This is a genomic window from Bradyrhizobium quebecense (assembly GCF_013373795.3).
Taxonomy (GTDB): Bacteria; Pseudomonadota; Alphaproteobacteria; order Rhizobiales; family Xanthobacteraceae; genus Bradyrhizobium; species Bradyrhizobium quebecense.
The window spans coordinates 4,352,500-4,407,398 of record NZ_CP088022.1 but is presented as its reverse complement, the minus strand read 5'-3'; the positions used below and the strand labels follow the sequence as shown (position 1 = coordinate 4,407,398).

At 63.6% G+C, this 54,899-nt stretch carries 59 protein-coding genes (2 of these 59 only partly in view); 25 read left to right on the top strand and 34 right to left on the bottom strand.

The features are described 5' to 3' along the window. Together flgK and HU230_RS21430 are read left to right on the top strand one after the other, a co-directional pair. Positions 1-1,069 carry the 3' portion of a flagellar hook-associated protein FlgK gene (gene flgK / locus HU230_RS21435; RefSeq protein WP_176529967.1) on the top strand. Its footprint begins 701 nt before the window's first position, so 1,069 of the gene's 1,770 nt are visible here — the last part of the coding sequence; its start codon lies beyond the left edge, outside the window; the stop codon is at positions 1,067-1,069. Positions 1,070-1,085: 16 nt separating this feature from the next. Continuing rightward, the gene (locus tag HU230_RS21430; RefSeq protein WP_176529968.1) at positions 1,086-1,994 is read left to right on the top strand and encodes a flagellin; all 909 of its coding nucleotides are present in this window, start codon (positions 1,086-1,088) and stop codon (positions 1,992-1,994) included. A 16-nt stretch (positions 1,995-2,010) separates the two neighbouring features. Here HU230_RS21430 and HU230_RS21425 read toward each other — a convergent pair whose 3' ends face one another. From HU230_RS21425 to HU230_RS21410, 4 genes are all read right to left on the bottom strand, one after another. Then, entirely contained in the window at positions 2,011-2,949 is a 939-nt protein-coding gene (locus HU230_RS21425; RefSeq protein ID WP_176529969.1) for a substrate-binding periplasmic protein, read from the bottom strand. Further along, positions 2,946-3,239, bottom strand: coding sequence for a c-type cytochrome (locus HU230_RS21420; protein WP_224924891.1), 294 nt, complete (start codon positions 3,237-3,239; stop codon positions 2,946-2,948). The genes HU230_RS21425 and HU230_RS21420 overlap by 4 nt, the downstream gene beginning before the upstream one ends. A gap of 70 nt (positions 3,240-3,309) precedes the next feature. Continuing rightward, positions 3,310-4,974 carry a methanol/ethanol family PQQ-dependent dehydrogenase gene (locus tag HU230_RS21415; protein ID WP_176529970.1) on the bottom strand — a complete coding sequence of 555 codons (1,665 nt, stop codon included), beginning with the start codon at positions 4,972-4,974 and terminating at the stop codon, positions 3,310-3,312. A gap of 228 nt (positions 4,975-5,202) precedes the next feature. Beyond that, the gene (locus tag HU230_RS21410; RefSeq protein WP_224924513.1) at positions 5,203-5,448 is read right to left on the bottom strand and encodes a hypothetical protein; all 246 of its coding nucleotides are present in this window, start codon (positions 5,446-5,448) and stop codon (positions 5,203-5,205) included. Positions 5,449-5,648: 200 nt separating this feature from the next. Here HU230_RS21410 and HU230_RS21405 point away from each other — a divergent pair, with 200 nt between their 5' ends. The 4 genes from HU230_RS21405 (at position 5,649) to HU230_RS21390 (ending at position 7,902) form a co-directional block, all read left to right on the top strand. After that, a complete protein-coding gene (locus HU230_RS21405) occupies positions 5,649-6,047 on the top strand; it encodes an EF-hand domain-containing protein (RefSeq protein ID WP_176529971.1) in 399 nt (132 codons plus the stop codon). Between the two features lie 341 nt (positions 6,048-6,388). Next, the gene (gene pqqA / locus HU230_RS21400; RefSeq protein WP_009031067.1) at positions 6,389-6,469 is read left to right on the top strand and encodes a pyrroloquinoline quinone precursor peptide PqqA; all 81 of its coding nucleotides are present in this window, start codon (positions 6,389-6,391) and stop codon (positions 6,467-6,469) included. A gap of 206 nt (positions 6,470-6,675) precedes the next feature. Further along, positions 6,676-7,563 carry a hypothetical protein gene (locus HU230_RS21395; RefSeq protein WP_210284201.1) on the top strand — a complete coding sequence of 296 codons (888 nt, stop codon included), beginning with the start codon at positions 6,676-6,678 and terminating at the stop codon, positions 7,561-7,563. 102 nt (positions 7,564-7,665) lie between these two features. Beyond that, entirely contained in the window at positions 7,666-7,902 is a 237-nt protein-coding gene (locus tag HU230_RS21390; RefSeq protein WP_176529972.1) for a hypothetical protein, read from the top strand. 7 nt (positions 7,903-7,909) lie between these two features. On the opposite strand, the gene HU230_RS21385 is transcribed toward HU230_RS21390, so the two are convergent. Genes HU230_RS21385 through HU230_RS21370 form a run of 4 tightly spaced genes read right to left on the bottom strand, consistent with a single transcriptional unit; the run spans position 7,910 to position 10,677 of the window. Beyond that, positions 7,910-8,263 carry a hypothetical protein gene (locus HU230_RS21385; RefSeq protein WP_173637819.1) on the bottom strand — a complete coding sequence of 118 codons (354 nt, stop codon included), beginning with the start codon at positions 8,261-8,263 and terminating at the stop codon, positions 7,910-7,912. A gap of 41 nt (positions 8,264-8,304) precedes the next feature. After that, positions 8,305-9,015, bottom strand: a complete 711-nt coding sequence (locus HU230_RS21380) for an ABC transporter ATP-binding protein (protein WP_176529973.1) — start codon at positions 9,013-9,015, stop codon at positions 8,305-8,307. After that, positions 9,005-9,742, bottom strand: coding sequence for an ABC transporter permease (locus HU230_RS21375; protein ID WP_176529974.1), 738 nt, complete (start codon positions 9,740-9,742; stop codon positions 9,005-9,007). The genes HU230_RS21380 and HU230_RS21375 overlap by 11 nt, the downstream gene beginning before the upstream one ends. A 2-nt stretch (positions 9,743-9,744) precedes the next feature. After that, a complete protein-coding gene (locus tag HU230_RS21370; protein ID WP_224944191.1) occupies positions 9,745-10,677 on the bottom strand; it encodes an ABC transporter substrate-binding protein in 933 nt (310 codons plus the stop codon). Positions 10,678-10,826: 149 nt separating this feature from the next. Between HU230_RS21370 and HU230_RS21365 the strand changes: the two genes are divergently transcribed. Beyond that, positions 10,827-11,168: a hypothetical protein gene (locus HU230_RS21365; protein ID WP_371821770.1), complete on the top strand. Its 342-nt coding sequence runs from the start codon at positions 10,827-10,829 to the stop codon at positions 11,166-11,168. 25 nt (positions 11,169-11,193) lie between these two features. Here the strand turns inward: HU230_RS21365 and HU230_RS21360 are convergent, their stop codons facing one another. Both HU230_RS21360 and HU230_RS21355 read right to left on the bottom strand, forming a co-directional pair. Further along, a complete protein-coding gene (locus HU230_RS21360; RefSeq protein ID WP_176529976.1) occupies positions 11,194-12,018 on the bottom strand; it encodes a quinoprotein dehydrogenase-associated SoxYZ-like carrier in 825 nt (274 codons plus the stop codon). A 43-nt stretch (positions 12,019-12,061) separates the two neighbouring features. Beyond that, positions 12,062-12,952: a quinoprotein relay system zinc metallohydrolase 2 gene (locus tag HU230_RS21355; RefSeq protein WP_420840892.1), complete on the bottom strand. Its 891-nt coding sequence runs from the start codon at positions 12,950-12,952 to the stop codon at positions 12,062-12,064. A 203-nt stretch (positions 12,953-13,155) separates the two neighbouring features. Here HU230_RS21355 and HU230_RS21350 point away from each other — a divergent pair, with 203 nt between their 5' ends. Both HU230_RS21350 and HU230_RS21345 read left to right on the top strand, forming a co-directional pair. Further along, positions 13,156-14,037 carry a substrate-binding domain-containing protein gene (locus HU230_RS21350; protein ID WP_176529978.1) on the top strand — a complete coding sequence of 294 codons (882 nt, stop codon included), beginning with the start codon at positions 13,156-13,158 and terminating at the stop codon, positions 14,035-14,037. Next, positions 14,034-14,588 carry a PQQ-dependent catabolism-associated CXXCW motif protein gene (locus HU230_RS21345; RefSeq protein ID WP_176529979.1) on the top strand — a complete coding sequence of 185 codons (555 nt, stop codon included), beginning with the start codon at positions 14,034-14,036 and terminating at the stop codon, positions 14,586-14,588. Before HU230_RS21350 ends, HU230_RS21345 begins: the two co-directional genes overlap by 4 nt. A 36-nt stretch (positions 14,589-14,624) precedes the next feature. On the opposite strand, the gene HU230_RS21340 is transcribed toward HU230_RS21345, so the two are convergent. From HU230_RS21340 to HU230_RS21315, 6 genes are all read right to left on the bottom strand, one after another. Beyond that, positions 14,625-14,921, bottom strand: coding sequence for a copper-binding protein (locus HU230_RS21340; RefSeq protein WP_176529980.1), 297 nt, complete (start codon positions 14,919-14,921; stop codon positions 14,625-14,627). Positions 14,922-15,020: 99 nt separating this feature from the next. Then, positions 15,021-15,638, bottom strand: coding sequence for a hypothetical protein (locus HU230_RS21335; protein ID WP_420840794.1), 618 nt, complete (start codon positions 15,636-15,638; stop codon positions 15,021-15,023). Continuing rightward, complete coding sequence (locus tag HU230_RS21330) at positions 15,635-16,483, bottom strand: ABC transporter permease (RefSeq protein ID WP_176529981.1); 849 nt, start codon at positions 16,481-16,483, stop codon at positions 15,635-15,637. Before HU230_RS21330 ends, HU230_RS21335 begins: the two co-directional genes overlap by 4 nt. After that, positions 16,480-17,295, bottom strand: coding sequence for an ABC transporter ATP-binding protein (locus HU230_RS21325; RefSeq protein ID WP_224943412.1), 816 nt, complete (start codon positions 17,293-17,295; stop codon positions 16,480-16,482). The genes HU230_RS21330 and HU230_RS21325 overlap by 4 nt, the downstream gene beginning before the upstream one ends. Further along, entirely contained in the window at positions 17,292-18,269 is a 978-nt protein-coding gene (locus tag HU230_RS21320) for a YVTN family beta-propeller repeat protein (RefSeq protein WP_176529982.1), read from the bottom strand. Before HU230_RS21320 ends, HU230_RS21325 begins: the two co-directional genes overlap by 4 nt. A 5-nt stretch (positions 18,270-18,274) precedes the next feature. Then, on the bottom strand, positions 18,275-19,456 hold the full coding sequence (locus HU230_RS21315) for an ABC transporter substrate-binding protein (RefSeq protein ID WP_176529983.1): 1,182 nt from the start codon (positions 19,454-19,456) through the stop codon (positions 18,275-18,277). Between the two features lie 159 nt (positions 19,457-19,615). On the opposite strand from HU230_RS21315, the gene HU230_RS21310 reads away from it, so the two are divergent. Continuing rightward, positions 19,616-20,128, top strand: a complete 513-nt coding sequence (locus HU230_RS21310) for a DUF3280 domain-containing protein (RefSeq protein ID WP_176529984.1) — start codon at positions 19,616-19,618, stop codon at positions 20,126-20,128. 139 nt (positions 20,129-20,267) lie between these two features. Here HU230_RS21310 and fghA read toward each other — a convergent pair whose 3' ends face one another. Beyond that, positions 20,268-21,113 carry an S-formylglutathione hydrolase gene (gene fghA, locus HU230_RS21305; protein ID WP_176529985.1) on the bottom strand — a complete coding sequence of 282 codons (846 nt, stop codon included), beginning with the start codon at positions 21,111-21,113 and terminating at the stop codon, positions 20,268-20,270. 27 nt (positions 21,114-21,140) lie between these two features. Then, complete coding sequence (locus tag HU230_RS21300; protein WP_176529986.1) at positions 21,141-21,761, bottom strand: response regulator transcription factor; 621 nt, start codon at positions 21,759-21,761, stop codon at positions 21,141-21,143. Positions 21,762-21,942: 181 nt separating this feature from the next. On the opposite strand from HU230_RS21300, the gene HU230_RS21295 reads away from it, so the two are divergent. Beyond that, a complete protein-coding gene (locus tag HU230_RS21295) occupies positions 21,943-23,307 on the top strand; it encodes a histidine kinase (protein ID WP_176529987.1) in 1,365 nt (454 codons plus the stop codon). Here the strand turns inward: HU230_RS21295 and HU230_RS21290 are convergent. Further along, entirely contained in the window at positions 23,304-23,720 is a 417-nt protein-coding gene (locus tag HU230_RS21290; RefSeq protein ID WP_176529988.1) for a YkvA family protein, read from the bottom strand. The two genes, HU230_RS21295 and HU230_RS21290, sit on opposite strands and share 4 nt — an antisense overlap. Positions 23,721-23,749: 29 nt before the next feature. Next, positions 23,750-24,724 (bottom strand): helix-turn-helix domain-containing protein, encoded by a 975-nt coding sequence (locus HU230_RS21285; protein WP_176529989.1) that lies wholly within the window; start codon positions 24,722-24,724, stop codon positions 23,750-23,752. A gap of 443 nt (positions 24,725-25,167) precedes the next feature. Between HU230_RS21285 and xoxF5 the strand changes: the two genes are divergently transcribed. The 6 genes from xoxF5 to HU230_RS21255 all read left to right on the top strand — a co-directional run bounded on the left by xoxF5 (position 25,168) and on the right by HU230_RS21255 (position 31,656). Then, positions 25,168-26,973: a lanthanide-dependent methanol dehydrogenase XoxF5 gene (gene xoxF5 / locus HU230_RS21280; RefSeq protein WP_176529990.1), complete on the top strand. Its 1,806-nt coding sequence runs from the start codon at positions 25,168-25,170 to the stop codon at positions 26,971-26,973. Positions 26,974-27,098: 125 nt separating this feature from the next. Then, on the top strand, positions 27,099-27,575 hold the full coding sequence (locus tag HU230_RS21275; RefSeq protein ID WP_176534935.1) for a c-type cytochrome, methanol metabolism-related: 477 nt from the start codon (positions 27,099-27,101) through the stop codon (positions 27,573-27,575). A gap of 50 nt (positions 27,576-27,625) precedes the next feature. Further along, on the top strand, positions 27,626-28,735 hold the full coding sequence (locus HU230_RS21270) for an S-(hydroxymethyl)glutathione dehydrogenase/class III alcohol dehydrogenase (protein WP_050405342.1): 1,110 nt from the start codon (positions 27,626-27,628) through the stop codon (positions 28,733-28,735). Between the two features lie 33 nt (positions 28,736-28,768). Then, positions 28,769-29,332, top strand: a complete 564-nt coding sequence (gene gfa / locus HU230_RS21265) for an S-(hydroxymethyl)glutathione synthase (protein WP_176529991.1) — start codon at positions 28,769-28,771, stop codon at positions 29,330-29,332. A 151-nt stretch (positions 29,333-29,483) separates the two neighbouring features. Continuing rightward, on the top strand, positions 29,484-30,437 hold the full coding sequence (locus HU230_RS21260; RefSeq protein ID WP_176529992.1) for a hypothetical protein: 954 nt from the start codon (positions 29,484-29,486) through the stop codon (positions 30,435-30,437). A gap of 76 nt (positions 30,438-30,513) precedes the next feature. Then, a complete protein-coding gene (locus tag HU230_RS21255) occupies positions 30,514-31,656 on the top strand; it encodes an epoxide hydrolase family protein (protein ID WP_176529993.1) in 1,143 nt (380 codons plus the stop codon). 108 nt (positions 31,657-31,764) lie between these two features. Here the strand turns inward: HU230_RS21255 and HU230_RS21250 are convergent, their stop codons facing one another. From HU230_RS21250 to HU230_RS21220, 7 genes are all read right to left on the bottom strand, one after another. Next, entirely contained in the window at positions 31,765-32,229 is a 465-nt protein-coding gene (locus tag HU230_RS21250) for a GNAT family N-acetyltransferase (protein ID WP_176529994.1), read from the bottom strand. Between the two features lie 111 nt (positions 32,230-32,340). Further along, positions 32,341-33,378: an ABC transporter ATP-binding protein gene (locus HU230_RS21245; protein ID WP_176529995.1), complete on the bottom strand. Its 1,038-nt coding sequence runs from the start codon at positions 33,376-33,378 to the stop codon at positions 32,341-32,343. Further along, complete coding sequence (locus HU230_RS21240; protein WP_176529996.1) at positions 33,371-34,351, bottom strand: ABC transporter ATP-binding protein; 981 nt, start codon at positions 34,349-34,351, stop codon at positions 33,371-33,373. Before HU230_RS21240 ends, HU230_RS21245 begins: the two co-directional genes overlap by 8 nt. Beyond that, positions 34,348-35,169 (bottom strand): ABC transporter permease, encoded by an 822-nt coding sequence (locus tag HU230_RS21235; RefSeq protein ID WP_176529997.1) that lies wholly within the window; start codon positions 35,167-35,169, stop codon positions 34,348-34,350. The genes HU230_RS21240 and HU230_RS21235 overlap by 4 nt, the downstream gene beginning before the upstream one ends. Positions 35,170-35,236: 67 nt before the next feature. After that, the gene (locus tag HU230_RS21230) at positions 35,237-36,172 is read right to left on the bottom strand and encodes an ABC transporter permease (protein ID WP_092115636.1); all 936 of its coding nucleotides are present in this window, start codon (positions 36,170-36,172) and stop codon (positions 35,237-35,239) included. Positions 36,173-36,232: 60 nt separating this feature from the next. Then, positions 36,233-37,822: an ABC transporter substrate-binding protein gene (locus HU230_RS21225; RefSeq protein ID WP_176529998.1), complete on the bottom strand. Its 1,590-nt coding sequence runs from the start codon at positions 37,820-37,822 to the stop codon at positions 36,233-36,235. A gap of 741 nt (positions 37,823-38,563) precedes the next feature. Continuing rightward, positions 38,564-39,592: an IS110 family RNA-guided transposase gene (locus tag HU230_RS21220; protein ID WP_176528479.1), complete on the bottom strand. Its 1,029-nt coding sequence runs from the start codon at positions 39,590-39,592 to the stop codon at positions 38,564-38,566. A 196-nt stretch (positions 39,593-39,788) separates the two neighbouring features. Here HU230_RS21220 and HU230_RS21215 point away from each other — a divergent pair, with 196 nt between their 5' ends. Continuing rightward, a complete protein-coding gene (locus tag HU230_RS21215; protein ID WP_176529999.1) occupies positions 39,789-40,793 on the top strand; it encodes an IS30 family transposase in 1,005 nt (334 codons plus the stop codon). Between the two features lie 5 nt (positions 40,794-40,798). Here the strand turns inward: HU230_RS21215 and HU230_RS21210 are convergent, their stop codons facing one another. Both HU230_RS21210 and HU230_RS21205 read right to left on the bottom strand, forming a co-directional pair. Next, on the bottom strand, positions 40,799-41,089 hold the full coding sequence (locus HU230_RS21210; protein ID WP_224943409.1) for a GAF domain-containing protein: 291 nt from the start codon (positions 41,087-41,089) through the stop codon (positions 40,799-40,801). A 103-nt stretch (positions 41,090-41,192) separates the two neighbouring features. After that, positions 41,193-41,987: a class II aldolase/adducin family protein gene (locus tag HU230_RS21205; protein WP_176530000.1), complete on the bottom strand. Its 795-nt coding sequence runs from the start codon at positions 41,985-41,987 to the stop codon at positions 41,193-41,195. Between the two features lie 188 nt (positions 41,988-42,175). On the opposite strand from HU230_RS21205, the gene HU230_RS21200 reads away from it, so the two are divergent. Further along, the gene (locus HU230_RS21200; RefSeq protein ID WP_176530001.1) at positions 42,176-43,672 is read left to right on the top strand and encodes a M81 family metallopeptidase; all 1,497 of its coding nucleotides are present in this window, start codon (positions 42,176-42,178) and stop codon (positions 43,670-43,672) included. After that, the gene (locus tag HU230_RS21195; RefSeq protein ID WP_176530002.1) at positions 43,669-44,679 is read left to right on the top strand and encodes a glutathione S-transferase N-terminal domain-containing protein; all 1,011 of its coding nucleotides are present in this window, start codon (positions 43,669-43,671) and stop codon (positions 44,677-44,679) included. Before HU230_RS21200 ends, HU230_RS21195 begins: the two co-directional genes overlap by 4 nt. Positions 44,680-44,718: 39 nt before the next feature. On the opposite strand, the gene HU230_RS21190 is transcribed toward HU230_RS21195, so the two are convergent. From HU230_RS21190 to HU230_RS21170, 5 genes are all read right to left on the bottom strand, one after another. Continuing rightward, entirely contained in the window at positions 44,719-45,348 is a 630-nt protein-coding gene (locus tag HU230_RS21190; RefSeq protein WP_176530003.1) for a 2-hydroxychromene-2-carboxylate isomerase, read from the bottom strand. A 505-nt stretch (positions 45,349-45,853) separates the two neighbouring features. After that, the gene (locus HU230_RS21185; protein ID WP_176530004.1) at positions 45,854-47,776 is read right to left on the bottom strand and encodes a flavin-containing monooxygenase; all 1,923 of its coding nucleotides are present in this window, start codon (positions 47,774-47,776) and stop codon (positions 45,854-45,856) included. 9 nt (positions 47,777-47,785) lie between these two features. Then, positions 47,786-48,559: an SDR family NAD(P)-dependent oxidoreductase gene (locus HU230_RS21180; protein WP_176530005.1), complete on the bottom strand. Its 774-nt coding sequence runs from the start codon at positions 48,557-48,559 to the stop codon at positions 47,786-47,788. Further along, entirely contained in the window at positions 48,556-49,200 is a 645-nt protein-coding gene (locus HU230_RS21175; protein ID WP_176530006.1) for a TetR/AcrR family transcriptional regulator, read from the bottom strand. Before HU230_RS21175 ends, HU230_RS21180 begins: the two co-directional genes overlap by 4 nt. After that, a complete protein-coding gene (locus HU230_RS21170; RefSeq protein WP_176530007.1) occupies positions 49,197-50,693 on the bottom strand; it encodes an AMP-binding protein in 1,497 nt (498 codons plus the stop codon). The genes HU230_RS21175 and HU230_RS21170 overlap by 4 nt, the downstream gene beginning before the upstream one ends. Before the next feature lie 169 nt (positions 50,694-50,862). Between HU230_RS21170 and HU230_RS21165 the strand changes: the two genes are divergently transcribed. The 5 genes from HU230_RS21165 to HU230_RS21145 all read left to right on the top strand — a co-directional run. Beyond that, positions 50,863-52,122, top strand: a complete 1,260-nt coding sequence (locus HU230_RS21165) for an ABC transporter substrate-binding protein (RefSeq protein WP_176530008.1) — start codon at positions 50,863-50,865, stop codon at positions 52,120-52,122. 95 nt (positions 52,123-52,217) lie between these two features. Beyond that, on the top strand, positions 52,218-53,120 hold the full coding sequence (locus HU230_RS21160; protein ID WP_092125855.1) for a branched-chain amino acid ABC transporter permease: 903 nt from the start codon (positions 52,218-52,220) through the stop codon (positions 53,118-53,120). Then, positions 53,117-54,136, top strand: coding sequence for a branched-chain amino acid ABC transporter permease (locus HU230_RS21155; protein ID WP_176530009.1), 1,020 nt, complete (start codon positions 53,117-53,119; stop codon positions 54,134-54,136). Before HU230_RS21160 ends, HU230_RS21155 begins: the two co-directional genes overlap by 4 nt. 2 nt (positions 54,137-54,138) lie before the next feature. After that, a complete protein-coding gene (locus HU230_RS21150) occupies positions 54,139-54,897 on the top strand; it encodes an ABC transporter ATP-binding protein (protein WP_176530010.1) in 759 nt (252 codons plus the stop codon). After that, a protein-coding gene (locus HU230_RS21145; RefSeq protein ID WP_176530011.1) for an ABC transporter ATP-binding protein crosses the window boundary here: on the top strand, positions 54,894-54,899 show its start. Its footprint extends 711 nt past the window's final position; only the first 6 of its 717 coding nucleotides appear in the window; it begins with the start codon at positions 54,894-54,896; the stop codon falls past the right edge of the window. The genes HU230_RS21150 and HU230_RS21145 overlap by 4 nt, the downstream gene beginning before the upstream one ends.

The window sequence follows — 54,899 nt, the reverse complement described above, 5'->3', positions numbered from 1 at the left end:
CTCCGGGCAGGCGCTAGTTGACAGCACGGCACACCCGCTGAGCTACACGGCGCTGCCCAGTGTCACGGCATCGACGACGTACAGCGCGGGATCGTCGAGCGGCTTCAGCGGTATCACCGTCAACGGGGTCGACATCACCTCGCAGATCTCCTCCGGCAAGGTCAGCGCCCTGATTGCCCTGCGCGACCAGACCCTGCCGGCCGCGCAGTCGCAACTCGACGAGCTTGCCCAGCAGCTGGCCTCGAGCGTGAATGCAGTATCGAACCAGGGCACATCGATGCCGCCGCCAGCGAGCTTGACCAGTACGGCGACTGTCAGCAATTCGACATCGTTCGCGGGCACCGGCACGGTGCGTATCGCTGTCGCCGACAAGAGCGGGAATCTCGTATCGTATCAGGATATCGATCTATCGGCATATTCCACGGTGGGCGCTCTTGCCGCCAAGATCAACACTATCCCCGGCGTCTCGGCATCGGTTGATGCCAACGGACATTTGTCGATCTCGGCGACCGGGTCGGGCAATGGCATCGCCATCAACCAGATGACGAGTTCGGTCGGCGGTGAGGGATTTTCGCAGTATTTCGGGCTCAACGATCTGATCACGGGGACCAGCGCTTCCAACATCGCGGTGCGCAACGACATCCTGAGCGGCACGGCGGCGCTGCCGACGGCGACACTCGATACGTCGTCCACGCTGACGGTCGGAAACTCAGTGCTGTCATCGGGCTCGGCGACGGTGGTGAACGCGCTCTCGAGCGCACTGACGGGGTCGACCAATTTCGCGATGGCGGGTGGGCTGGGCGCCACCACCGGCTCTTTCACCGACTATGCGGCAGCGATCGTTGCCAACGTCGCCGGCAAGGCGACCCGGGCATCGGCAACCTACACATCAAAGCAAACCGCGCAGTCGACCTATGCGAGCTCGCTGTCGTCGCAGTCCGGCGTCAACATTGACCAGGAGAGCGCGAATCTGAGTGCGTTGCAGAACAAATACGCTGCCGCATCCCAGATCATTACGGCCATCAATTCCATGTTCTCGGCGCTGATGACCGCGATGACCGCAGCCTGAGTGTGAGGGCCTTGTCATGATGATGCGTGTTGCCACCTTCGCGCAATCGGAGCAGATGATATCAAGCGCGTTGCGCGTGCAGTCGGTGATGGCCAATGAGCAGGTGCAGGAGTCCTCCGGGCTGCAATCCGAGGATTTCGGCGGTTACGGCTCAGGCGCCGGGCGCGTGATCAATTTGCAGGTCTCGGTGACGCGCGCCCAGTCCTATATCGATGCCAGCAATCTCGCCGACAACAAGGTGCAGGCGATGTATTCGGCGGTCGGCTCGGTGACGGATATCATCACCCAGCTTCGGACCCAGCTCAGCGCCGCCACGACCGGCAGCAGCACGGCGACGGCATCGGTGATCAACTATGCCCAGCAGGCGATCTCGCAGATGCAGGGGCTGCTTAACACCCAGTATGACGGCGAATACGTCTTCAGCGGCGCCCGCACCGATACTGCGCCTGTGGATATGTCCAGCTATGACACCGGCACGGGCTCGCTGACGACATCAGACACCAGCTACTACAAGGGTGACAGCGAGATCGCGTCGGTGCGCGTTTCGGACAGCCATTCGGTTCCCTATGGCGTCACCGCCGACAATCCTGCCTTCGAGCAGGTCATGCGGCTGTTGAAATACGTCGGCAACAGCACGACGTTGTCGTCTAGCGATATCTCGCAGGCGCTCGACCTCGCCAGCAATGCATTGGATGCAACGTCCACGGTGCAGGCAAAGCTTTCGACCTCGGCGTCGCAGATCGAGACCGCCAGCACGAACCAGAGCGACTACCAGAATTTCGCCAAGACCCTGTCGACCAACCTCACCAGCGTCGACGTCGCCGCGGTGACGGCGCAGCTTTCGACTTATCAGGCGCAGCTGACGGCGTCCTATTCGGCGATCGCCAAGATCCAGAGCATGAACCTGGCGAGCTATTTGCGATAGCAGCCTGTCGCCGGCATCAGCGGTTCAGGATATTCAGCCAGACGTCACCGAGAATGATCGGTTCGCGCGGGGGAAGCCAAGTCAGGCCTGCGGCTTTGCCAAGCTCGGCGATGGCGCCCTTGGCTTGCAGGTCGGACAGCGCCTTGTTGACAGCCTCCAGCAGCGCCTTGTCGGTCTCGAGCGCGACGTAACCGCGGTTGGCGCCGATCGGATAGTAATAGCCGGAGGCGGTGATCTTGGTGTCGGGATGATCAGCGCGGTAGGCGTCGAACCGCCGCAGGTCGAGCAGGGTGGCGTCGAATTCACCGCGTTCGAGCTCTCCCAGCAGGTCGCTGCGCCCGGGAACGAGGTGGGTGATGTCTTCGATCAGCTTTCCCTTGTCGAAGGTCATCAGGATGGCATCGCCCAGCGTACCGCTTTCGATCGTCAGGCGAAGGCCGGCGAGATCGCCGATATCGGAGATCTTGCGGTCCTTGACCCGGTCCTTGGCCTTGGGGCCGAGCACGACGGTCATCGGCGAATAGATGTAAGGCTGGCTTGGCGCCAGCACCCCGATCGGAATCCGCCGGCGGCGATCGTCGCGGGTGGCGCCATCGAAGTCTGGCAGCTTAGCCGTCGCGACACCAGGCGCCTTCAGCGAGTCCGTGGTGAGGGCGTAGCCGCCGACCAGCGAGCATCGCCCGTCCGACAGCAACGCATTGGCCTCCAGCGCGGGGCTCGAATCCTCGTCGAGCTTGCTCTCGAACCATTGTATATTGAGCGGCCGTCCGAGCCGCTCGGCGATCACTTGCGCGAGCGCGACGTCGAAACCGGCATCCGGCTTGCCGCGATGATGCGCCGACAACGGCGGGAGATCCTCGTCGAGGCATACATTGAGCGGCTCGCCGGCCGCATGCGCTGCCGCCGTCATGGCGAGCAGCAAGGCTGTCGCGGCGCCCGCCAGCAGCGCTCTCATTCGGGCCTCCGGCTCGACAGGAAGGCCCAGACGTCGGCGATCTCCTGCTCGCTCAGGATGTCGGCCCAGGGCGGCATCTTGCCGTTCTTGCCTTGCTTCACGGTGGTCACGAAGCGCGTCTTGTCGTCGGGAAACGCGCGCAAGTCCGGCGTGATGGTGCCGGAGTTGACCATGTTGGGCCCATGGCAATGCGAGCAGTTCTTGGCGTAGGTGACCTTGCCCTGGTCGGCCTGACCCTGAAGGTCGATTGCACTGGCTTGCTGTGCGGCTGCCGGGATCAACGTGATCAAGGCCGCAGCGACGGCGGCGAAGATCGCCGCCGTCAACAGGGTTACTCTTTCAGTCACGTGTGCTCCGCGCTCAGTTCTTGACCGCGAAAACCCACAGCGAACCGCCGGGCGGGACCTTGGCAAGCCGCTCGTCGCCCGAGAACAGCGAATAGACGCCGCCATAGCCCGAGGTGACGGCGACATACTGCACGCCGTCCTGCTGCCAGGTCACGGGTTGTCCTTCGATGCCCGAACCGGTCTGGAACTGCCAGAGCTTCTTGCCGGTGTCAGCGTCGAATGCCTCGAATTCGCCGGTCAGCTGACCGGAGAACACCACGCCGCCGGCCGTGGAGAGCACGCCGGAGAAGCGCGGAATGTCGCTCGGCGCTTCCCACTTCGCCTTGCCGGTCATCGGATCGATCGCCTTGAGATGGCCGCGCGGTCCGGTGCCCCATTCCCAGGGATCGGTGAGGTCCATGCCGAGATACCACTCGCCCTGCTTGAACGTCACCGGCTCGGCCTTGTACTTGCCGCCGAAGGCGAGCGTGTTGGCGTAGGCGAGACCGGTCTGCGGATTGAACGACATCGGTTCCCAGTTCTTGCCGCCGAGGATCGACGGGTAGACCGTGACCTTCTTGCCGTCACGTGCATCCTTGGCGACGTCGGTCTCGATCGGGCGGCCGGTCTTCATGTCGATGCCGGTGGCCCAGTTGACGTTCACATAAGGATTGGCCGCGAGCAGCTTCCCGTTGGTGCGATCGAGCACGTAGAAGAAGCCGTTGCGGTTGGCATCCATCAGCACCTTGGTTGGCTTGCCCTCGACATTCATGTCGGCAAGGACCATTTCGGCCACCGAGTCATAGTCGAACGGATTGTTCGGCGAGAACTGGTAGTGCCACTTGATCTTGCCGGTCTTCGGATCGAGCGCGAGCACCGAACAGGTGTAGAGGTTGTCGCCCGGACGCACCGCAGAGTTGAACGGTCCGGGATTGCCGATGCCCCAATACACGGTGTTCAGTTCAGCATCATAGGAGCCGGTGATCCAGGTCGATCCGCCGCCCAGCTTCCAGGTGTCGCCCTTCCATGTGTCGCCACCGGGCTCGTCCGGAGTCGGGATCGAGTAGGTACGCCAGAGGCGCTTGCCGGTCGCCGGATCCCAGCCGTCGATGAAGCCGCGGGTGCCGAATTCGGCGCCGGAGATGCCGGTGATCACGACGCCGTCGGCGACCAGCGGCGCCACCGTCATCGAGTAGCCTTCCTTGATGTCCGCAGCCTTTTCGCGCCACAGCTCCTTGCCGGTCTTGGCATCGAGCGCGATCACATTGGCGTCGAGGGTGGTGCGGAACAGCTTGCCGTCATACAGAGCCGCGCCGCGATTGATGATGCCGCAGCAGACGATGCGCGGCGTCTCGGCGGGGTACTCGACCTTGGTCTTCCAGATCTGCTTGCCGCTCTTGGCGTCGATCGCCATCGTGGCATTGTGCGTGGTGACGTAAAGGACGCCCTGGTAGACGAGCGGCTGCGATTCCTCGCTGCGGTCGTCGTTCAAGCTGTAATTCCAGACCGGGACCAGATTCTTGACAGTGTCCTTGTTGATCTGGTTCAGCGTCGAGAAGCGCTGAAGATTGTAGCCCATTCCGTAATTGAGAACGTTCGATGTATCAGTCGCACCCTTGACCAACTGCTCGTTGGTCTGAGCGCTTGCACCATAAGATGCAAGAATCACGAGGCTTGCGGCCAGCGCAATGCGTCTCATCATATCCTCCCAATGAACCTTTTCCGCACGCCTATTCCTGACGTTGCGGACGGAACCATCCCCCTGAAACCAAAACGGGTCAATACGAAAACGTGAACGAACCCCAACCAGCCTCCGGAGGCCGGTCGAAAGCTTCAGGTTTTTGCTGATGCGCCCGTAGCTTACCGTGGCATGGAATACACAACGCCACGCGTGACTCGCCGCTATGCCGCAGCGCGAACGGTTCGGTCAGCTCGACGGCGCATGCGGACAGGCGCTCGGACGTGGCTTGGTGCCCCGCTTGTCCGGCGGCACATTGCAATTGTCGATGCGCTGCTCGTCGGTCCATTTGCGTCCGAGCCGCTCCTTGCCGGTGAGCGTGCGCTGCTGGACAGCCTCTGCCGATGGGGCAGGGGCCCTGTTCTGCGCGGTCGCAGGTGCCGTCAGACCGAGCGCAACGAGGCAGCCCAACGTGGTCTTGCAAATGTCGCTCATGGGTCACCTCGCTCGTTCCGGTGCAATGGCATTTGCCGAACGTCACAGATGATCCGCGAGGCGGTTTCTTTCCACCCGAAACCCGACAGGTCTCGCTGGTTGCTCTGGCTGTGGGAAGCCTCATCGAAGCTGCTATGGTAGCTTCGACCGCAGGGCGCGCTCCGTATCCTTGCTGGAGCGGCACTCAAGGGAGACCAATGATGATTTCGCGCCGATCGCTTGCTTTGACCTTGGCTGCTGCCGTGCTGTCAGGTCCCGCTCTGGCCGCATCGGGTGGTCGCAGCGCGCTCAAGATACTCGATCCCGACAATGACGGCACGGTCGACCTTGCCGAGGCCAAGAAGGCCGCCGCCGACCTGTTCGCGAAGCTCGATCCCGATCATGATGGCACGCTTGACATCCGCGAATTGCGCGGACGGCTGACCGCGAAAGAGCTGGCGAAGGCGGATCCGGATCATGACGGCACCCTGACGCTCGACGAGTATCTCGCGGTCGTCGAGCAGCGGTTCAAGGCCGCCGATCCCGACAATGACGGAACGCTGGATGCGAAGGAGTTGAAGTCGCGCGCCGGCCGGGCGCTGCTGCGCCTGCTCAAATAGGTCCGTACCAGCGAATTGTGCCGGGCGGATCCCGCCTATTGATGCCGGATTCCGCGCATAACAAAAAAAGTTGCAATTTCGCTCTTGGGCAAGACTCGGCCGGTGCAATCGGGTTTTCTTGTCGGTACGTCGCAGCCCGGCAGCCGGAAAATGCCTGACAGATCAGCGTCGGGGTTTCCCAGTCGTTCCAAAGCCGGGCGGGCGTCAGCGAGCCGTCGTCCGTTTCGGCATGTCCAGCAGCGAAGTCGGGTCCTTACCCGGCCGGCTTGCGCCCTGGAACAGCCAGCCCTAGCTTGCCGCGCGGCGCGACGCTTGCGCCAACTTAGACTTGGGAGAAGGAAATGGCCTGGAAAACACCGAAGATCGTCGAAGTGCCGGTCGGCATGGAAATCAACATGTACGCCTGCGCAGCGCGCAAGTAATCCGAGACAAGTAACGCGAGACAGCCTGCCCGGCTCGTGCAGCTTGCTGCATCGAACCGCGGCAGGCGCCTTTCGCGGCCGCGATGCTGCCGCTACAATTTCCAGCAGATCGTTCCCACAACACGTTGAAATCGAGACCACCCGCGCGATTGGCGGGCCGTCCTGCTTTGTCCTACAGTGCGGCTTGAGGCGGTGGTCCGGGGACGATGAGTTTCGAAATCAAGCGAGGGCGGCGTTGGGTGGGCGTGCTGTGCGCGGCGATTGCCGGTGTCGCAGCGGTGCCGCCGCTCGGCGCCTGCGCGGAGGGCTTTGATACCGAGCACATCTTCGGCTTCATGATTGGCTCCGATGTGGGCGAGCTCGGCGAGCGGGAATTCCAGAGCCAGACCACCGGGCGCTTCGCCAAGGATGGCGGCCGCTACCGCGCGCTCAATCAGGAAATGGAGCTCGAGCTCGTTCCGGCGCCGAATTTTCGTGTCGAGCTCGGCACGTCGTTCAGCGCGTACGATATCAACCGCGTCCCGGGCTTTGACGATCGCAGCCAATTGTCGTGGCAGAGCGTCTCGGTCGATTTTCGCTATCGCTTTCTCGATCGCGAGGCGGCGCCCTTCGGCATGACGGTGGCGTTGGAGACACGCGCCGGCCGCGTCGACGAGACGACGGCTGCGGCAGTCCGCAGCTACGGGACCGAGCTCACGGTGGCGTTCGACCGTGAGGTGATCCCGAATCTTGCGGTGGCTGCCCTCAATGTCAGCTATGAGCCGGAATGGACGCGGATGCCGCGCACCGGCGCAGCAGAGCAAGATGCAACGATCGGCGTCGCGTTTGGCCTGATGGCCAAGGTGAGGCCGGATATCCTGATCGGCGGCGAAGCGCGCTATTTCAGGAAGTATGAGGGGATCGGCCTGGACGAGCTGTCCGGGCAGGCGCTGTTCATCGGTCCGACCGCCTATTTCCAGCTCTCGGAGCGCTCGCGCCTGACTGCGACCTGGAGCGTCCAGGCTTGGGGGCAGCGGGCCGGCAGCAATGCCGGCCTCGACCTGGTCAATTTCGAGCGCCACCAGGCGCGGCTGGTGTATGGTCTGAACTTCTAGCGCCGGGTTCCCACATCCTGTCACGGGCCTGTGAAACCCGGACCTGGCTGACTACGTATTCCGTCGTGCTATCTATTTCGTGAGCACGCCTAGGGATCGCGCATGAACCCGATTGATCTGATCGTCACTGTATGTGCCGTGCTGTCGCCCGCCACCTGCGAGGAGCAGCATCTGGTGTTCAACTGGAGCGGTTCGCTGCAGCAATGCGCCATGGCCGCGCCGCCTTATATCGCGCAATGGGTCGGCGAGCATCCAAAATGGACCGCGGTGCGATGGCGCTGCGAATATCCGCACACCAACGATCGCGCCGGCACGGACGGCAAACCGCCGGCGGGCTAGCTAGCTGTTACTTGTTGCAGTCCTTCAGATCCTTGTCGGACACTGAAAACACGGCATCGGCCTTGATCTCGATGTCGCGAACGAAGCACTGCCTAGCGCCGCTGTAGCCGACCTTGGCATCGTAGCGGCCGGGCTCGACGCCGGTGATCCGCAAGCGTTCGTCGTGGTCGACTTCCTTGTCTTTGTCGTTGAGCGTCTGGTTAGGACCCCACTCGTTCTTGCCCGCCGGGGACAGCTCGAAGCTTGAAATCGTGGCGCTGGTCAGATTCCACAGCCGGATGCCTTTGCCCTTGCTTTGGGCAAGCGCAGTCGTCGGCAGGACAAGCAACGCGACACCAACCGCAATCAAAGCACGCGCCATCCAATCTCTCCCTTACGCTTTCGTCCAAGGATGACGGCGTCTCACATATTTGCAAGGTCCAGCTGTGAGAGCCGCCGCTTGATTTCGTCGATCTCCGGCTCGCCGCGCGTCGCGCGCGGCGCGGCGATAGTCTCGACGTGAAGGATTCGGGCCGGTCGCGGCGACAGGAAGAACAGGCGGTCGCCGAGGCGGACTGCGTCGTCGAGATCGTGGGTGACCAGCAGCGTCATCATCTTCCGGCTGGCCACCAGCGTGGCGATCTGGTCGCGCAGCCGCCCCGCAAGTGCATTGTCGAGCGAGGCCAGCGGCTCGTCGAGGATGAGGAAATCCGGCTCGATGGCGAAGGCGCGAGCGAGCGCGACGCGGCGGGCGAGGCCGAGCGACAGCTCACCGGGAAAGTGGTTGCGGTGCACGCTCAATTCGAGCACCTCGAACAACGCCGACAGCGTCCCGTCGTCGACATGCGGTGCGGCGATCCGCACATTCTCCTCCACGGTGCGCCAGGGCAATAGCCGCGGCTCCTGAAACACCATGCCAAGGCGCATGCCGGGGGAGCGCGCGACATGGCCCTGGTAGTTGCCGTCGAGCCCGGCGAGAATCCGCAGCAAGGTGCTCTTGCCGCAGCCCGACGGACCGAACAGCACGCCAACCTCGCCGGCGTTTAACGTGAAGGTGACGTTGTCGAGCACGTCATGCCGCTTTCCGGCCGCGCTCTGGAAACTCTTGCCTGTGATATTGACTTCAAGCTGCACGGAGCCGCCACCGCGTTAGCCTGGTTTCAAACGGCTGCACCAGCAAGGTCTCGATGACGAGCACGACACCGGCAAAGCTCAACGAGTAGGCGAGCAGCAGCGGGATGTCGAACAGCTGGAAGGCGATCCCGATCTCGAAGCCGACGCCGTTGGGGCGGCCCAGATATTCGGCGACCAGCACGATCTTCCAAACCAGCGACAGCCCGGAGCGCGCAGCGGCCGCGATGTAGGGCGCAAGCTGCGGCAGGACCACATGCCGGAAGGCGCGGCCGCGCGGCAAGGCAAAGGCCGTTGCCATCTCGTCGAGCGCAGGGTCGAGCGCGCGGGCCCCCTCGCGCAGGGTGACGACGGCGGTCGGCAGCTTGTTGATGGCGATGGCCGTGATCGCGGCGACCTCGGTCAGCCCGGCCCAGATATAGGCCAGCACAATGACGACCAGCGCCGGCAAATTGAGCAGCAGGATCAGCCAGGGGTCGCCGAGGCGATTGGCAAGCGACACGCGGCCCATCAGATAGCCGATCGCCGAGCCGAGCGCCATGGCGAGGGTGAAGGCCAGCGCGACACGCGCCAGCGTTGCGCCGAGATTGACGAACAGCGCGCCCGATCGTGCTTCGGCTATGAGGACCGACAGCACCGCCGGCGGCGCCGGCAGCTTCGCATCGCCGATCAACAGCGAGGCAATCCACCAGGTCACGATGAACAGCGCGAATGAGAGGAGGCGCAGCACCGCTAGTCTCCCGGGATCGCTTGATAGAACGTGCCGGGATCGAGCTCGGGCGCGGTGCCGACGAGATCGCGGCCGCCGAGCTGCGCCAGCACCCGGTAGAGCACGCGAGCATCAGCCTCTTCGTCAGCGATCGGACGGCGTGGGATGCCCTCGCGGTAGCGGTCGCGATAAGCGCGCAGCGTCGCCGCATCCTGCGCACCGGTCAGCGGCGCAATCGTGTCCCATTCGGCATCTGAGGTCGCCAGAATCTCTTTCGCGGCACGCGTCACGGCGATAAAGCGGGCGACCAGATCCTTGTTGGCATTGGCCCAGGCTTCGTCGAACACGTAGCCGATCATCGCGATGCGGCCCTTGCTGCCGAGCTTTTGCAGGACCTCCTCCATGCCGGCGAGCCGGCGAAAGCCCTTGGCTTCAAGCGCCGCGCAGAAATTCCAGTAGTTGAGCGTCGCGTCCATCTCGCCGCCGAGGGCCTTGGCGGCCAGCAGCGGCGGCGCGCCGTAGGCAACGGTCGCCTGCGACTTCAGGTCGACGCCGTCCTGCTTCAATGCGGCCTGCAGCAGCAGCCAGTTCTTGTCGATCGCGCCGCCGGCAACGGCAAGCTTGCGCCCCTTGAGGTCCGCGAGCGTCTTGAGCGGCGAGGCGGCCGGGACCATCACGGCCCCTAGCGCGCTTGAATAGGGATAGAATTGCAGCTTGGCGCCGAGCGAGCGTTCGCGCGACACCCAGGGCCAGTCAGATACCATGACGTCGGCCGAGCCGGAGCGCAGCGCGATCTTGCCGGCCTCGGGGCTGGCGAGCTCGACGACATCGATCGACAGATTGGCCTTCTTGTCGAGACCATGGGAGCGAATGACGGCCAGTTCCCAGGCCAGCGTTCCGGTCTTCTGCGCTGCAACGCGGATAGTCTCCGCGTTGCACGAGGTGCCGGACTGCATGACCGCCAGAACTGCCGCAGCCAACACCGTGCGTACAGAGATGATCATCGTTTCTTGAGCCACTTCCCCGAATGTTTTCTTTTCTGATCAACATCCATAGCATAGCTTGCGGAAAGAGAAGAGGAAGCAGGACCATGGCAGGAGCTGGCATGCTACGACCGATTGTCGCCGTCCTGGTGCTCGCCGGGACGGCCGTCAGCGTGCGGGCCCAGGAGATCAATGACTATCCGACCTCGGCGCGGGCCGAATATGTGTTCGGCTGCATGAAGTCCAATGGCGAATCCCGGCAGTCGATCGAACAATGTTCCTGCTCAATCGACGTGGTCGCCTCGATCATCCCCTATGATCGCTATGTCACCGCCGAGACCGTGCTGAGCATGGCGCAGGTGCGCGGCAATCTGGGCGGCCAGTTCCGCTCGTCCGAGCAGGCCGCCAACGCGCTCAACGACCTCAGGCGTGCGCAGGCCGAGGCCGAAGTGAGGTGTTTCTAGCGTTGATCGTGAGATCGCGAACGCGTCAGGTCCCGGGGTTCTCGACCTTCCATTCGTGGTCGAAGACGTGCCCGTCGGTGTCCTTGGCCTCGGCACGGAAGTGCTTGGCACCATTCGAGACGTAAGTGAAGCGAATGTTGGGGTCCTCGGAAATCGAGATCCCGCCCTCCATCGTGAGCACCGGACTGTCGTCCTGCCAGATGTGCAGCTCATTGACGAAGAAGGCCGGGATATAGAGCTGCGTGACCTGGTCCATCTGCAGGCCTGAATTATTCGGATGCCCGATCATGATCTGGGCTTCCCGTGTGCTCGTCGCCGGCCCTTGTTCGGACTTTGTGAATTGCCGGTAACGCATCTGGCCGAGCCGGTTCTTCGCTTCCTCGACGTTCTTGCCGGCCGGTGCCGAGCAGCCGCCGGATGCTTTCACATACACCTTGCTGACATAGAGCTTGCCGTCGCTGAGCTCCGCGACGGCGTGCACATTGGTGTAGTTGTTGACGCGGACGCGGGTCGAGATCTCGGTGACGTTGGCGTCCGGTCCCAGCGTGAACTTCGCGGCCATCGGCGCCGGGTTCTCGTCGATCACAAGCGTGATCGCGACGACGCGGCGGCTATCGCTGGGCTGCAGCTTGGTGCGCAGCGTCACCGGAACGATTGCCGCGTCTTCCGCGCGCGCCGGCATCTCGATGCCGATGATATCGTTGCCGTCATTCATCGGACGATTGCTGAAGATGTCCTGGACGAGGCCCGGCCACGGATCATAGGTCTCCGCCGCGGGCGCAGCCGGTGTCCCCAGCGCGATCGCAAGAAGGCCGGCGATGCAAAGCAGGCGGGCGCGATGTCCAGTCATGTTCGCGAGATCCTATGCAGCCGCGTCATTATAGGACGAATAGCTACTCCCATTCAATTTCCGAGAATGCTGCAGTTGCGTTGCGGGCGTTGTAATCGTCGAACAATTGCCAGCGCGGCCGCTCGGCTGCCGCGGCATGCTCCGCCGCGGCCGTGATCGGCTTGCCGCTTGCGACCAGCGCGCGGACGTCCGCGGCCAGCGTCTCAAGATACCGCCGCTCGTCGGCAAGCGCTGCAGGCCATGCACTCACGGGTCCGTGACCGGGAACCACGCGCTCGGCGGGAATAGCCTGGAGCTCGTCGAGCGCACGCAGCCAGCCCTTGAGGCTGCCGTCGACCACCGGAATATGTTCGAGGAACACCAGATCGCCGGCGAACAGGGTGCCGGTGCGTTGATCGAACACGGTGAGGTCGTTGTCGCTGTGGGCGGGGGGCCATGCCTTCAGGGTGAGGGCCCGTCCACCGAGGTCGAGCTTCAGCGTGTCCGCGACCAGAACGGTCGGCGGAATGATGCGGACCTCGTCGATCAACGCATCGCCCATGGTCCGGCGAAAACCGTCGAGATAGAATTGCCCGCGCGCCGCCAGCGCTTGAGGCAAGGCCTTGTGGCCGACGAAGCTGGTCCCGTCAACCACGAACGCCGCGTTGCCGAAGCTATGATCCGGATGCGCGTGGGTGTTGATCACATAGCGGATCGGTTTGTCGCTATGGCTGCGCACCGCGGCGAGCAATTGCCGCCCTTCGCGGACACTGCCGCCGGTGTCGACGACGGCAATGGCGCTGTCGCCGACCACGAAGCCGACATTGGCGATGGCGCCTTCGTTGTCGCGCGTCATCAATGCAGTGACCCCGGTGTGAACGAATATTCCGGGGGCGACTTCGCTCACAGGCAATTCCGCTTCTTGAGCCCGCGCTATGGTCGGCGCCCAAAGCATCAGGAGCAGCGCAAGCACCGAACCGCCATGAGCCATGTTTCCGCCTCAGTTTTCCCGGGACGCGCGATCGATGTCGTCGCGCTCCAGTTTGCGCTGCAACAAGCAACGCGGCACCGTCGCGATCATTATCCCTGTTGCACGTCATCGTGCGCCGGGCAATTGGTGGATGGCGGCAATCCGTCCGATCAAGAGGAGACCGCGCAATGAGAGTTGTCGGATGCCGTCCTGTTCTGCTCGCGCTTGCCAGCTTCATCGTCTGTTTCGCCGGCCGCGACATCGCGCGCGCGCAGGTCAACGAGCAGGGCGAACTCTCCATCGAGCTGGTCGATCCCAAGGTGCTTCGCATCTGCGCCGATCCGCGCAACCTGCCGTTCTCGAATGACAAGGGCGAGGGCTTTGAGAACAAGATCGGCGAGCTGTTCGCCGAGAAGCTGCAAAAGAAGCTCGATTATATGTATTTCCCGCAGGCGACCGGCTTCGTGCGGATCACGCTCGGCTCGCATCGCTGCGACGTGATCATGGGCTTTCCGCAAGGCGACGACCTCGCGCAAGGCACCAATCCCTATTACCGCACGGCCTATGCGATCGTCGCCAAGCGGGGAAGCGGACTGGACGAGGTCACGACGCTCGAGGATGAGCGGCTGAAGGGCAAGCATATTGGCATCGTCGCCGGAACGCCGCCCGCGACCAACATGGCCATCAACGGCCTGATGAGCAATGCGAAGCCTTATCCGCTGATGATCGACACGCGCTACGATTCCTCGGCCGAGGCGATGATGAACGATCTCGAGAAGGGCGAGATAGACGCCGGCATCCTGTGGGGGCCGATGGCGGGCTTTTATGCCAAGAAGGCGAACCCGCCGCTGCATGTCACGCCGCTGCTCAAGGAGACCACGGGACCCAAGCTGGTCTATCGCATCGGCATGGGCGTGCGGGCGTCCGACCAGAACTGGAAGCGGCAGCTCAATCGCCTGATCCAGGAGAACCAGCCGGCCATCAACAAGATCCTGCTCGACTTCGGCGTTCCGCTGCTCGACGAGAACGACCGTCCGATCGGGCCGGAGACCGCGACCAAATCGCCATGATCAGGCTCGCGGCCATGCTTGCGGTGGTATTGCTGGCCGCTTCGCATGTCCGCGCGCAGGACCCGCCTGCAGAGCCCGAGGGCTACCGCACCGAGGATTATCGCGCGCCGGTGCCGATCACTCTTGCGGGCGCGCGCGTCCTCACGACCGCGGAAGCGGCAGCGACCTGGCGCGACAAGTCCGGCGCCTTCGTCGACGTGCTGCCGCGCGCGCCGAAGCCTAATCTGCCGGCCGGCACGGTGTGGCGCGAGCGGCCGCATCGCGACATTCCCGGCAGCATCTGGCTGCCCGACACCGGCTATGGCAAGCTCGCCGCATCGACCGAGGACTATATGCGACGCGGCCTGGTCCGCGCCTCCGGCGACGACAGGGCCAGATTGCTGGTGATCTACTGCCAGGAAAATTGCTGGATGTCGTGGAACGCCGCCAAGCGCGTGCTTTCCTACGGCTACCGCAACGTGGCGTGGTATCCGGACGGAACCGACGGGTGGGGACGCGCCAATCTGCCGCTGGCGGATGCGGAGCCCGAGCCGCGCGAGGGCGAGCAGTGAGCCCGCCCTCACGCGGCCAGGAAAATCTCCAGCGAATTACTTCTGCTTGTCGAGCTTATTGATGGTCTTGCCGCCGTCGCCGTCCGTGGTGGTGAACGTCACCTTGTCGCCGGCGTGAAGCTCCTCTAGCGACTGTCCCTTGGCCACCTTGTATTCCTGAATGGCGCCGCCGGCCGCGCCCACTGTGCCGGCTTGTGTCTGCTGGATCGAGATGGTTCCACTCAGTCGGTCAATCTTGGTGACCATTCCGGACATGGATTGCTGGGCCAAAGCCGCTGTGGTGATCAGGCTCGCGGCGGCGAGGCTGGTCATGACGATCTTGGCTGCTCTCATCGAGGTCTCCCAACTTCAGATATAGTTGGAGACAACGAGCGGGCAGGGCAGTTTGTTCCGGCGGCGCGGTGGTAATCGTCGGGGCGGTCGGTCGCAGGCCTAATCCAGCTCCTGCTGGATGGTGCGGCCGAGCGCAAACAGCCGCTGATCGATGATGGTCGGCACCTCGCAGACGAATTTCACCACGCGTCCGCGGTCCTCGAATATCCGCGTCTCCCAGACCAGCTGATTGCCGAGCTCGTCGACCTTGGCCTGGTCCGGCGGCGTGGCATCCTGCAGCGCCTGCAGCGCGATCGTATCGGCGCGGATCTTTTCCGCGGCCTCGCGCTGCTTGCGCATCACGCGCTCCAGCCCATTCATGACCGAGGCCCGCTGACCGTTGAGCGTATCGAACAGGCCCGCGAACAGCAGTTTTCCCGCATTGGCCTTGTCGGCCGCGGCGGCCGACAGGAACTCGGTGATCTCCTTCTGCGCATCCTCGAGCGGAACGCGGCGCGCCGCGAGTCTGGTCGCAAGTTGGCTGATCTTCGGATCGTCCCTCCACTTGGTCTCGGCATCGCCGAGCGGCGGCCCGGCCCAGACTGCGGCGAGCGAGATCTCGGGCACCTTGGCCTGCGCGCACGGCCAGTCCGGGTAACGCGGGTCGGCACCGAACGCGACCTGGTTCGACAGGACCATCGCGAGCAGCGCGCCGAGTGCTGGCCGCAAGCCTGTCATGCCTCGCCTCCGCCAGGTCCGCGGCGCACCAGGCCGCGCGATGGATCGTAGGCCAGGATCGCGCCGATCATGAACACCACCGTGCAGCCGCCGACCACCGCGAGCGAAACCCAGTTCATCTTGCCGTAGAGCGCAAACCGGATCAGCTCCACCGCATGCGTGAACGGATTGCACTGGCAGACATAATACAGCATCGGGCTGCCTTCCTGTACCCGCCAGAGCGGATAGAGGGCGGACGATGCAAAGAACATCGGGAAGATCACAAAGTTCATCACGCCGGCGAAATTCTCCAGCTGTTTGATGCTGGCCGAGATCAGCATGCCCAGTGCGCCGAGCATCAGGCCCGACAGCACCAGCGCCGGAAGCACGGTGAGGTAACCGAGGGTCGGCGGCGTGATGTCCCAGAACCACGCAATCAGCAGGAAGGCATAGACCTGGAGCAGCGACACCGCTGTGCCGGCGAGTAGTTTGCAGAACAGGAGATAGCCGCGCGGTAGCGGGCTGACCAGCAGCGTGCGCATGTTGCCCATCTCGCGGTCATAGACCATCGACAGCGACGATTGCATGCCGTTGAACAGCTGGATCATCGCCATCAGGCCGGGCGCGATATAGACCTCGTAGAGAATGTAGGTCTCATAAGGCGGGATGATCGAGATGCCGAGCACCTGACGGAAGCCGGCCGCGAAGATGAATAGCCAGACCAGTGGCCGGACCAGCGCCGAGACGAAGCGCTCGCGCTGATGCAGGAAGCGCAGTGCCTCGCGCCATACGATGCCGTTCAGGCAGACGATGTATTCCGACACCGAGAAGCCGCTTCGCTCAGGCGTGACCGTCGTGCTGCTCATGTTGGTGGTTTTCCGGTAAGGGTTGCCGTTCCGGTCAGGCGCATGAATGCGGTGTTGACGTCCTGGGCGCCGGCGTCCGCGATCACGCGCGACATCGGGCCGTGCGCCAGCATCCGGCCCTGATGCAGCACCACAAGGTCGTCGCCCGGCATGATCTCGTCGAACAGATGCGTCGCCCAGAGCACGCCGATGCCCTGTTCGGTGACGAGCTGGCGGACATGGTCGAGAATGTCGGCGCGCGCCTTGACGTCGAGCCCGACGGTGGCCTCGTCGAGCAGCAGCAGCCGCGGCCGGTGCAGCAGCGCGCGGGCGATCTCGAGCCTTCGCATCTGGCCGCCCGAGAGATCGCGCACCTTGCTCGTGGCGCGGTCGGCAAGCCCGATGCGGCCGAGCACCTCGGCGCTGCGCAGCCGCGCCTCGCGCCGGGAGATGCCGTGCAGCGCGGCGTGATACAGCAGGTTCTGCGTCAGCGAGAGATCGAGATCGAGCGTGCGCGACTGGAACACGACGCCCATCAGCCTCAGCGCTTCACCGGGCGTTCGGCTGATGTCGTGGCCGAAGATGCTGATCCGCCCGTTCTGGATGCCGAACAGCCGCGTCACCAGCGAGAACAACGTGCTCTTGCCGGCGCCATTGAGGCCCAGCAGAGCGGTGAAGCTTGCAGGCTGAACCGTGAAATTGACGTCGATCAAGGCGCGCCGCGGACCGTAGCTGTGGCTGACATTGCCGATCGACAGCGCCGGCTGTACGGCCGCTGTGGGACTTGCATCCGGCGAGGGCTGGCTCGCGATATGGGCATCGGTTGCGGTCATGGCTGCGCGATCGTGATCCCCCAGGGCAGTTCGCCGACCTGAATGGTCTTGATCACCTTCTGGGCCGCGACGTCGATCACCGAGACATCGTTCGAGACGCCGTTGGTGACCATCAGATATCTTTCGTCCGGGGTGAAATCCATGTGCCAGACGCGTTGGCCGACCAGAAGATATTTGAGGACCTTGTGGGTCGCGCCGTCGACCACCGCGACGCGGTTGGCGGGGCCGAGCGCAACGAATGCGATCTTGCCGTCCCTGGTCATGCCGATGCCGACGGGCTGGATCGCCTCGTTGCGCAGGCCCGGGATTTCGAAGGTGATTTTGCCGGTCACCTCGCGCTTGACCGGATCGATGATCGACACCGTGCCGCCGATCTCGGAGGAAACCCACAATTCGGAGCCGTCGCGCTTGAACTGGGCGAAGCGCGGCCGCGAATCGACCAGCACGTTGGCGACGATCTGGCGCGTCGTCGTGTCGATGAAATGCGCCATGTTGGTGGTTTCGGACGTGTTGATCAGGATCTTGCCATCCGGGCTGATCGCCATGCCCTCGGGCTCGACGCCGACCTGGATGTCGCCGAGCCGGGCTCGCTTCTCGAGATCGATCACAGTGACCGTGTTGTCGTTCTCGTTGGCGACATACATGGTCTTGCCGGCGGCATCCTGGGTGAACAATTCAGGGTCGGGGCCGGAGGGCAGGGTGTCGACGATCTCCTGGGTCTTGGTATCGATCACCTGGATCGTGTCGTCGTCACCGACCGCGACCATCACGAACTTGCCGTCGCGCGAGAACTCGATGCCGCGCGGCCGCTGGCCGACCTTGATGGTCTTGGTCACCGTCCAGCTGTCGGTGTCGATCACCGTGACGGTGTTGCCCTTCTCGTTGGAGACGTAGGCAACGAAGGCGGACGCCGGTGTCGCGGCAAGCCAAACCAGCATCCCGGTCAACAGACAGCGGCGCCACATGCGTTTCATCTCCCTCACTGCAGCTTGCACTTCGTTTCAGGCCGGTCAACACCGAGTGTGTCGAGCTCGGAGACCTGATGCAGGAAACCTTCCTGCGGCGAGACCGAAACGACCATACGACCATCGGCCAGCAGGATCGGTTGGCGGAGCTGCAGATTCCAGTCGCGCAGGGTCAATCGCGTGCCCTTGAAGGCCGCGATCGAGAAATCCTTGCCCTTGAGGAAGGCGATGACCTTCTTGGGATCGCCCGAATTGGTGCGGGACGTGGCTTCGCCGATCATGCGCGCAGCCGTCCAGGCCTGCATGTCGAGCGCCGTCATGCGGCGCATGTTCAGCTTGACGAAGCGGTTCTGGATCTGGACCGCTCCCCATTGGTCATGCGCGGCGTCCCAGCTGGTCGGCACCAGGCCCGCCGAGCCCGCCACGGGACGCGGGTCCCAGGTCCGGTAGGGCAGATAGTTCGCGAACACCTCGCTCTCGTCGGCGGCGACCAGCACGTCATAAGCCGGCGCTTGCTGCGTGAATACCGGCATCTGACGCTGGATCAGCGTCACGCCAGAGTCGGTGCGGCGCGCGCCGCCGGTGTCCTCGAATGTCCGTTCCTGGACGATCTTAGCGCCGAAGCGCGTGGCGGCACGGCGCAGCGCGTCGGCGTAGAGCTTGTCCTGATCATGCGAGCCGGTCACCAGCAGCCAGCGCTTCCACTGCTTCCACACCAGATACTGGCCAAGCGCGTCCGCCAGCATCGAGCGTGTCGGCGCGACATGGATGACATTGGCACGGCAGTCCTGCTCGCGCAGCCGATCGTCGATCGCGCCGGCATTGAGCAGCACGGTGCCGCGATCGCGCAGCGCGTCGGCGACCTTGAGCAGGGCGTCGGCGGGCAGGTCGGTGATGATATAATCGTTGCGGCCAGCGAGATCGGTCGCGACCTTGGCGACATCGTCGCTGTCCTTGACCTTGATCTCGTCGAGCACGAAGCGCTGGTTGAGGAATTTTCCGGTCGTATTGTTGTCCTCGATCGCAAGGCGTGCGCCGGCGATGCCGTCATTGTCGGCCGGTTGCTCGACCAGCGAGAGCGTCGACTTGATGCCGGCATGGCCGAGATAGCCGATGTGGACCTCGACGGGATCAGCCGCCAGCGCTCCGGTCGCCACCATGCTGAGCGCGATCGTGCCGATCAGCCATCGGAACATAACTCCTCCCGTAGTCATTCTTCACTCGGCGCGGCGTTGCCGAAAAGCGGATTCCGCTTTTCCGGGCCATGCGTTGACGTGCAAGATGCCGGAATTGGCCTGGCTTGCAACCCCGCTTTTTGTCGTTGCGCGGTACCAAATTTGGATTGGTTCACAATCATGAGATCAGCGTTCGTCTTCGTCATATCTTTGCTGCTGATATCTGCGGCGCGCGCCGAACCGCCAAAGCTCGCGGTGTTCGACCTCGAGATGATCGACACCAGCCTTCAAGGGGAGGTCGACGGGCCGCGGACCGACGAACAGGCGCGGTTGCTGCGCACCGGCGATCAGGCGCGCAAGGAGCTTGCAGATTCCGGCAAGTTCCACGTGATCGATATCGCGCCGATCAATGCTGCGGCGCACGGCAGCAATCTTCAGGCCTGCGGCGGATGCGACGTGAAGCTGGCCGGCGAGCTGGGCGCCGATCTCGCGATGACCGGCGTGGTGCAGAAGGTCTCCAATCTGATCCTCAACATCAATCTCTATCTGCGCGACGTCCATACCGGGCAATTGGTGGCAGCAGTGAGCGCCGACATGCGCGGCAATACCGACGAATCCTGGTCGCGCGCAACCGACTACCTCGTGCGCAACCGCCTGCTCGCGCCGAACTACGGCGCCCCGCAAGCGCGGTAGCTGCGGGTACAAATGTGCGACCGTCATCCTGAGGTGCGAGCCTCTTCGGCGAGCCTCGAAGGATGAATCGGCCACCAGCCGGGCCGTGCATCCTTCGAGACGCGCTACGCGCTCCTCAGGATGACGGGGAGGGATTGGCTCACGCCTTCAACCGTGCGGCGTGCCAGCGCAGGTGATCGGCCATGAAGGTCGAGATGAAGTAATAGCTGTGGTCGTAGCCGAGCTGACGCCGCAAGGTGAGGGGGATGTTGGCCTTCTCGCAAGCCGCCTTCAGGAGCTCGGGCCGCAGCTGTTCGGTGAGAAATCCGTCGGCATCGCCATAGTCGACCAGCAGATCGGAGAAGCGGGCGCCGTCCTCGATCAGCGCGACCGCGTCGTGCTTGCGCCACGCCTGCTTGTTGCTGCCGAGATAGCCGCCCAGCGCCTTGTTGCCCCACGGCACCTGCGATGGCGCCACGATCGGCGCAAACGCACTCGCCGCGCGATAGCGATCGGGATAGCGCAGCGCCACCGTCAGCGCACCATGGCCGCCCATGGAGTGACCGAGGATCGATTGCCGCGCCGTGTCGACCGGGAATTGCTCGGCGATCAATTTTGGCAATTCCTCGGTGACGTAGCTCCACATCCGGTAATTGGTCGCGAACGGCTGCTCGGTCGCATCGACATAGAAGCCTGCGCCGAGGCCAAAATCGTAAGCGTTGGCGGGATCGCCGGGGACGCCTTCGCCGCGCGGGCTGGTGTCGGGCGCGACGAAGATCAGGCCGAGCTCGGCACATGCCTGCCGGAACTCACCCTTCTCGGTGACGTTGGCGTGCGTGCAGGTTAGGCCCGACAGATAGCTGACGACAGGCAGCTTGGCGCCGGCCGCATGATCAGGGACAAACACCGAGAAGGTCATATCGGTCTTGGTCTCGCGGCTTGGATGCCGGTAGACGCCTTGCGTGCCGCCATGCGACTTGTTCTGGGAAACCGTCTGCATTGCCATATTCCTCCGTGTTGGCGCGCGGCGTCGTCAGCCGACGCCGCTCTCGATCGCGAGGCGCACCAGCTCTGCCGAGGTGCGCACGCCAAGCTTCTGGCGCATGATCGATGACGTGTTCGCGACCGTCTTGTAAGACGAATGCACCAGCCAGGCGATCTCCGACAGGCTCTTGCCGGAACTGAGCAGGCGCAGGATCTCCATCTCGCGCGAGGTCAGCTTGGAGAGCGGATTTTGCGCAAAGCCCGGCCGCGCAAAGGCGACGTTGCGTGCGATCGCCGGCGGCAGGTAGACGCCGCCATTGCCGACCTCACGCACGGCCTCCACCAGATCGTTGGGATCGCCGGTCTTCGAGACGTAGCCCTTGGCGCCGATGTCGATGGCGCGGGCGGCGAACACCGGGTCGTCGTTCATGCTGAACATGATGAGGCGCGCGGATGCATCGCGCGACAGGATGCGGCGGGCCAGCTCGAAGCCGGAGACCGTCGGCAGGTTGATGTCGATCACGCAGAGATCGGGCTTCTCCGCGACGAACGCCCGTTCGCCGCTTTCGGCATCCGCAGCTTCCAGCAGGGTGATCTCGGGATCGTCGGCGAACACGGTGCGACAGCCGGAAGCAACGATGGGATGATCATCAACGATCAGAATGCGCATGGCGTTGTTCCGGCGACCTGCTTCGACTAGCTCATCATTACATCGATTTGCACGAAGAACACCTCGGTTCCGACCGGTTGTGCACCTCGCACGAGATTGCGATAGGGTGCGATTAGATAGCCGGGCAAATTTGGCTGTCAACGATCCTCTCGGAGGAGGGATCGCGGTCGGGGGCAACGTCATGTGGCAAAAGCTATCCTTGCGCGCACGGATCAACCTGCTGCTGGCGCTGATACTGGCGCTTGGGTTGGGCATCAATATTGCGCGGCTCGTGCTGGAAGCGGGGCCGCGTGTCCAGGCCGAGGACCAGAGCGTGATCCGGCTGGCGCGCGAGTTTGTTACGACGATGGTGACCGGTCTCGACGAGGCGCCGGATCCGGATGCGCGGCTCGACCAGATCGTCCAGGACCTGAGCCGGCTGCGTCATGTCAGCATCACGCGGCAGGATGACGCGACCGCAAAGTCTGCCGAGCGCCTGGCGGAGGCAGGCGATCCGCGCGCCCCGCCTGAGTGGTTCGTCGCGCTGGTTCATCCCGAGCAGACTTCGGTGCGGGTGCCGATCTCGGTTCACGGCAAGCCGCAATCGCTCGTCATCACCTCGCATCCCGACGATGAAATGGCTGAGATCTGGGACGGCATCGTCACCCAGATCGAGGTCGGCTCCGCGATCGCGGTGGCGCTGCTGCTGGTGACCATGCTGGTGGTCGGCCGCGCACTTGCGCCGCTGGAAGCGCTGTCGCAGGCCATGACCGGTATCGAGGCCGGGGATTACGACGCGCGCGTCGAGCCCGGCGGATCGCCTGAATTGGCTGCGATCTGTGCCAAACTGAACCATTTGGCGGCGACCCTTGGCGAGGCCGTGGACAGCAAGCGGCAGCTGGCCGAACGTGCGGTCTCGCTGCAGGATTCCGAACGCAAGGAGATCGCGCGCGAATTGCACGATGAGTTCGGGCCCTATCTGTTCGCGCTGCGCGCGCATGCCGGCGCACTGACGCGGCTGTCGGAGGTCGAAAAGCCCGATCCTGCTGCGCTACGTAAGCACGGCAGCGCCATCCTCGAGCAGGTCAACGCGCTTCAGCAGTTCACTCGCCGCATCCTGGAGCGATTGCGGCCGGTGGGATTGGCGGAGCTTGGGCTTGCTGAAGCGCTTGGCGCGCTGGTGCGGCTGTGGGGCGAGACCCACCCGGAGGTGGAGATCGAGAGCAGCATATCGCCTGATCTCGGCGAGACCGGCGAGACGGCCGATCTGACGATCTATCGCATCGTCCAGGAAGCGCTCACCAACGTATTCCGCCACGCCGGCGCAACGGCAGTCGATATCACGATCGAGCCTGCGGAGCGGCAGACCGGCCCGCGCGGCGGCCGGGGCTGCGCGCTGGTGCGTGTCCGCGACAACGGCCGCGGCCTGCTCAGGGATCACCGGCTTGGCCGCGGTTTGACTGGCATGCAGGAGCGAATCCTCGCGCTCGGAGGCACGCTCAAGATCAATTCCAGCGATGATGGCGTGACGGTCGAGGCGCTGGTGCCAAAGGCTGCGCAGGCTTAGGGCGCGGTTCGCGGCCAGTATGTGACGACAGCCCATGCCAGCGCGAGCGCACTGGCGATCCAGAGCACGATGATCGCGATCATTCCCGCTCGACTGGTCGGGCGCTGCAAGACGGCACTGGCATTGGCGCGGCATTCAGCCATCACCTCATCCGGAACGAGCGAGATCGCAAGCCAGATGCCGAGCGGCAGCAGGATCAGATCGTCGAGATAGCCGATGACCGGGATGAAATCCGGGATCAGGTCGATGGGGGAGAGCGCATAGGCCGCGATGGCGACGGCGAGGGCCTTTGCGTACCACGGTACGCGCGGATCACGCGACGCGAGATACAGCGCAACGCTGTCTCGTTTCAGGTTGCGCGCCCAAGCTTTGATTGAGGAAAGTTTGATTGAGGATAGCTTGATGGACGGCATGGCGTGGCGCCTGCACGCCCGGCGAAACGCTATTCCAGCACCACATCGACCGGTATGCCGCCGTGCAGACCCTTGTGCACGGAGGAGGGGGCAATGCCAAAATACTTCCGGAATACGCGGCTGAAATGCGATGAGCTCGAGAAGCCCCAGGAGAAGGCGACGTCCGTGATGGTCTTGCCGTTCTGGGATTCCAGCTCCTGTCGGCAATTTTGCAGCCGGGCCTTCCAGATGTAGTCGCTGACCGTCATGCCACGATCGCTGAACAGCATGTGCAGATAGCGCTTCGAGCAGCCGAGCGCCGCGGAAATGCGGTCGATGCAAAGATCGGGATCGCGCAGATGTTCGCGGATGAAGCCCTGGGCCCGCACATAGGTCGCCTCGGCGCTGCCGCGGTCGAACATCGCGCCGGTCTCGCGCAGCGGCAGCAGCAGCAGGTCGATTAGCGCATCGGCCACGCCGACGGCGTTGACCGGGGTCAGCGTGGGCGCTTCGCCGAACGCGGCATGGACGAAATCATAGGCGATGCGGCCAGTGCCGTTGCGCGCCGAGAGCTTGCACGGCGCCATCTTGGAGAGCTGGAAGCCGCGCTCCTTGAGCAGGTCCTTCGGAACGATGACGACCTCGTGACGCGTCAGGGACGGGCTGATGATGGTGTGCGGACACGACACGTCGTAGGCGAAGCAGTCGCCCGGCATGATGTCGAAGTGCAGACCGTCCTGCTCGAAATGCGAGACGCCGTGGGTCTGGAAGACGATCTTGATGTAGGGATGCTCGCTCAGCCTGATGCGCGAGACGGTATGGGCGATGCGATGCTGGCTTGCCTCGATCTGGCACAGCTTCAATCGCGATACCGTCGTGAAATTGATCCGGCCCTCGAGCGAGGATCCTTCCAGCGCATCGACGTCGAACTGACCGCACAGGTCAGTGAGCGCATCCGACCAGCGCTGGATCTGACGCTTGGGCGTCAATCCGTTCGTGCTGAGTGAATGGACTGTATCGGACATCTTTCCAGCCACCGATTCGATCCCCAACGTGACTGCTCACCGAGCTGAAATCTGGCCCGGGATGATGCGCCTTCTCCCTGATTCTGAAGAGCTTAGGGAGGCGGCGGGACTTCTTCCCGGATAATGTCGGGTGATCCTCCGACTTAGTTCTGGGCGCGTCAAGCGCAACCTTGGGCCGGTTCTACTTCGACGCAGGAACAGCACTGAAGACGTTTGATGCCCTGCAACATGAAGCAGCCTTACCTGCCAATTCGCGGCCCGACCCTGCCAATTCGCGGCCCGACGGCAAAAATCTGACGATGCTTCGCTTCTGAGCAAACGGCGCTTCGCTGCTGGGCAAGTCAGCGCGGTTCGATGGGACTACCAGTGAGGTACCAAAATGGAAGAAGTGGGGCCGTTTCGGCGGAAACCCTTGAGCTCATGAACCTGGGAGGAAATCCACGATGCGCAAGCTGCTTTACGCGACCAGCCTTGGGGCAATGGCGGTGTTCGCCGCCGGAGCTGCCAACGCCAATGACGAACTCCACAAGATGTCGCAGAACCCGAAAGACTGGGTGATGCCGACCGGCGATTACACCAATCAGCGCTATTCGAAGCTGAATCAGATCAACGCCCAGAACGTCGGAAAGTTGCAGGTAGCGTGGACGTTTTCGACCGGCGTGCTGCGCGGCCACGAGGGCGGCCCGCTGATCATCGGCAACATGATGTACGTGCATACGCCGTTCCCGAACAAGGTCTACGCTATTGACCTTTCCAAGGACAATCAGATCGTCTGGAAGTACGAGCCGAAGCAGGATCCGAACGTTATTCCGGTGATGTGCTGCGACACGGTTAATCGCGGCGTCGCCTATGGTGACGGCAAGATCATCCTGCATCAGGCCGACACCACGCTGGTCGCGCTCGATGCGAAGACCGGCAAGGTGGAGTGGAGCGTCAAGAACGGCGATCCGAGCAAGGGATCGACCGGAACGTCGGCGCCGATGGTCGTCAAGGACAAGGTCCTGGTCGGCATCTCCGGCGGCGAGTTCGGCGTTCAGGCCCACATGACGGCCTATGACCTCAAGACCGGCAAGCTGGTCTGGCGTGGCTTCTCGGAAGGTCCGGATGACCAGCTTCTGGTCGACGACAAGACCACCGAGCTTGGCAAACCGATCGGCAAGGACTCGAGCCTGAAGACGTGGCAAGGCGATCAGTGGAAGATCGGCGGCGGCGCGACCTGGGGCTGGATCTCCTACGATCCCGAACTCAACCTCGTCTATTACGGATCGGGCAACCCCTCGACCTGGAATCCGAAGCAGCGTCCCGGCGACAACAAGTGGTCGATGACGATCTGGGCGCGTAACCCGGATACCGGTGTTGCCAAGTGGGTCTATCAGATGACGCCCCATGACGAATGGGACTATGACGGCGTCAACGAGATGATCCTCTCGGATCAGAGCATCGACGGCAAGGCGCGCAAGCTGTTGACGCACTTCGATCGTAACGGCCTCGGCTACACGCTCGATCGCGCCACCGGCGAACTGCTGGTCGCCGAGAAGTATGATCCGAAGGTGAACTGGACCTCCGGCGTCGACATGAACAAGAGCTCGCCGACCTATGGTCGTCCGAAGGTTCTCGACGCAGCGTCGACCGACAAGGCCGGCGAAGATCACAACGTCAAGGGCATCTGCCCGGCGGCGCTGGGTTCGAAGGACGAGCAGCCGGCGGCCTACTCGCCGGATACGCAGCTGTTCTACGTGCCGACCAACCACGTCTGCATGGACTACGAGCCATTCAAGGTGAGCTACACCGCAGGTCAGCCCTATGTCGGCGCGACGCTGTCGATGTATCCGCCTCCCGGTGAAACCAACATGGGCAACTTCATCGCCTGGGACGGAAAGACCGGCAAGATCGTGTGGTCGAACAAGGAGCAGTTCTCGGTCTGGTCGGGTGCGCTCGCGACCGCCGGCGGCGTGGTGTTCTACGGCACGCTGGAAGGCTACCTGAAGGCTGTCGACGCCAAGACGGGCAAGGAGCTCTACAAGTTCAAGACTCCGTCCGGCATCATCGGCAACGTCACCACCTATGAAAACGGCGGCAAGCAGTATGTCGCAGTTCTGTCGGGTGTTGGCGGTTGGGCAGGCATCGGCCTCGCGGCTGGTCTGACCGATCCGACGGCCGGCCTCGGTGCAGTCGGCGGCTATGCGGCCCTGAGCAACTACACCGCGCTCGGCGGAACGCTCACCGTGTTCTCGCTGCCGCAGCAGTGAGCTGAGCAAGCTCGTTCCGGCGCATGGGGTAATCTCCATGCGCCGGTCCGTCTTCAATCCGCGCACGCGAGGACAGGCTTTTGCGTAAGATCTGGTTTGTGACTGCTACGATCTTCGTCGTGGCAATGGGTGGAGTTGCCTCCGCCGAGGACGTGGGGGATCCAACCGCCGTCAAGTCCGAGGACGGCAAGTGGCTCGACAAGGATGGAAACCCGACGTTCAAGGTCGCGTCCGACGGTACGGTGGACTGGTACACCTACTCGGGCTACCGCCGCTATCATTCGGAGTGCCACGTCTGCCACGGACCCGACGGCATGGGCTCGACTTACGCGCCGGCTTTGAAGGATTCGCTGAAGACCATGAGCTATCCCGACTTCATGGGCGTGGTCGCGAGCGGGCGCAAGAACGTATCGACGTCGCAGGAAAACGTCATGCCGGCATTCGGCGATAACCCGAACGTTGCCTGCTACATGGACGACCTCTATGTGTACCTGCGCGCCCGCGCCAATGATGCGGTTGGGCGCGTCCGGCCGGCCAAGCACGAAGACAAGTCGGAAGCCTATGGAAAGGCGGAAGATGCCTGCATGGGCAACAAGAACTGAGCGTGACCGGCGCGAATGACAAACCTGTTTGATGTTTAGTGGAGACCAAGATGAAGACCCGCGCCGCAGTCGCATTCGAAGCCAAGAAGCCGCTTGAGATCGTCGAGCTCGACCTAGAAGGCCCCAAGGCCGGCGAGGTCCTTGTCGAGATCAAGGCGACGGGCATCTGTCATACCGATGCCTACACGCTCGACGGCTTCGACAGCGAAGGCATCTTCCCCTCGGTCCTCGGCCACGAAGGCGCCGGAATCGTTCGCGAGGTCGGCGCCGGCGTGACGTCGGTGAAGCCGGGCGATCATGTGATCCCGCTCTACACGCCGGAATGCCGCCAGTGCAAAAGCTGCCTGAGCCAGAAGACCAATCTCTGCACCGCGATCCGCGCCACCCAGGGCAAGGGCGTGATGCCCGACGGCACCTCGCGCTTCAGCTACAAGGGCAAGACGGTCTTCCACTATATGGGCTGCTCGACCTTCTCGAACTTCACCGTGCTGCCTGAGATCGCGGTGGCGAAGATCCGCGAGGACGCGCCGTTCGACAAGAGCTGCTACATCGGCTGCGGCGTCACCACCGGCGTCGGTGCGGTCGTCAACACCGCCAAGGTGACGCCGGGCTCCAACGTCGTGGTGTTCGGCCTCGGCGGCATCGGTCTCAACGTGATCCAGGGTGCCAAGATGGTCGGCGCCGACAAGATCATCGGCGTCGACATCAACGACTCCAAGGACAATTGGGGCCGCCAGTTCGGCATGACGCATTTCGTCAACCCGACCAAGGTGAGCGGCGATATCGTGCAGCACCTGGTTGGCCTGACCGACGGCGGCGCCGACTACACCTTCGACTGCACCGGCAACACGAACGTGATGCGCCAGGCGCTGGAAGCCTGCCACCGCGGCTGGGGCGTGTCGGTCGTGATCGGCGTCGCGGAATCCGGCAAGGAAATCGCAACCCGACCGTTCCAGCTCGTCACCGGACGGGTCTGGAAGGGCACCGCGTTCGGCGGTGCGCGCGGCCGCACCGACGTGCCGAAGATCGTCGACTGGTACATGAACGGAAAGATCCAGATCGATCCGATGATCACCCACGTGCTGAAGCTCGACGAGATCAACAAGGGCTTCGACCTGATGCACGAGGGCAAGTCGATCCGTTCGGTCGTCGTGTTCTAAAATCAAAACACCAAGCACTAGGAGGATAGGTCAATGACTGTTCATATCCACCCGTCAGTCGACAATGGCGTCAAGCAAGGCTCCGGCAGTTTTGCCGGCGGTACGCTGGTCTGCAAATGCGCGGACAAGAAGGTCAAGGTCGGGGTCAAGGGCGACGTCGCCCACAACCACGCCTGCGGCTGCACCAAATGCTGGAAGCCTGCGGGCGCCACCTTCTCGGTGGTCGCGGTGGTCCCGCGCGAGAACGTCACCGTGCTGGAGAACGGCGACAAGCTGAAGATCGTAGATAGCTCCGCGGTGATCCAGCGCCACGCCTGCACCGGATGCGGCACGCACATGTACGGCCGTATCGAGAACAAGGGTCATCCGTTCTATGGCCTCGATTTCATCCATCCCGAACTGTTCCAGGAGTCCGGCTCTGCGGCTCCGGGATTTGCCGCCTTCGTGTCGTCGGTGATCGAGTCCGGCGTCAAGCCGGCCGATATGGCCGGGATCAGGTCGCGGCTGAAGGAGCTTGGGCTCGAGCCCTACGACTGCCTGTCGCCGGCGTTGATGGACGCGATTGCCACCCATGTGGCGAAATCCAAGGCAGCCTGATCAAGGCAGCCTGACCGCGGCAGCCTGACAAGGGCGGCACGACCGGCCGGCCCTGACGAGATCCGGCGTCGGCAGAGGGCCTGCCAGCGACGGATATGCTGGTAGTACCCGTGACCTTGAACCTTGCATGCCCTGCGGGCGACCACAGGGCATGCATTTTATTTTCCGCCTTGCCCTCGTCCTATCCCCGATCCTGGTCCTTTCGCCGGCCCGCGCCGCGTCGCCGGAGGACCGCTATATTGCCGCGCGCGACGCGGCGATCGCCAAATTCGCCAAGCAGGAGAAGGACGGCAAGATCGACGAGGCTGTCGACAAGGCAGAAGCGGCCGCGCGCGACGAACTGAAGGGGCAGCTGGTCGCGATCCTGTCCCAGCCCGCCCGGCCTGGCTTTGCCCCCGCCCAGCTCAACCTCGACACTCTATATAGAGGCGATATGGGGTTCGGCATGCTGGATGGCCTGCGCTTCGATGCCGACACCGGCAGGAACGGCGCAAAGATCGGCGAGAAGCACGCCGACGGCAGCTTCGTCGAACCGAAGGCCCATATCATCGTCACCTCCGAAGCCCTGTTCACGCGCTGGCTGCACGAGCACAAGGCGTGGTGGGACAAGGGCAGCAAGAATGTGCCGCAGCAGATCGAACCGGCCCTGAAGTTCGAGGGCCTCTACACCCAGGCGATTTCAACCGATGCCGCGGTGATCAATTTCAACGAGCTGCCGGTCGCCAAACCGGCGTCGGCCACCCTGGCTTACGGTTTCCTGGCCGGCCGCACCCAGGACACAACCCCCGAGGCCGCCGACGAGGTGTTCGTCGCGGCGCTTGCCAACGGCAAGTTCTACATCGCCTATGGCGAGATCGAGCCCACCGTGCAGGTCCCGGCCTGCGCGACGATCCGCGCCGACTACAACAAGCGGGCGGATGAAGCGGACGAGAAGCTGCGTCAGAAGCGGATCGACAAGAAGGCCTATGACAAGCTCGGCGACCTGCGCCAGCAGGGCGACGATGCATTCAAGCGCTGCTTCGTCCAGCACGCCCCGGAACAACCGGCATTCGCCGAAGCCACCAAACAGGCCCAGGCGTTGCTGGAGACGGCGCTTGGCAAATAGCGTTACCTGATGGTTTGATCGGTTGGCGGTCCGACCCTATGTTCCCCAAGCAGCTTTCGAGCCTCGGGGAGACGCCATGACTACCGCCATCAGCCCGTTTCGCATCGCCGTCAGCGACGATGTCCTCGAGGATCTCCGCACCCGGCTGCGCCGGACCCGCTGGCCGGAAGCCGAGCTGGTCGACGACTGGAGCCAGGGCGCGCCTCTGCAATGGATCAAGGACGTCTGCCGCTATTGGGCCGAGACCTATGATTGGCGGCAGCGCGAGGCGCAGCTTAATCGCTTCAGCCAGTTCACCACCAAGATCGATGGGCTCGACATCCACTTCGTCCATGTCCGTTCAAAGCACCCGGAGGCGCGGCCGCTGATCATCACCCATGGCTGGCCGGGATCGGTGGTCGAATTCCACAAGGTGATCGAGCCGCTGACCGATCCGACGGCGCATGGCGGCAGCGCGGCCGATGCCTTCCATGTGGTGTGCCCGTCCTTGCCGGGCTTCGGCTTCTCGGCCAAGCCGGCCGCGACAGGCTGGGGCGTCGACCGGATCGCCAAGGCCTGGGCCGTCCTGATGGAGCGGCTGGGCTACGCCAGGTATTTCGCGCAAGGCGGCGATTGGGGTTCTGCGGTCACGACCGCGGTCGGCGGGCAGGATGCGGCGCACTGCGCCGGCATTCACATCACACTTGCGATGTCGACCCGGCCCAATGTCGAGGGCCAGCCGACGCCGGAGGAAACCCGTGCGCTCAACGGCATCAAATACTACGCGGACTGGGATTCCGGCTATTCCAAGCAGCAGTCCACCCGGCCACAGACGCTCGGTTACGCGCTGACGGATTCGCCGAGCGGGCAAGCGGCCTGGATCCTGGAAAAGTTCTGGGCCTGGACCGACTGCGACGGGCATCCGGAAAACATCCTCAGTCGCGACGAACTGCTCGACAATGTCATGCTGTATTGGGTGACCGAGACGGCTGCATCGTCGGCGCGGCTCTATTGGGAAAGCTTTGGGCCGGGCAAGCGAACCCCGCACAAGGTGAGCGTGCCGACCGGTGTTGCCGTGTTCCCCAAGGAGATCGTCACGCCGGTCCGCAAATGGATGGAGACGAATTTCACCAACATCCAGCACTGGCGCGAGATGCCGAAGGGCGGACATTTCTCGGCGTTCGAGCAGCCCGAGCTTTTCGTTGGCGAGGTGCGCGAGTTCTTCGGGAAGTTGCGCTAGCCGTGAAGCTAGTCGCGTAGGATGGGTAGAGCGCAGCGAAACCCATCGACTTGCGTGCGGCGCGAATGATGGGTTTCGCTGCGCTCTACGCATCCTACGAACTGCGAACTACAGCAGTCCCCGATAAATCCCGGGCGCGGAGCCTTCGATGGCCACCGCGCGGACGGCCTTCGCATAGAATTCGGCCGGCCCGACGCCGCCGATGATGGCGTAGCCGAAGCCCTGGTGCTTCATGTCCTCGAGACAGGCGAACAGCAGTGCCTTGCCGATGCCGCCCTGCTGCGCCTTCGGCACGACGCCGGTCGGACCGAAGAAGTTGCGGCAGGCCGCATCGTGGCAGGCGAATCCCACGATCTTCTTTTGCTGGATCGCGATGAAACAGGAGACCGGTTGGCGGCTGAATGCAACCTCGGTTTCGCTGGCCCACGCCTCGCTGAACGTTTCCTGTACCCAGGCTGTGACCTTGTGCTTTTCGGGAGCGAGCGCCCGGCGCATGACAATTCCGGCCTTGAGCAATCGATCGTAGGCAGGCCGGGAATCGGGCAGGGCATAGAGTTTGACGAGCATATCCATCCGGTGACCTTAGTTGAAAACGTATCCCGCGGGCAAATCACGGGAGGAAGGTAGAGGCGTAGGATGGGTGGAGCGAATGGGCTATTAGGCAACCTGCGGATCGCCGATATATTAGGGATGTCCGCTCTCGGCCGCAGCCCGTGCTGCCTGACCGGCAATCTCGTCAGCTCGCCAGCACCGGACCGCGTGCCCGTCCGGGCGTGTTTGAAGCGAAGGCCCGGGCTCGCGCTGGCACCACGCTTCGGCGTAGCGACAGCGTGGGCTGAATGCACATCCGTCAGGCGGATTGAGAGGATTGGGAAGCTCGCCCCTTGTCGTCGCGAGCGGTGCGCGGCGTAGCGGATCGGGAATCGCGGCGATCAGGGTCTGCGTATACGGGTGGGCCGACCGCTCGAAGATCTCGCGCCAGCCGCCCGTCTCCACAATGCGGCCGAGATACATGACCGCGACCCTGTCGCTCATGTGCTCGACCACGCCGAGATCGTGGCTGATCATGATGTAGGAGAGGCCGAGACTCTCTCTCAATTCCAGCAGCAGATTGATGATCTGGGCACGGATCGAAACATCGAGCGCCGATACCGGTTCGTCGCAGATGACGATCTTGGGATTGAGGATCAGGGCGCGGGCGATGCCGATGCGTTGGCGCTGGCCGCCCGAGAATTCATGCGGGTAGCGGCCGGCCTGTTCGGGCCGCAGGCCGACATGTTTGAGCATCGCCGCAATGCGTCCGTCGATCTCGCTTTGGGCCGTCACGCCATGCAGGCGCAGCGGGTCTTCAAGCGTGCGGCGAACGGTCTGGCGCGGATTGAGCGAGGCGTAGGGATCCTGAAACACCATCTGGGCGGTGCGGGCCAGGAGCTTTCGATCGACCGATCGCTGGCCGGTCACAACGTGTCCGTCGAGCACGATCCTGCCTCGCGTCGGCGTCAGCAGCCCAAGCAGCGAAAGGGCGACGGTCGACTTGCCGCAGCCGGATTCGCCGACGAGACCGAGGCACTCACCGCGCTTCAGTTCGAGATCGATACCGTCGACCGCGCGCAGCAGCCGCTGGCCGCCGCCCAGCAATCCGCCGCCGAGCGGAAAATGCACCGCGAGATCCTTGACGCTGAGGATGACATCGTCGTCAGGCTTCGCCGCGGGCTCATGCATGGTGGTGGCACCTGACGAGGCCGCCTGCACCGAGCCATGTCGTTTCCGGTGCGGTGGTCCGGCAGATCTCGGTCGCCCGCCCGCAACGCGGATTGAAGCGGCAGCCGCTCGGAAAGTCCGCGATCGCCGGGACGACGCCGGCGATCTCCCTGAGCCGCGACCGGCCGAGCGCTGCGCGGCTCCCCAGCCGCGGCAGCGAGTCGACCAGGCCCTGCGTGTAGGGATGCGCGCAGGCGCGGAAGATGTCGTCCGAGCCGCGTTCCTCGACAATGCGGCCGGCATACATGACGCCGACGCGGCGGCAGACGTTGGCGACCAGGCCGAGATCGTGGCTGATCATCAGGATCGCCGTGCCCCGCTCGGCGCACAGATTGCGCATCAGCTCGATGATTTCCGCCTGCACCGTCACGTCGAGCGCAGTGGTCGGCTCGTCGGCGATCAGAAGGTCGGGATCGCATGCCAGCGCAATGGCGATCATCACGCGCTGGCGCATGCCGCCCGAAAGCTGGTGGGGGTAATCCTTCACCCGCCGCTCCGGTGCGGGGACGCGCACGTTCGCCAGCGCCTCGACGGCCAGCTGGTTCGCCTCGCGCCAGCTCTTGCCTTTGTGCAGCACGAACATCTCCGCGATCTGCCGGCCGACGGGTGACACCGGATTGAGCGCCGTCATCGGCTCCTGGAAGATCATGGCGATGCGGTTGCCGCGCAGCGCCCGCTGCTCGGCCGCGGAAAGTCCCTGAATCTCGCGACCCTCGAAACGTATCGCGCCTGCGGCGACCGAGAGCGGCCGCCGCAGCAGGCCGATCAAGGCGAGCGCCGTAATGCTCTTGCCGCAGCCGGACTCGCCGACAAGGCCGAATGTCTCGCCGCGATCGATGCGGAATGAAACGCCCTCGACCGCCGCAACATGGTTGGCGCCGTCGTCGAGATCGATGCGTAAATCCTCGACTTCAATCAGCGGAGGAGCCGTCATGCGCGCCGGCTCCGCGACTGGGGATCCAGCACGTCACGCAAGCCATCGCCCAGCAGGTTGAGGCCGAGCACCGTCAGGAAGATGGCGAGGCCCGGGAACACCGACAGCCATGGCGCCGTGGTGATCTGGTCGCGCGCCTCCGACAGCATGCTGCCCCAGCTCGGATAGGGTGGACGGATGCCAAGGCCGAGGAACGAAAGCGAAGCTTCCGCCAGCACCGCGCCGCCCATGCCGAGCGTGCCGATGACAATGATGGGGCCGACCATGTTCGGCAGCAGCTGCGTGATCATGATGCGCAAATCTCCATAGCCGAGCACGCGCGCAGCCTGCACATAACCCTGGCTCTTGAGCGACAGCGTCGAGGCGCGTGCGATCCGGCAGGTGAAGGACCAGTTGGTCAATCCGAGCGCGATCAGGAGGCTCGTCAGGCCGGGGCCGAGCACCGCCATGATGGCGAGTGCGAAGATCAGCGAGGGGATCGCGAGCATCAAATTGGTCAGCCCGTTGACGACATCGTCCCACCAGCCACCCCAATAGCCCGCGGTCAGGCCCAGCGTCACGCCGATGACGCTATTGACGAGCTGCGAGACGATGCCGACCGTCAGCGAGATGCGCGCGCCGTGCACGACGCGGGAATAGATGTCGCGACCCTGCGCATCGGTGCCGAACCACCAGATCCAGCTCGGCGGTTCTTCCGCATTCATGAGGTTGGCGCCCATGACCGGATCGGTATGTGCCAGCCAGGGCGCGAACAGGCCGACGAAGATCGCAAGCGCGAATAGCGCGCCGCCGACGATCGCGCTTGTTCCAAGTTTCATCGCGGCCACTCCGCCGTGGCAGGCTGTATGGTCGATCGTGCGCTGTCGTGATGAGACTGGCCGCCGCTCATGCGTATCGGATCCTGGGGTCGATCACGCCGTAGAGCAGGTCAACCAATGTATTGACGGCGAGGAAGAACAGCACCACCACGAGAATGGTGCCCTGCACGGCGGGGATGTCGCGCTGCAGGACGCTGTCGACCAGCAGCGAGCCGATGCCCGGCCAGGAGAACAATTTCTCGACGACGACGGCTTGGCCCATCACGACGCCGAATTGTAGGCCGATCGCCGTGAGAATGATGACGAGGGCATTGCGCATCACGTGCCACGTCACGACCCGGGTCTCGCTCATGCCCTTCGAGCGCGCCGTCCGGACAAAATCCGCGGTCATGATCTCGAGCACCGCTGCCCGCGTCGTCCGCGCCAGCAGCGCCATCGGCGAGACGCCGAGGGTCACGGCAGGCAGGAGCAGATACTTGAGGCTGCCATCGCCATAGCCAAAGCTCGGCAGCCAGCCGAGCTTCAATGCAAACAGATACATCAGCAAAAGCCCGAGCCAGAATTTGGCCATCGAGAGGCCGGACACCGCCAGGACCATCGAGAGCGTGTCGACGATGCTGCCCGGCTTCAGCGCGGCGATGAAACCGAGCGGAACGCCGACCGCAATCGCGAACGCCAGCGCTGCGAAGATCAGCTGCAGCGTTGGCCACATCCGTTTGGCGACCATGGTCGTGACCGGCTCGCGGGTCCGGAACGAGGTCCCGAAATCACCTGTCGTGAGCTTGGCGACATAGGAGCCGAACCGCACGTAAACGGGATCGTCGAGGCCGAGCTGCTTTTTCATGCGTTCCACGACCTGCGGGTCCGTAGGACCCCGGCCGTCATCGCCCATGCTCGACACGATGCTGCCCGGAACGACGCTGAACAGCACGAAGATCACCAGCACGACGGCCAGCACGGTCGGAATGGTTTGCAGGACTCGACGGATCGCGAAGGAGAGCATTCGACGTTTTCCTCATCCCCTCCATCGTTTCACACGATGGAGGGGAGCGATTGGCATCTGTCACTTCGCCGGCGAGGTGTCGTCGACCCAAAGGTCTTCGACGTTTTGATGGGTCAGTTCCGTTGCGTCCAGCTGGATTCCTTTGAGCCAGGGCTGCACCGCCATGACCGCCTTGTTGTAGTTGAAGAACCAGATCGGCGCTTCCTCCTGGAGCAGCGCATTGGCCTTTTGCAGCAGCTGGACGCGCTTTGCGTCGTCGTCGGTCTGGCCGGCTGCATCGATCATCTTTTCGAAGTCCGCGTTCTTGAAGGTCGTGTAGTTGCAGGCCGATTGCGGCGTCGCCGAGTGGAAGCATTTGAGCGCCGCCTGCGGATCCGGGCCGGTCGCCTGGGAATAGATGAAGGCCTGGAAGTCGCCCTTGCGAATGACCTCCGCCAGCACCGCGGTCTCGACCTGCTTGACCTTCACCTTGATGCCTACCTTGTCCAGCATCGGGATCGCGGCTTCGACGATCGGCAAGCCCCAGCTTTCGTTCTGACTGGTGGTCCATTCGAATTCAAAGCCGTTAGGATAACCCGCGTCCGCAAGCAATTGCTTCGCCTTCACCGGATCGTAAGGGTAGGGCTTCATGGCCTTGTCGTATGCCGGCGAGGTCAAAGGCAGCCAGCTCGTGGCGCGATAGGCTTTGCCCTTGACCAGCTTGCTGATGATCAGATCGGCATCGATCGCGTAGTTGACGGCCTGCCGAACCCGCTTGTCGGAGAACGGCTTGAACGTGGGATTCATCCCCATATAGCGGGTGAAGACCTCGGCGACCTCGACGATGGTGCCCTTGAGGTTGGGGTCGGCCTGATAGGCGACATACTGCGCGGGCCCAAGCACCGAGGTGTCGATCTCCTTGTTGCGGAAGGCGACATCGCGAGCGGCGGCTTCGCCCATCAGCGATATCACGAGCTTGTCGGCATACGGCTTGCCGGGCTTGTAGAACCGGTCCCAGCGTTCAAGCACGATGCGCGATCCCGGCACGTGCTCGACGAATTTGAATGGACCAAGACCGATCGGTTTCTGGAGGAAGCTCTCCTTGCCGCCCTCGTTGGCCGGATAGATCGAGGTCAACGCGGTGAAGAAATAGAAGGCGGGATCGACCTTCTCGGTCAGCTTCATTTCGAGGGTAAAGTCGTCGATCTTCTTCAAGCCCGAGATTTCCTTGGCTTGGCCCTTCTCGACCTCGGCCGCGCCCTCGATCAAGCGGACAAAGCGTGCGCCGGGATAGGCCTTGGTGCCGTCCATGATGCGATTGTAGGACCAGATGATGTCGTCGGCCGTCATCTTGCGGCCGTTGTGGAAATAGGCGTCGTCGCGCAGCTTGAAGGTATGAACGAGGCCCCCGCCCGAGACGGTGACCTCCTTGGCGAGTTCCAGAACCGGCTTGCCCTCGGTCGAGTCCCAGATGTAGAGCGAACGGTGCAGAGCCTTGGCGTAGATCTCGTCCTGGGCGCGCGGTGTCGTGTGGATGTCCATGCTGGTGAAGCTGGAGCCATAGGGCGCCGTCATGCGAATGGTCCCGCCTTTGCGCGGGGTCTGGGCCTCCGCCGTGGCGGCGAGTGCGAGCCCGAGGCCAACCGCGATCGCAATCAACTTGAACTTCATGCTTCCCCCAACGATGCAGGAACATTCCGATCAGCGAGTTGACCATCGGCAGCACGTCAAGCGCAAGGTCCTCATGTCGCGTCGATGGCGACCGGCACCAAATAATTTGTGTCGCCGCGATGCGTGGCGCAGGACCATGGAAGCATTGTGCGTGGTGAGCGCCTGCTTCGAATGGCTCCGACGGGCTGACCTGAAGACACGTGTCAGACAGAATAGGCGCGAGGAGGGCTCTCACCGGGCAGGCGCCGAACTTTGGCTGCAACTTGCGCGAGCACATAAGCAATTGCGATTGAACGGATTTCGGCTTTCGTCCGGAAATCGCGGAGCCGGGGTTCCGGACCGCACGACAGTCGCAGGGCCGCCTCGCGCGCATTCTGTGGCAGCAAGCCACCTGTGACATAGGAACCCGACGGGCTATTTGAAAATTGAAGCGGACCAACCCCGGCGTCGTCCCGGGCAAGCGAAGCGCGACCCGGGACCCATATGTGGACGGCCCCCGTGGCACAAGAGCTTTCTGGGATTGGTCGGATCGCTGTCATCCATATGTCCGGCCTGTTTGATGCGATCGTGTTGATCGCTGGGCCAAGATGGTTTCCGCGACGCGAGTGCCAAACAACCTGGCGACCTTGTGAAGGCCAATGGGTCCCGCGGCTTGTCTCGCGTTCTGGATCGATCGATCATTCCATCTGCTCTTGCAGCTCCGGTTCGTCCGGCGAGCGCTACGTCCGGCCGGCCGACTTGTTAGGTGACAGCGTTCATGCGTGCGGCATCATAGCTCTCGCCGGTCGCCATCAGCTTCCAGGCGATGCGGGCCACCTTGTTGGCGAGCGCCACGGCCGCAAGCTTCGGCGGCTTGCGCCTGAGCAACGCCACGAGCCAGCGCGAGGGGTGGCCGCGCCCGAGCCTTGCCTGCCGGATCACCGCGGTCGCCCCGGCCACGAGCAGGCGACGCAGGGTCTCGTCGCCAGCGCGGGTGATCTTGCCGAGCCTGGTTTTGCCGGCGGTGGAATGGTCCTTGGGCGTCAGGCCGAGCCAGGCCGCGAACAAGCGGCCGGAGCGGAAGGCGTGCGGGTCCGGCGTCTTCATCACAAGCGAGGTCGCGATGATCGGACCGACCGAGGGGATCTGGGCCAGACGACGGCTTGTGGCGTTGGCCTGGTGCCAGGCCAGCAGCCTGGCCTCGACCGCCTTCAGCTCACCCTGCAACTGCGCATAGTCACGGCCCTGCATGGCGAACAGCTCGCGCGCCATAGCGGGAACGCTCTCGTCCTGCGTGATCCGGGCCAACAGCGGCTCGATCTTGTCCAACCCCTTCGGCGCGATCAGGCCAAACTCCGCCGCGTAGCCGCGGATCGCATTGCTGAGCTGGGTACGGCGGCCGATCAGCCCATCGCGGACACCTGCAAGCATCAGCGCGGCCTGCTGTTCGGCGCTCTTCACCGGCACAAACCGCATCCGCGGTCGGCCCATCGCTTCGCACACCCCATCCGCATCTCGCCCGTCGTTCTTGTTCCGCAGCACATAAGGCTTCACCAACTGCGGCGCTATCAGCTTCACCTCATGGCCAAGCTTGCCAAGCTCGCGCCCCCAGTAATGAGCCGCCCCGCAGGCCTCCATCCCGATCACGGTCGGCGGAAGCTTGGCAAAAAACTCAAGCACCTGCTTGCGCGACAGCTTCTTGCGCAACACCGGCTGTTCCGCCGCGTCAACTCCATGCAGCACAAAAATATGCTTCGACGTATCCATCCCAATACGGATAATCTCTCTCACGGACGGTCTCCTTGTCTGAGATTTACAACAACCTCATTCTGGCACACTGATGCCGTAGGGGGCCGTCCACACCATCAACCACAGGGTTGAGTTGTGAAGGGGCTGTGGCCCCAACGTCGCGCAACAATCACCTTCGGTGGTTGTGGGACCCTTGGGTTCACGACACAAGTGCAACACCTGCTAGGGTGTTGTGGCGATGGGACAATGTTATGGCCAGCTCAGCCTTGAAGAGCGCGTTGAGATTTACCGCCTGCATGTAGGCGGTAAATCTCAAAACGATATTGCGTCTGCGCTTGACCGCGCGACGTCGACGATAAGTCGGGAGCTGAAGCGCAACTCGCGGCCTACCAAGGTCTGGAAGGGCGGTTACGAACCGGTCCGGGCTCAACAATTGGCCGAACGTCGGCGACGGCAGGATGGCCGCTTCAAGCTGGCGCGCCAGCCGGCCCTGCGGGACTGCGTCGGCAAAAGCCTTGCGATGGGACATTCGCCGGAGCAGATCGCTGGTCGACTGGCGCGAGAACATGGTCGCGTCATGATCAGCCACGAGTCAATCTATCGTTTCATCTATCATCGTACCGCCCAGAAGGATTACTGGCACCGCCTGCTGCCGCGCCATAAACTCAGACGAGGGCGCCGGCGACGCCCAGGCGGCAGCCCTGCCAGCTTCATTAAACAACGGCGCTCGATCGATGAACGACCCTCCGAGGTCGAAGGCCGCGGGACGCCGGGTCATTGGGAAGCCGACTTCATGCTGTTCGCGCGATATGGCCAAGGATTGCTGGTTCTCCACGAGCGACAAACTCGCTTCAGCATCGTGCTGCACCCACGCGATCGGAAAGCTGTCCTCACCGCTCGGACCATCGCCCGTCAACTCGGCAAGCTTCCACAGGCGATCCGTAAAACCATCAGCTTCGACAACGGAACCGAGTTCGCCGAGCATCACAGGCTTCACAACGCCCTCGGCGTCCAAACCTTCTTCTGCGATCCCCATAGTCCCTGGCAAAAAGGCGGCGTGGAAAACTCCATCGGGCGCTTACGACGCTCTCTGCCACGCAAAACTGACCTCAGGTTCATCACGGCAGCCGTCCTCAGGCGCCTCGCTCAGCGCCTCAACGATACCCCACGCAAATGCCTGGACTTCAAGACCCCCGCCGAGGCATTCTCCAAACTCAAATCAATCGTTGCACTTCAAACGTGACTCCATCATTCGCCGGCGAACACCGGAAGCGCAACGCCGCAGGTCAGGCCGGCTTCGCGCGCCTCGTCGGTTCGCTTGAAATAGGAGTTGGCGAATTCGGTCAGGATGACCGGATGTCCGCTCGCCCAGGCTTTGCCCGGAAGGCCCTCGCCATAAGCGAACAGCGCGTTCTCGCTGACCGCGTTGAACTCGGCGAACTCGGAGCTGTGCAGGCTGCCGCCGAATTCCAGCCGCGTCCGTGTCGGATCGGGCACCCAGAGCTCAACAACGCGAATGAAGGTTTTCATCGCACGCACCTGCCGTCTCGCCGACGGCTAGCATCGGCGATGTCGCGGCAAAGCGTGCGCTCAAATAGCGGGCAAGCGACGCCCAAAGTTGATGCGAAGGCGCGATTTCGTCTCAGTCCCGGTACGACGGATCGGCGCGATCGAGCTTGCGGAGCAGCGCCGGCCAGGCGAGTTCGCCGTTGCGGGCGGCGCGGCCGGGCTTGGGCAGCATCCGCTCATAGGTGTCTTCGAGGATGTTTTGCGGCGGATAGGTCAGCTTGGTGTTGCAGGACAGCGCCATCACCTGGGTCTGGCAGGCGCGCTCGAGCCGGAACAGCACGTTGAAGGCGGCGGGCACGGTGCGCCCGACGACCAAGAGGCCATGGTTGCGCAGGATCATCGCCTCGTTGTCGCCGAGGTCGCGGACCAGCCGCTCGCGCTCGTCGACATTGTCGGCGATGCCTTCGAAGTCGTGATAGGCGATGTGCAGGAAGCGCATCGAGGTCTGCGCCAGCGGCAGCAGGCCGCATTCCATCGCGGAGACGGCCATGCCGGCAGGCGTATGGGTGTGCGCGACGCAGTCCATGTCGTGCTTGGCCATGTGGATGGCGCTGTGAATGACGAAGCCCGCGACATTGACGTCATAGTCGGTCGCGTTGAGCAGCGTGTTGCCCTCGACATCGACCTTGATCAGGCTGGAGGCGTCGATCTCCTCATACAGCATGCCATAGGCATTGATCAGGAACTGGTCGGTGGTGCCGGGCACGCGGCAGGAGATGTGGTTTGCGATCATCTCGGTCATGCCGTACATCGCCGTCAGCCGATAGCAGGCGGCAAGATCGACACGGGCCTGCCACTCCTCGGCGCTCACCTGCTCGCGAACGGATTTCACGACCTTGATCGCGGGCGAGCTGACGGGGGGATTCATGGCGTTCTCTCCTTGAGACATCTGCGGGGCCGGGGCCCGATTGTTGGCGTGGACCATAGCAGAATCGGCACGGCGGCAAGCTGCGCCGCGTCTGCTTATTTGCAGGTCTGGCGGGCAAAAACCGAATGCGGCATTGGCGCACCGCGGGTTCGATGTCAGGATACGAAAAAATAGCCGAGGCGCACAAAATGAGCGAACGCAAGATTCGTATCGCCGTCCTGCATTTCTCCCACGAAACCGTCTCGTTCCTGCCGAACGAGACCACGCTCGACGACTTCATCTATCCGGGCTCGCCGGCCAAGGGCGAGGCGCTGCTCCAGTTCGATCCCAAGAACTATATGGGTGGCTTCGTGCAGGTGGCGCGCGAATTCTCCGAGGTCGAACTGGTCGGCATCGAATCCCCGCTCTGGCCGAAGACCTACACCGGATCGGGCTGGATCACCCAGGAAGCTTACCGGACCTTCACCGGCAGGATGATTGCCGGGCTCAAGGAAGAGGGGCCGTTCGACGGCGTCTATCTGTGCCTGCATGGCGCGATGGCCGTGCGCGACGTCCCGCGGCCCGAGGCCGATCTGGCGCGGCAGGTCCGCGAGGTGGTCGGCCGCTCCGCCTTCATCGCCGCGACCTTCGACCCTCACGGCAATGAGGACGAGGCGTTCCTCGAACAGGCCGACATGGCGTTCGCCGTCAAATACTTCCCGCACTATGACGCGCATCTGCAGGGCGAACGGGCGGCGCGCACGCTGGTCCGGGCGATCCGCGGCGACTACAGACCGGCGCACAAGACCATCAAGGTTCCCGTGATCTCGCCCACCGTGCTGCAATGGACCGGCGCGCGGCCGTGGATGGATCTCGCGCAGCGCGCGCTGGTGTGGGAGGCCCGCGAGGTCGACGTCTACGTCAACATCTTCTTCGGCTTCCCGTTCGCCGATGTCCCCGATGTCGGCATGACGGTGCAGGTCCTGACCAACGACAACCCAAAACTCGCCGAGCAGGTCGCGCGCGATCTCGCCGGCACGATCTGGCGGCTGCGCGAGGCCTTGCTGCAATCGACCAAGCTGCACAGCATCACCGAGGGCGTCGCGTTGGCCAGGCAGGCCGTCGCCGATGGCAACACGCCCGTAGTGCTGGCCGATCACAGCGACCGGTCGGGATCGGCGACCTGGCTGCTGCGCGAGATCATCGCGCAGGACCTCGCCAACACGGTGATCGCGACCATTGCCGACGCCAACGCAACGGCAAGCCTGAAGGCGGCCGGCGCCAAGGCCGGCGATGCCTTCGACATGGAGATCGGTGGCCGCGCCGACGAGTCGGCGGGCGATCCGGTTCGCATTCAGGGCACGATCTCGGCGGCGGCCGAGGGGTACGGGCAGTTCTGGGTCTGCGTGCGCTTCGGCCGCAACAATGTGCTGATCCTCTCCACCTATCTGGTGCAGATCATGGAGCCGTTCTCGCTGAAGGCGCTGGTGCCTGACATCGGTGGATTCGAGGTCATGGCGATCAAGTCGCGGGTGCACTTTCGGCGCGGCTTCGACGACAACGGCTTTGCCAAGACGATCCTGCTGGTCGAGCCTGACGAGCCTTTCCTTGGCACGACGCAGCTGGACAGGCTGCCCTATAAGAACGTCGATCTTGCGCAGTTCTATCCGTACGGCAATCCGGCGTTTTCGGAGGGGGCGTCATGACGGAGGGCCGCTACCGCCTGATCGGTTCGACCGCATCGCCCTATGCGATCAAGTTGCGCGCGCTGATGCGCTACCGGCGGATCCCGCACGACTGGGTCATCATGACCAAAGCGTTGCGCGCGGCGACCGCGCATCTGAAGCCGATGCTGATTCCGGTGCTGCAATATCCCGACGGCAGCTATCGCGGCGAGACCACGACGCTGGCCTACGATCTGGAAGCGCGTCACCAGGGGCGTTCGGTGATCCCGGAGGACAAGGCCACAGCCTTCGTCTGCGATCTGCTCGAGGACCTCGCCGACGAATGGGCGGTGAAGCCGCTGTTTCTGTATCGCTGGTGGGACCCCGAGGATCAGGTCTACGTCTCGCGCTGGGCCGGCGAGGAATGGTCGACGTCGGAAGCCGCGGCCGGCAGCCGCGCGGAGATCGAGGAATTCCGGCAGCGGCAGATTTCGCGCATGGTCATTCTCGGCGCCACCGACGAGAACCGGCCGCTGCTGGAGGAGAGCTATCGCCGGACGCTTGCGGCGTTCGAGCCGCATGTCGGCATGGCGAACTACCTGTTCGGCAGCCGGCCGTCACTGGCGGATTTCGCCTGGTTCGGCCAGCTCAGCGAGATGGCGACCGATCCGACCCCGATGCGGATCATGCGCGAGCGCGCGCCGTTCACCGAACACTGGGTGCGGCGGCTCGACGATGCCTCCGGTGTCGAGGGCAACTGGTATTCGCGCGAGCAGGCGCTCGGCGGATTCGCTGAATCGCTGCTGCGGATCGCTGGCGAGCTCTATCTGCCGTTCCTTGCCGCTAACGCGGATGCATTCGCCGAAGGCCTCGCGCGCCTTGAGATCAACGTCTGGGGACTGCCTTACGCGCTGGCGCCGTTCAAATATCAGGTCAAGTGCCTGCAGCAGCTGCGCGAGAAGTTTGCCGCGCTCGATGCCGGAGATCGCGCGGCGTTGAAGCCCGTGCTGGAACGCACGGGATGCTGGGCGACCCTGAATGGAGGCTGATCGATCAGGGACGGCAACCAGATTTAGAACGGCGAGAGCTTAGGTCCGGTGCCTGGTCCCGAGCGCGACCGCGACCGATTCCGGATGCCTGATCCGCTCGATCAGCATGTCGATGCGGTCGCCACCCCAGAACAGCTCGCCGTTGAACACCATGCTGGGTACCCCGAACACGCCGAGCGCTTCGGCCTCGTCGATGATGCGATCGTGTTCCGCGCGGGCAGGGCCGCGAACGTAGGTCTCGAACGCGTCAGCGGAACCGCCGATCGCGGCGATCACGCCGGCAATCTCCGACAGCTCATCAATCTCCAGCTCATGGTTCCAGAACCTCCGGAACACCGTGTCATGATAAGGCCGGAACAGCCCGTGGCGCTGCGCGAACAGCATTCCGGCGCTGGCTTGGAATGCGTCGTAAATCCGGCGCGGGCCCTTCATGACGAGCCCCTGCGCATTCGCGAACCGCCGCGCATCCATGTAGGAATAGCGCACCTTGCGCCAGAAATGCGGAGTGCGTTCCTCGACTGTGCCCATGAATTCGGGAATGCGAAGCGTGTAGGGCAGCCATTCCAGCTCCACGCCCAAGGTCTCCTCGAGCTCGAACAGCCGCTTGTTGGCGACATAAGCGTACGGAGACTTGTAGTCGGTGTAGATGCGTACAAGCGGTTTTTCCATCAGCGTTCCTCACCCAGTCGGGACAATTGTTCCCGATCCCGCGCGGTGACGCAATGCGGTGCGACGAGGGAGAGATGGCGCGCAAACGAATGGGCCCCGGTGCATTCAAGCATCGCGGGGCCCTGCTACTTCGTTTTAGCGAAGGATCTCTGGTGTAGACCAGTGGTGTTTCGGGACCTAAAAGCGCTTGGCCTTTGCGCTCTCGTCCTGCGGATATGTTCAGATTGTCGGCGGCGCACGCGGCTAGCAGCTGCTGTTCGCCTCAACGTGCACCGAGACCTTGCCGCTGAGCAAGGTCGCTGGCTTTCGCCGGTGGCGTCATGCTCCTCTCCAAGGGTGGGCCGACGGACCTCTGTCCGCTTCTCTGCCTGGCGGCCGATTCCAAAATCGTCCGTCAATTCCTGCGACGCGGGGAGCAGGCGCTCCCACACCCCAGCAGGTGCAGTTAACAAAATGTTGCGGCAGATATGGCCTGCTGTCAAGTTAACGAGCGGGGTATTTCAGGTCAGGTTTCCTGTCGCGACTTGGTCGTTCGATACCGGGTGAAGTCCGGATCGTGCGTCATTTTCCAATAGTCGACGAACCGCCACGGCATCGCCGAGAATACCCGGCCGCTTCTGTTGCGGTAGTAGGTCGTCATGCCCGGATGCGTCCAGATCAGCTGCTCATGCTCGGCATCGACGTTGCGGATGTATTCGTCATGCGCGTCGGGATGCACGTCGATCGCGGCGATATCGTTCTCGATCATCTCGACGAGGCAGGCGGAGATGTAGCGGCTCTGGCATTCCGACTGGAAGATCACGCTGCCGCCATGCGCGGGCCCCGAGTTGGGGCCGAGCATCAGGAATAGATTGGGGAAGTCAGGCACCGTGAGGCCGAGATAGGCGGTCGGATTGTCGTCGCGCCACGCCTGCTTGAGGTTCTTGCCGTCGCGGCCGGTGATGTTGAGACGCGCCGCCATCTCCGACACCTTGAAGCCGGTCGAGATCACGATGACGTCGTGCGGCCGGGATTTGCCGTCGGCCGTGACGATTCCGTCTGCAGCGAAATGGTCGATCGTGTCGGTGACCAGCTCGACATTCGGCCTGGTGAGCGTCTTGAACCAGTTGTTGTCGAGCAGGATGCGCTTGCCGTAAGGCGGATAGGTCGGCATGCACTTCTCGATCAAATCAGGGCGGTCCTTCAGCTCGGAGAGGATGAAGTCGGCCAGCTCCTGGCGATGCCGGTCGTTGCCCTTGTTGACGGCGCGGTCCGGATGCGGCCACGCCGGATCCTTGCGGAGGAACGGCAACAATCCGTCGCCGTAACGCCAGAACATGTTGAAGCGGTACCACTGCACATAAAACTGAAGATGGGCGAGCAGCCACTGCGCACCTTCGGTGATCGGGTCGGAATAGCCCTTCACCGGCCGTGCCCACTGCGCGGTGCGCTGGTAGACGGTGACCGAGGCGACGCGGTCAGCGATCGACGGCACCAGTTGCATCGCGGTCGCGCCGGTACCGATTACGGCGACATGCTTGCCGTCGAGTTTGATATCGTCGGACCACAGCGCCGAATGAATTTTGAGGCCAGTGAATTTCTCGTCTCCCTTGAAAGAGGCAGGCGAGGGATCATTGAGCTGGCCGATCGCGCTGACCAGCGCAGTGGATTCGAACGTCTCTTCACCGCTCGCCGTCTTCAACGTCGAGATCCAGCGGCGCTTGCCTTCGTCCCAGCGCGAAGCGACGAGCTCGGTCGAGAGGCGGACGTGCTGGCGGATGCCGTATTCGCGCACGACCTTGAGCAGGTAGTCGAGCAGTTCCTGGCGCTGCGCGAAATAGCGGGTCCACGGATTGCGGGCGCCGAACGAGAAGGAATAGGAGTGGTTCGGCGTATCGACGCCGCAGCCGGGGTAGCGGTTGACGTACCAGGTGCCGCCGATCTCGTCCTGTTTCTCGACGATGGTATAGGGAATGTCGAGCCGCCCGAGCGCAACGCCAAGCGCGATCGCGCAGACACCGGCGCCGACGATCAGCACATGCTGCTGCGCCAGTCGTTCGTCGGAAGGGCGATCGCGCCAACGGGCCTCGCGGGGAACGAATCCCATCTCCTCCCGCATCAGCGGGGCATATTCCGGCGCGACATTTTCGCCAAGCGTCGCACGCATCATCCGCAGCATCAGCTCGTTGCCGGGATCGGTGATGACGGGCTTCGGCGTTCCGTTCGCGAACAGGTTCAGCACCGCGGCACGAATCTCGTCCTGGATCTCCTTCGGCACGCCGGCGTCCGGATCGGGGATCAGGCGGACGTCGCGCTTCGGCTTGTACGGCGGCTCCAGCCACTTATCGTCGCCGGTCATGTGCACCAGCACCATCAGCAGCACGCGGATGTCGCCCTCGGCGATGGCGGAGGACAGATCGAGGTGTTTGCGCGAAAGCTCGATATTCATGCGTTGTCCTCAGCTCGCCGGTGCGTCGGGCAGACCGCCATAGGCGGCCCAGGTGGTGCCGACGATGTAGCCGGCGTCGACCGGCAGGTTGATGCCGGTCACGCCGCTGCTCTGCAGTGAGAGCAGCCAGGCGATCGCCTGCGCCACTTCGATCGGCTCGACCAGCCGGTTCATCGCGGTCGGGCGGGCCAGCAGCTCCTTGCTCAGGGCGCCCGACGCGATACCGGCTTCGAGCGCCACCGTGCGGGTGAAGCCGGGCGACACCGCGTTGACGCGCACGCCGGAACGTCCCCATTCGGCGGCAAGCGTCTGCGTGATCTGGATGACGCCGGCCTTCGCCGCGGTATAGGCGTGGATCGGACCCGACGTCATGCCGGCCACCGAGGCGACGTTGACGATCGCGCCATGCCGCCGCCTGGCCATTCCGATGCCGACGCTGCGCGCGACCAGGAAGGTGCCGCGCAGGTCGATATTGACCTCGCGGTCCCATTGCTCCATCCGCACCCGCTCGATCGTGTGCATCTTGCCGAACACGCCGGCCGCGTTGACGAGGCCGGTGATCGGGCCGTACGCTTTCTCGATATCGGCAATGCCGGCGACGACGGCGCTTTCGCTCGCAACGTCGAACGGCGCCGGCCAGAGGATGGCGGCTGTTCCGACCAGCGGCTCAGGCGCGATGTCGACGATGACGACGCGATGCCCCTGATCGGCGAGCAGCGTCGCGGTCGCCGCGCCAATGCCGCGGCTGCCGCCGGTGATGAGGATGATGCCGTCGGCGCTCATGACTTTCTTCCCTTGTCGCTCGTGGTGAACAGGCCGCGCGTGACCAGCTTCTGGTAGGCCGTGATGACGTAGTCGGGCACGGCGGTGACGCCTTGCTCGGAGTAGGAATAGCGGCGGCTGAGATAGCCGCGCGCACCCATCAAGACCTGGACGATGGCCTCGAACTCCTCGTCGCTGAAGGTGTTGGTGGCGCCCGCGGCCCGCGCGCGCTGGAGGATCCGGACATAGGCGCTCGAAATATTGTCGAAGTGCTTCTGGTAGCCGGTCGGCGCGAAGAACTCGGCCTCGTTGAGGATGCGGAGAAACTCCGGGACCTCGCGGATGAAATCGAAGAAGGCGCTGAAGCGCTCGACCTCCTGCCGGGCCTCGTTTGCGGTGCCGGTGCGCGCATGGATGAAGCGGACCATGTCGAGGCCGATCTTCGGCAGCAGCTGGTCGAGCAGCTCCTGGCGGTTCTCGAAATGATTGTAGAAGGTGCCCTGCGCGACGCCGGCGGCTTCGGTGATGCGCGCAACCGAGGCTTCGGCATAGCCGTATTTGCCGACGACCTTGGTCGCAGCATCGAAGATCTTCTGCTTGGTCCAGGCGTTGCGCTCGACCCGGTTGAGTTTTGTCACTTTGGCGGATGTCGTTTGCGTCATGCGGTGGCCTCGAGTTCAGCGCGGAGCACACGTTTGAGCACCTTGCCGGATGGATTGCGCGGCAGGCTGTCGCGGATGATCAACTGCCGCGGCACCTTGAAGCCAGCGAGCCGCGCACGGCAGTAGTCAGTGAGATCAGCCAGGTCGAGCCTCGCGTCGTGGGCCAGCACCACGATGGCGACCGGCTTCTCGCCCCAGCGGTCGTCCGGCAGGCCGATCACCGCGACCTCGCGTACCCCGGGAATTTCGTAGATGACGCGCTCGACCTCGGAGGAAGCGATGTTCTCGCCGCCGGAGATGATCATGTCCTTCTTGCGCTCGGTCAGATAGAGGAAGCCGTCGTTGTCGAGATAGCCGACGTCACCGGTGCGGAACCAGTCGCCGAAGAAGGCGGATGCGGTCTTCTCGGGATCCTTCCAGTAGCCCTGCGTGACCTTCGGGCCGCGCAGGCAGATCTCGCCGTTCTGGCCGGCGGGCAGGCGCTTGCCGGCATCGTCGCGGATCTCGATCTCGACATGGGCGATGGCGCGGCCGGTCGAGCCGATCTTCTCGATCTCGCGGCCGGCGTCCATGAAGGTATCGCCGCCGCAGCTTTCGGTGAGGCCGTAGGCGTCGATGTAGCGCGCGTTCTTGAAATAGTCAGAGAAGGCGCGGATGCGGACCTCCGGCGTCTTCTCGCCGCCGCCGATCGCCCATTGCAGGCTGGAGACGTCGTAGCGCTCGCGGTTCGGGCAGGTGAGGAGCGCCGTGGTCATGACCGGTGCAAACCACGCCGCGTTGAGCTTCTCGCGCTCGATGGCGGCCAGCGCCGGTTCAGGCTCGAAGGTGCGGTGAATGCACAGCATGCCGCCGTGCCAAAGCACCGCGATGCCGGGCAGGTCGAGCGCGCCGACATGATAGAGCGGGCCAACGACGAGCAGCCGCGTGTCGGCGTTCAGCCCGAGCACCACGGTCTGGTCGGCGGATTTCCAATAGATGTTCTCGTAGGTGAGCATCACCCCCTTGGGGCGATCCGTCGTGCCCGAGGTGTACATCAACCTCATCAGGTCGCGCGGCTGGCGCACATGGATCGGTGACGGCGCAATGTCGGGAGCAAGGTTGGTGACGCTGGACTGCGCGACTTCACCCAGCAGCACGACCGGCGCGCCACCGGTTGCGATCGCGGCAAATTCCTCGTCGGCTACGAGCAGGCGCGCGGCGGAATTGCCGACGATGTAGCCGACCTCATCGGCCGACAGACGATAGTTGATCGGCAGGAATACCGCGCCTATGTGGCTGGTGGCGAACACCAGCTCGAGAAACGCCGTGCTGTTCTTCATCAGGACGGCGACGACGTCGCCCGGCGCGATCCCGCGTGCGGCGAGCCAGCTGCCAACCTGCCGGATCCGCAGATCAAAATCTGCGTAGGAGACATCTTCGCCGCGATATTTCAGCGCACAGCGGTCCGGTGTCCGCCTGGCATGAAATGCGATGAAGCTGGAAAGATTGATCATTTGCCGTCCGTCGGGCCCATTCCGGCGCCGTTTTCTCCCTCGATGAATTATGAGTCGTAATTCATCTTTGGCTTGACGTCACCCCCCTTGCTCTGAAAACATTGCTGCCATGGAGACGAAACGATCTCCGACAGGGATTTGGGAACGCGAACCCGACAGGGAGGGGAATATGACGAGGACCCGGAAACCGGGCGTCAGCCGGCGCTCGACGCTTGCGCTGATGGGCGCCGGTGCGGTGAGCTTTGCTGCGCCATGGGTGGCGCGCGCACAGGCCAAGACCATCAAGATCGGCATGCCGACCATTCTGTCAGGCCGCGTCGCGCAACTCGGCACGTCCTCGCGCAACGCGGTGATGCTGGAAGTCGAGAAGGTCAATGCCGCCGGCGGCCTCGCCGGGCGGCAGATCGAGATGGTGATCCGCGACTCCAAGGGACAGCCGCAGGAAGCCGCGCGGATCGCGCGCGAGCTCGTCAACACCGACGGCTGCGAGATGCTGCTCGATGGCGAGGCATCGTCTGGATCGTTCGCGGTTCACGAGGTGGCGCGCGATCTCGGCGTGCTCTGCATCCACACCTGCTCGGAAGCGTCGTCGCTGACCGCCGATCCCAAGCAGCATATTCCGAACGCCTTCCGCTGCGTGCGGCAGGGCATTCATGACTCGATCGTCGGCGCCGGCTACGCGGCCGGGATCGCCAAGGCCAAGGGCCTGAAGAAATGGGCGACCTGTTCGCCCGACTACGCCTATGGCCGCGACACCACCGGCGAGTTCGTGCTGTATCTGAAGAAGTTCGCGCCCGATGTCGAGATCATCAGCGAGTCCTGGCCAAAACTGTTCCAGCCCGATTACACCGAGGTGGTGACCAAGATCCTGCAGGCCAAGCCACAGGCGCTCTACTCCTGCCTCTGGGGCGGCGATCTCACCTCCTACATCGATCAGGCCAACATCTACGCGATGTTCACGCAGATGGAGGTGTTTGCGGTCAACATGGCCGACTACACCGCGCTCACGGTGGTGAAGAACCTGCCCAAGGGTATCCACTCCGGCGACCGTTACATCAAGACATTCCCGCCGACGCCGGAGAATGCAGCCTGGGGCGATGCCTACAAGGCGAAGTACAACGAGTACCCGACCAACTGGTCCTGGCAGAACGCGACGGCGGTCATGTTCCTCAACGAGGCCGTCAAGAAGGCGAACTCGACCGACGGCAAGAAGGTCGCGGAGGCCCTCACCGGGCTCACCATCAAATGCCCGTTCGGTGCCGACGGCACCGTGACCATGCGCGCCGACGACCACACGCTGGTCGGCTACGCGATCGGTTGGGGCACCACGATCCCGCAGGAGCCCTACGTGCCTGACGTGAAGGCCGGGGACTGGAAGACCATCTTCGAACTCGAAGCCGAGTGGAAGAAGAGCAAGGGCTACACCTGATCCGCATGCGGGGGCGGAGGCCGCGTGCTGTCTCCGCCTTGCATCTGATGTTTGTCGCGCGCCGGCGTTGCGGCCCGCCGTAATGGATGATTCTCGTGGACCTCGACGCGCTCGCCAGTTGCCTCACCAGTCCTGCATGCCTGGTGACGCAGACCACCAGCGGCCTGATTATCGGCATGCTGCTGTTTCTTGTCGCCGTCGGGCTGACCCTGATCTTCGGCGTGCTCAAGGTGGTCAATTTCAGCCACGGCGCCTTCTATATGTTCGGCGCCTATTTCGCGATGACGGCCTACCAGCTCACCGGCAGCTTTGCGCTGGCGATCCTGAGCGGAGCCGTCGGCACCGCGCTCCTCGGTCTGATCTTCGAACGCGCCTTCATGAGCCGCGTCTACGGCCGCGACGTGCTGATGCAGCTTTTGGTCTGCTATGCCTTCGTGCTGATCTTCGACGATGTCGTTCGCATGATCTGGGGGCCCGAATTCAGGTCGATGGGTATGCCGGCAGCGTTCCAGGTGCCGCCATTGTTCATCGCCGGCGGCGTGGTGCCGCCATATTATCTGCTGCTGATCGGGGTGGCGCTCGTCGCCGCGGTGGTTCTCGGGTTAGGGCTGGCGCGTTCCAGGATCGGCAAGGTGATCCGCGCCGCCGCGCACAATCCCGGGATGGTATCGGCGCTCGGTATCAACACGGGGCTGATCTATGGCGGCGTGTTCGCGCTCGGCGGCATGCTGGCGGGACTGGCGGGAGCGCTGGCCGCGCCGGTGCGCTCGCTGACGCCGGGCATGGGTTTCTCGGTGCTGATCGAGTCCTTCATCGTCACCGTGATCGGCGGCATGGGCTCGATCCTGGGGGCGCTGATCGGCGCGCTCCTGATCGGCCTGATCCGCTCGTTCGGATCGCTCGGCTTCCCGCTGTTCACCGAGGGGCTGATGTATCTCTTCATGGTGATCGTGCTGGTGTCGCGTCCGACCGGCCTGTTCGGCAAGGAGGTGGCATGACCGAGTTGCAGGCCGGGCAGGGCGCGCAGCCGCTCAAGGTGCCCCGGATCGACGCCAGGCCGCAACGCTATCGCGATCTCCTGGTCGCAGTCGCGGCGTTTGCCGTGCTCGCGCTGCTCCCGATGGTCTTCGGCAGCAAGCAGCTGCTCGACTTCGTGATCCGCTGCGCGGCCTACGGTCTATTCGCGACGTCGCTCAACCTTCTGGTCGGCTACACCGGTCTGATCTCGTTCGGGCACGGCATGTTCTTCGGCCTCGGGGCATATGGCTTCGGCCTCATGATGCAGAAGACCGGCGTGCCGATCCCGGTGGCCTTCGTCGCCACGCTGGCGATGACCTTCGTCGTCGCCGCCGTCATCGGCGCGATCTGCGTGCGGCTGAAGGAGATCTATTTCGCCTTCGTCACGCTGGCGTTCCAGATGCTGATCCACTCGACGATCCTGTCGTGGCAATCGCTAACCGGTGGCGACCAGGGCCTGCGCGGCGGCATTCCGCGGCCGTCGTTTCTCGGCATCGACCTTTCGAACCATCTGCATCTCTACATCACGAGCTGCGCGCTGCTGGTGATCGGGCTGTTCCTGATGCGCCAGATCGCGCAGTCGCCGTTCGGCTACACGCTGCGCATGATCCGCGACAATGCCACGCGGGCGAGCTTCATCGGGATCGATGTCTGGCGCGCGAAGCTGACAATCTTCGTGCTGGCGGCGCTGTTCGCGGCGACCGGCGGCATCATCATGGCGCTGTTCGTCTCCGGCGCCTATCCCGAATTCGCCTACTGGACGATCTCGGGCGAGGGCATCTTCATCAACATGCTCGGCGGCGTGACCACCTTCCTCGGGCCGATGGTCGGAACGGTGCTGCTGCTGATCCTCAACGACACCGTCACGCGCCTGACCGAGTATCACGGCATCGTGCTCGGTATCGTGATCCTGTTCTTTGCCATCGGCCTGCGAAAAGGGCTGATGGACTTTGTCGTCGAATGGTTCGCGCAACGTCGCGGCCAGGGGCGCGGTTAGCCATGCTGGAGATTCGCGCCCTCTCGAAATCCTTTGGCGGCGTCAAGGCGACCGACAACGTCTCGTTGGACTTCGCCGACGGTTCGCTCACCGCCGTGATCGGCCCCAATGGTGCCGGCAAGAGCACGTTCTTCAACCTGATCACGGGCGCGCTGCGGCCGGACGCCGGGCAGATCCTGCTCAATGGCGTCGACATGGCGGGCAAGACGCCGCCCGAGATCGTGCGCCATGGCATCGGTCGTGCCTTCCAGGTCGCGAGCATCTTCCCCTCGCTGACGGTCGAGGAGACGATGCTGGCAGCGGTCTGTGCCGATCAGCGCCGCGCCGGCGTGATGCATCGCCGCTTTCCATTGGCCGAGACGCGCGACCGCGCCGAGCACGCGATGGAGCTGCTCGGCCTTGCCGGCAAGCGCAACAGGACCGCGGCGACGCTGTCGCATGGCGACCAGAAGCTGCTCGATATCGCGCTCGCACTGGTGCTTGACCCCAAGGTGCTGCTGCTCGATGAGCCGACCGCGGGCATGGGCACCGAGGAGCGGTGGCGCATGATCGACAAGGTGCGCGAGCTCTGGGAGAAGCAGAAGATCACCGTCGTGTTCATCGAGCACGACATGGACATCGTGTTCAAGATCGCACCTGAGATCGTCGTGCTGTGTTACGGCCGGATCCTGGCGACCGGGACGCCTGATGCGATCCGAAGGAATGAAGCCGTCATCGAGGCCTATCTCGGCAGCGACGACCATGCGGGAGCAGTGGCATGAGC

Bases quoted from the DNA above. Each gene is read 5' to 3' on its own strand.
- HU230_RS21430 (WP_176529968.1), top strand. From the start codon at position 1,086: ATGATGATGCGTGTTGCCACCTTCGCGCAATCGGAGCAGATGATATCA.
- HU230_RS21425 (WP_176529969.1), bottom strand. From the start codon at position 2,949: ATGAGAGCGCTGCTGGCGGGCGCCGCGACAGCCTTGCTGCTCGCCATG.
- HU230_RS21415 (WP_176529970.1), bottom strand. From the start codon at position 4,974: ATGAGACGCATTGCGCTGGCCGCAAGCCTCGTGATTCTTGCATCTTAT.
- HU230_RS21410 (WP_224924513.1), bottom strand. From the start codon at position 5,448: ATGAGCGACATTTGCAAGACCACGTTGGGCTGCCTCGTTGCGCTCGGT.
- HU230_RS21405 (WP_176529971.1), top strand. From the start codon at position 5,649: ATGATTTCGCGCCGATCGCTTGCTTTGACCTTGGCTGCTGCCGTGCTG.
- pqqA (WP_009031067.1), top strand. From the start codon at position 6,389: ATGGCCTGGAAAACACCGAAGATCGTCGAAGTGCCGGTCGGCATGGAA.
- HU230_RS21395 (WP_210284201.1), top strand. From the start codon at position 6,676: ATGAGTTTCGAAATCAAGCGAGGGCGGCGTTGGGTGGGCGTGCTGTGC.
- HU230_RS21390 (WP_176529972.1), top strand. From the start codon at position 7,666: ATGAACCCGATTGATCTGATCGTCACTGTATGTGCCGTGCTGTCGCCC.
- HU230_RS21385 (WP_173637819.1), bottom strand. From the start codon at position 8,263: ATGGCGCGTGCTTTGATTGCGGTTGGTGTCGCGTTGCTTGTCCTGCCG.
- HU230_RS21370 (WP_224944191.1), bottom strand. From the start codon at position 10,677: ATGCAGTCCGGCACCTCGTGCAACGCGGAGACTATCCGCGTTGCAGCG.
- HU230_RS21365 (WP_371821770.1), top strand. From the start codon at position 10,827: ATGCTACGACCGATTGTCGCCGTCCTGGTGCTCGCCGGGACGGCCGTC.
- HU230_RS21360 (WP_176529976.1), bottom strand. From the start codon at position 12,018: ATGACTGGACATCGCGCCCGCCTGCTTTGCATCGCCGGCCTTCTTGCG.
- HU230_RS21355 (WP_420840892.1), bottom strand. From the start codon at position 12,952: ATGCTTTGGGCGCCGACCATAGCGCGGGCTCAAGAAGCGGAATTGCCT.
- HU230_RS21350 (WP_176529978.1), top strand. From the start codon at position 13,156: ATGAGAGTTGTCGGATGCCGTCCTGTTCTGCTCGCGCTTGCCAGCTTC.
- HU230_RS21345 (WP_176529979.1), top strand. From the start codon at position 14,034: ATGATCAGGCTCGCGGCCATGCTTGCGGTGGTATTGCTGGCCGCTTCG.
- HU230_RS21340 (WP_176529980.1), bottom strand. From the start codon at position 14,921: ATGAGAGCAGCCAAGATCGTCATGACCAGCCTCGCCGCCGCGAGCCTG.
- HU230_RS21335 (WP_420840794.1), bottom strand. From the start codon at position 15,638: ATGACAGGCTTGCGGCCAGCACTCGGCGCGCTGCTCGCGATGGTCCTG.
- HU230_RS21330 (WP_176529981.1), bottom strand. From the start codon at position 16,483: ATGAGCAGCACGACGGTCACGCCTGAGCGAAGCGGCTTCTCGGTGTCG.
- HU230_RS21325 (WP_224943412.1), bottom strand. From the start codon at position 17,295: ATGACCGCAACCGATGCCCATATCGCGAGCCAGCCCTCGCCGGATGCA.
- HU230_RS21320 (WP_176529982.1), bottom strand. From the start codon at position 18,269: ATGAAACGCATGTGGCGCCGCTGTCTGTTGACCGGGATGCTGGTTTGG.
- HU230_RS21315 (WP_176529983.1), bottom strand. From the start codon at position 19,456: ATGTTCCGATGGCTGATCGGCACGATCGCGCTCAGCATGGTGGCGACC.
- HU230_RS21310 (WP_176529984.1), top strand. From the start codon at position 19,616: ATGAGATCAGCGTTCGTCTTCGTCATATCTTTGCTGCTGATATCTGCG.
- fghA (WP_176529985.1), bottom strand. From the start codon at position 21,113: ATGGCAATGCAGACGGTTTCCCAGAACAAGTCGCATGGCGGCACGCAA.
- HU230_RS21300 (WP_176529986.1), bottom strand. From the start codon at position 21,761: ATGCGCATTCTGATCGTTGATGATCATCCCATCGTTGCTTCCGGCTGT.
- HU230_RS21295 (WP_176529987.1), top strand. From the start codon at position 21,943: ATGTGGCAAAAGCTATCCTTGCGCGCACGGATCAACCTGCTGCTGGCG.
- HU230_RS21290 (WP_176529988.1), bottom strand. From the start codon at position 23,720: ATGCCGTCCATCAAGCTATCCTCAATCAAACTTTCCTCAATCAAAGCT.
- HU230_RS21285 (WP_176529989.1), bottom strand. From the start codon at position 24,724: ATGTCCGATACAGTCCATTCACTCAGCACGAACGGATTGACGCCCAAG.
- xoxF5 (WP_176529990.1), top strand. From the start codon at position 25,168: ATGCGCAAGCTGCTTTACGCGACCAGCCTTGGGGCAATGGCGGTGTTC.
- HU230_RS21275 (WP_176534935.1), top strand. From the start codon at position 27,099: ATGGGTGGAGTTGCCTCCGCCGAGGACGTGGGGGATCCAACCGCCGTC.
- HU230_RS21270 (WP_050405342.1), top strand. From the start codon at position 27,626: ATGAAGACCCGCGCCGCAGTCGCATTCGAAGCCAAGAAGCCGCTTGAG.
- gfa (WP_176529991.1), top strand. From the start codon at position 28,769: ATGACTGTTCATATCCACCCGTCAGTCGACAATGGCGTCAAGCAAGGC.
- HU230_RS21260 (WP_176529992.1), top strand. From the start codon at position 29,484: ATGCATTTTATTTTCCGCCTTGCCCTCGTCCTATCCCCGATCCTGGTC.
- HU230_RS21255 (WP_176529993.1), top strand. From the start codon at position 30,514: ATGACTACCGCCATCAGCCCGTTTCGCATCGCCGTCAGCGACGATGTC.
- HU230_RS21250 (WP_176529994.1), bottom strand. From the start codon at position 32,229: ATGGATATGCTCGTCAAACTCTATGCCCTGCCCGATTCCCGGCCTGCC.
- HU230_RS21245 (WP_176529995.1), bottom strand. From the start codon at position 33,378: ATGCATGAGCCCGCGGCGAAGCCTGACGACGATGTCATCCTCAGCGTC.
- HU230_RS21240 (WP_176529996.1), bottom strand. From the start codon at position 34,351: ATGACGGCTCCTCCGCTGATTGAAGTCGAGGATTTACGCATCGATCTC.
- HU230_RS21235 (WP_176529997.1), bottom strand. From the start codon at position 35,169: ATGAAACTTGGAACAAGCGCGATCGTCGGCGGCGCGCTATTCGCGCTT.
- HU230_RS21230 (WP_092115636.1), bottom strand. From the start codon at position 36,172: ATGCTCTCCTTCGCGATCCGTCGAGTCCTGCAAACCATTCCGACCGTG.
- HU230_RS21225 (WP_176529998.1), bottom strand. From the start codon at position 37,822: ATGAAGTTCAAGTTGATTGCGATCGCGGTTGGCCTCGGGCTCGCACTC.
- HU230_RS21215 (WP_176529999.1), top strand. From the start codon at position 39,789: ATGGGACAATGTTATGGCCAGCTCAGCCTTGAAGAGCGCGTTGAGATT.
- HU230_RS21205 (WP_176530000.1), bottom strand. From the start codon at position 41,987: ATGAATCCCCCCGTCAGCTCGCCCGCGATCAAGGTCGTGAAATCCGTT.
- HU230_RS21200 (WP_176530001.1), top strand. From the start codon at position 42,176: ATGAGCGAACGCAAGATTCGTATCGCCGTCCTGCATTTCTCCCACGAA.
- HU230_RS21195 (WP_176530002.1), top strand. From the start codon at position 43,669: ATGACGGAGGGCCGCTACCGCCTGATCGGTTCGACCGCATCGCCCTAT.
- HU230_RS21190 (WP_176530003.1), bottom strand. From the start codon at position 45,348: ATGGAAAAACCGCTTGTACGCATCTACACCGACTACAAGTCTCCGTAC.
- HU230_RS21185 (WP_176530004.1), bottom strand. From the start codon at position 47,776: ATGAATATCGAGCTTTCGCGCAAACACCTCGATCTGTCCTCCGCCATC.
- HU230_RS21180 (WP_176530005.1), bottom strand. From the start codon at position 48,559: ATGAGCGCCGACGGCATCATCCTCATCACCGGCGGCAGCCGCGGCATT.
- HU230_RS21175 (WP_176530006.1), bottom strand. From the start codon at position 49,200: ATGACGCAAACGACATCCGCCAAAGTGACAAAACTCAACCGGGTCGAG.
- HU230_RS21170 (WP_176530007.1), bottom strand. From the start codon at position 50,693: ATGATCAATCTTTCCAGCTTCATCGCATTTCATGCCAGGCGGACACCG.
- HU230_RS21165 (WP_176530008.1), top strand. From the start codon at position 50,863: ATGACGAGGACCCGGAAACCGGGCGTCAGCCGGCGCTCGACGCTTGCG.
- HU230_RS21155 (WP_176530009.1), top strand. From the start codon at position 53,117: ATGACCGAGTTGCAGGCCGGGCAGGGCGCGCAGCCGCTCAAGGTGCCC.
- HU230_RS21150 (WP_176530010.1), top strand. From the start codon at position 54,139: ATGCTGGAGATTCGCGCCCTCTCGAAATCCTTTGGCGGCGTCAAGGCG.